We start from the raw sequence: 55,476 nt of genomic DNA on the forward strand, positions 1-55,476 counted from the left end.
TGGAACCGTCCCAGGTCATCCTCTCCGGCTCGTTCACCCGCCCCATCCATGCCGAGGACGGCGACGTCTTCCTCGCCGACTACGGGCCACTGGGCACCGTCGGCGTGCGCTTCGAGGCGGCGCCATGAGCTGGGGTGAACGTCTTCGCGGCGGTGAGCCGCTGTTCGGCATGTGGGTGGTCTCCGGCAGCGCGTACAACGCCGAGATCTGCGCGGGCGGCGGGCTGGACTGCCTGGTGTTCGACGGCGAGCACGCCCCGAACGACGTGCCTTCGCTGGTGCCGCAGCTGCAGGCCGTCGCGCCTTACCCGGTCGAGGTGCTGGTGCGCCCGCCGGTCGGCGATGCCGTGCTCGTCAAGCAGCTGCTCGACATCGGCGTGCGCAACCTGCTGGTGCCCATGGTGGAAACCGCGGAGCAGGCCCGCGGGCTCGTCTCGGCCATGCGTTATCCGCCCGACGGCATCCGCGGCGTCGGCGGCGCCTTCGCCCGCGCCTCCGGGTGGGGGCGCGTGCCGGGCTACCTCGCGCACGCGGCCGAAGACCTCACGCTCACCGTGCAGGTGGAGTCGCGGCGCGGGCTGGAAGAGGTGAAGGCGATCGCGGCCGTGGACGGGGTCGATGCCGTGTTCCTCGGCCCCGCCGACCTCGCCGCGTCGCTGGGCCACCTCGGCGAACCCGAGCACCCCGAGGTGCTGGCCGCGGTGGAGGAGGCGATCGGAACCGTTGCCGCGTCGGGAAAGGCGGCGTGTGTCAACGCTTTCGCCGAACCGACCGCGCGGCGCTACCTGGCGGCCGGGGCCCGGTTCGTGGTGGTCGGCGCCGATGTCACATTGCTCGCCCGCGGCAGCGAAGCGCTCGCGTCGCGCTACCGGGCGAAGTAGGAGAGGAAGCCGGAGTGGATCTCGACTTCACGGCCGAACAAACGCAGTTCCGCGACGAGGTGCGGACCTGGCTCGCCGAGCACGCGCCCGGCGAGCCCCGGCCGCACCAGGACGCCCGGGCCATGCGGGAGTACGACCTGAGCTGGCAGCGGACGCAGTGGGACGGCGGCTGGGCCGGTATCGCGTGGCCGCGCGAGTACGGCGGCCGCGGGCTGAGCCCGGTGCAGCAGCTGATCTGGTACGAGGAGTACGCGCGCGCCGGCCTGCCGAGCGTCGACGCCTGTTTCGTGGGCCTCAACCACGCCGGCCCCACGCTCGTCACCACCGCCACCGAGGAGCAGAAGTCCTTCCACCTGCCCCGGATCCTGCGCGGCGAGGACGTCTGGTGCCAGGGGTTCTCCGAGCCCGGCGCGGGTTCGGACCTCGCGTCCCTGGGCACCCGCGCGGAGCTGGACGGGGACGAGTTCGTGGTCACCGGGCAGAAGATCTGGACGAGCTTCGCGGTGATCGCCGACTACCAGGAGCTGCTCGTGCGCACCACGCGCGGCGGCTCGAAGCACCAGGGGATCACCTGGCTGATCTGCGACATGCGTTCGCCCGGTATCGAGGTCCGCCCGATCGAGACGATCGAGGGCGGCGCCGAGTTCTGCGAGGTCTTCTACGACGAGGTCCGCATTCCGGTGTCCAATGTGGTCGGCGCGGTCGACGACGGCTGGCGGGTGGCCATGTCCACCCTGTCCTTCGAGCGGGGCACCGCCTACACCGCGAGCCAGGTGCGGCTCTCGGCGCTGGTCGAAAAGCTGGTCGAGCTGGCCCGCGAGCGCACCGGCCCGGACGGGCGGCGCCCGGCCGTCGCCGACGAGGAGCTGGCGCGCCGGCTCGCCACCGCCAGGGCGGAGGTCGCCGCGCTGCGCGCGATGACCTACGCCGGCATCTGCCGCAACCTGCGCTCGGACGTGCCGGGCCCGGAGGGCTCCGTGCTCAAGCTGTACTACGCCGAGATCACCAAGCGGGTCGCCCGCCTGGCGATGGACATCCTGGGCGCCGACGGGCTGCGGGGCAGCTCCCGCTGGGACCGGCCGTTCGGCTGGTCCGGCAACTACCTGTACTCCTTCTCGGCCTCCATCGGCGGAGGCACGTCGGAGATCCAGCGCAACATCATCGGCGACCGCGTGCTCGGTCTGCCGCGATAACTGGAGGCACCGTGGATCTTCTCCCGTCTTCCGACCAGCTCGAGCTGGTCACCGCCGCGTCGGAGTTCTTCACCGAACAGCTGCCCGTCAGCGCCATCCGCGACCGGCGCGACGAGCCGAGCGCGATCGCCCGCAAGCTCTGGTCCGCCGCCGCCGAGCTCGGCCTGCTCGGGGTGAGCGCGGGCGAGGACGTCGGCGGCCTCGGGCTCGGCTTCGACGACGAAGTGCTGCTGTTCCGGGAGCTGGGCAGGCACCTGGTGCCCGGACCGTTCGCGGCGTCGGTGCTGGGCGCGCGCCTGGCCGCGCTCACCGGGCACGCTGAGCTGGCCCGCTCGATCGTCGCCGGGGAGGTCCAGGTGGCGCTCGCGCAGCGCAGGGACGGACCGCCGGGCGAGGGCTACTGCGGGACCGGCCGGTTCGATCTGTTCGATGCCACCGATGCCGAGTACGTTCTCGTGGTCGAACCCGGCGGAGCCGGGCTGCTCCCGAAGGACTCGCTGGCCGACGTGCGGCCGGTCGAGTGCATCGACCCCGGCACGCGGCTGGCGGCCGCCACCGCCGCGGAGGCTCCCTTCCTGTGCTGGTTGTCCACTGTGGACGAGGACACCGGGCTGCGAGCGCTGGTGCTCGCCTCGGCGATCCAGGTCGGGCTCGCGGAGGGCGCGCGTGACCTGGCCGTCGAGCACGCGAAGAACCGGGTCCAGTTCGGCAGGCCCATCGGGGTGAACCAGGCGGTCAAGCACGCGTGCGTGGACATGGCGGTGGCCGCGGAAGCCGCGTGGCAGCAGACCCTGTTCGCCGCGATCAGCCTGCGCTCGGCGCGGCCGGACGCCAGGTTCCAGGTGCTGGCGGCGAAAGCCGTGGCGGGGCGGGCGGCGATCGACAGCGCCGAAGCCGCCATCCAGGTGCACGGCGGGATGGGCTACACCTACGAGCACGACGTGCACCTCTACCTCAAGCGCGCGCACGTGTTCGACCAGTGCTTCGGATCTCCCCGCGACCATCTCGGGGACCTGCTCGCCCAGGAGGCCGCGCAATGAGCCGCCGGACAGTGATCGCCGGAGTCGCCCTCGCCGACACCGGCAAGGTCGCCACCAACCCCTACGGCCTGATCGCCCAGGCCGCCAAGCGCGCGCTGGCCGAAGCGGGCCTGACCCCCGACCAGGTGGACGGGCTCGGGTCCACCGGGCAGGGCACGCTACCGCCCATCGAGGTGGCCGAGTACCTGGGCCTGCGGCCGCGCTGGATCGACTCGACGTCGGTCGGCGGCGCGTCCTGGGAGGTGATGGTCGCCCACGCGGCGGACGCCATCGCCGCCGGGCACGCCGACGTCGTGCTGCTGACCTACGGTTCGACGTCGCGTTCGGACCTGCGCAGCGGCCTGCGGACGGCGAACCTCAACTGGGGCTCGCGCGGTCCCCTGCAGTGGGAGGCGCCCTACGGGCACACGCTGATCGCGAAGTACGCGATGGCCGCGCGGCGGCACATGCACGAGTACGGCACGACGATCGAGCAGCTGGCCGAGGTCGCCGTGTCGGCGCGCGCCAACGCGAAGGACAACCCCGAGGCCGCCTACCGCGACCCGATCACGGTCGACGAGGTGCTCTCGGGCCGGATGATCGCCGACCCGTTCACGAAGCTGCACTGCTGCATCCGCTCCGACGGCGCGGCCGCCGCGGTGCTCGTCGCCGAGGACCGAGTCGCCGACCTGCCCGGAAAACCCGTGTGGGTGCTGGGTTCCGGGGAGGCGGTCTCGCACGTCTCGACGAGCCAGTGGGACGACATGACCACGGGCCCGGCGGCGGTGTCGGGCCCGCTCGCGTTCGAGCGGGCCGGGGTGACGCCGGAGGACGTCGACGTCTGCGAGATCTACGACGCGTTCACCTACATGCTGCTGATGTCCCTGGAGGATCTCGGTTTCTGCAAGAAGGGTGAGGGCGGCCCGTTCGTCGCCGACGGCAGGCTGCGCCTCGGCGGCGCGCTGCCCACCAACACCGACGGCGGCGGGCTCTCGGCGTGCCATCCCGGTCAGCGCGGGCTTTTCCTGGTGGTCGAGGCGGTCCGGCAGCTGCGCGGCGAGGCCGGCCCTCGCCAGGTGCCGGACGCGAAGCTGGCCTGCGTCAGCGGAACCGGCGGGTGGTTCTGCTCCAGCGGCACCCTGATCCTCGGCGCGGAGTCGTCGTGACGGCGTTGCGGGGCGAGTTCCGCACCCTCGGCGAGGTGCTGGACGCGGCGGCGGAGCAGCACGGCGACCACGAGGCCTACGTGGAACCGGGCCGGGCGCGGATCACCTTCGCCGAGTTCGCCCGCGCGTCCGACGGCCTGGCCGGGGCGCTGGCCGCGCGCGGGATCGGGCACGGCGACGTCGTCGCCCTGATGCTGCCGTCCTCGATCGACTTCGCGGTCTGCTACGCGGCCGCGGCGCGGCTCGGGGCGGTCACCACCGGGCTGAACACCCGGCTGGGGCCGCGGGAGGTGGCGGCCGTGCTCGAGCGGGCTCGGCCCGCGCTCGTGATCCGCGATGCCGGCGCCGGGTTGCCCGAGCCTCCGGCCGGGATTCCGGTGCTGGCACGGACGGATCTCGCGGCGACGTACGACGGGCCCGGGCTCGCGGCTCCCGTCGGCGTGGCACCCACCGACCCGGTGGTGATCATCTGGACCAGCGGCACGACCGGGACGCCCAAGGGCGCCTGGTTCGACTCGCGCAACCTCGCCGCCGCCGCGACCGCCGCCGGCGTGATGAGCGCGCCCTACGACCGGCGGCTCGTGGCGACGCCGTTCGCCCACGCGGGCTACCTGGCGAAGCTGTGGGACCAGCTGGCATGGGGGATCACCATGGTGATCTCCCCGGTGCCGTGGTCGGCGCCGGAGATGGCGCGCATCCTGCGGGAGGAGCGGATCACCGTCGCGGGCGGCGTCCCGACGCAGTGGGCGAAACTGCTCGAGGAACCGGAGACCGGGCCGCTGCCGCACCTGCGGGTCGGTATCGCGGCCACCGCCCCGGCGCCGCCGGAGCTGGTGGAGAAGACCGCGGCGCGGCTCGGCGTCCCGCTGGTGGTGCGGTACGCGATGACGGAGTCGCCGACGATCTGCGGCACCGAGCCGGACGACCCACCGGAGATCCAGTTCCGCACGGTCGGCCGGCCCCAGGAGGGCACCGAGCTCCTGCTCACCGACGACGCGGGACGCCCTGTCCCAGCGGGGGAGGTCGGCCGGGTCCGGGTGCGCGGTGGCTGCGTGATGCGCGGGTACTGGAACCAACCGGAGCTGACCGCGGAGGTGCTCACCCCCGACGGCTGGCTGATCTCCGGCGACTTCGGGTCGTTCGACGCCACGGGCAACCTCGTGCTCTCCGGCCGCGCTTCGGACGTCTACATCCGTGGCGGCTACAACGTCTACCCGCTCGAGGTCGAGAACGTCCTTTCCCAGCACCCCGGGGTCGCCAAGGTCGCCGTGGTCGGTGCCCCGGCCCCCGTGATCGGCGAGATCGGCGTCGCGTTCGTGGTCCCCGCGAACCCGGCCAGCCCGCCCACGCGCGACGTCCTGCGCGGGTGGACCCGCGAGCGGCTGGCCGACTACAAGGCGCCGGACCGGGTCGAGATCGTGCCCGAGCTGCCGCTGACCGCGATGCTGAAGGTGGACCGGCACGCGCTGCGCGCCCGCTGCTGACCCGTCAGAGGAACTCGATCTTGATCGGGTCGGTGCCCGTGGGGTCGGGAAGCGCCTGGCAGGTGAGGATGTAGCCCTCCGCGACGTCGTCCTCGCCGAGGACCTCGTTGCGGATCATGGTCACCTTGCCCTTGAGCAGCGTGGCCTGGCAGGAGCCGCACTCGCCGTCGCGGCAGGAGTACGGCGCGTCGATGCCCTTGGCGAGCAGGACGTCGACCAGGGGAGTGCCGGCAGGCCAGTCGACCGCGTAGGTCTGCCCGGCGAGCTCCACCTCGGCCGGTACCGTGCTCTTCGCGGTCGCGGTGTCCTGCGCCACCGCCGGCACTTCCGCGAACGGGTCGCCGGACAGCGAGGTGAAGACCTCGACGTGCACGCGGGACTTCGGCATCCCCGCGCTGGACAGGGCGTCGGTCACCGCGTCCATGAACGGAGCGGGCCCGCACACGAAGGCCTCGTAGCCGGTGAACGGCGTGGCGAGCGCCTGCAGCTGGCCGCGGCTGGGCAGGCCCTGCACGGACTCCAGCCAGTGGATCACCGTCAGCCGGCGCGGATACCGGGCCGAGAGCGCCGCGAGCCGGTCGGCGAAGATGACCGAGGACTCGTCGCGGTTGGCGTAGACGAGCACGATCTTGCCGCTGCCCTGGGCGAGTGCGGACTTCACGATGGAGAACACCGGGGTGATCCCGCTGCCCCCGGCGAACAGCAGCAGGTCGGCGCCGAGGTCCTTCGGGGTGAACACCCCGCCCGGTGGCAGGACCTCGAGCTCCATGCCCTCGACCGCGTTGGCGCACAACCAGTTCGAGCCGTACCCGTCGGCGGTGCGCTTGACGGTCACGGTCAGCTGCTCGGCTTCGTGCGGTGAGCTGGCCAGCGAGTAGCAGCGCGCCACGGACCCGGTGCGGTCACTGGGGATGCGCAGCGTCAGGAACTGCCCGGGCCGGTAGGAGAAGCGGTCGCGGTCGGCCTCCGGCACCTCGAAGACCAGCGACCGGGCGTCGCGGGTCTCTTCGGCCACGCGAACGATCCGGAGCATGCGGGAGCGGCCTCGGGCCGCGGTTTCGGTCATCGTCGACGTCCTCACTTACGGGCAGCGTCGGCACGGGTCTGTGTACCATTCGTCAGAACGGGGTGACGTGCCACCTCGGATAGGTTCGAAAAAGTACGTACGAACGTGGACGTACCCGAGTTCGCGATCTGGCGATTTAGGTTACATAGTGTCAGAAACTACGGGGCTGCGGCAACATGTCGCAGGCCACATCGCCGAGTGAGCGAGGCGTCGCTGGTGACGACGTCCGCACTGAACTGTTGTGCCTGCGGGGCGCGGACGCGCTCACCGACGACGAGGAGGGCTACTCAGGTCGGCGTCGGCGGTGCCGGCGAGGTGTCAGCCGAACAGCTCAGGCGGTTTCGGGGCCGGTGTTGAACAGGGATCGCTCCATCACCGCCGCGATCAGCTCCACGACCGCCTCCGGCGTCCGCGCCGCGTCCTGCTGCAACGCCGCCTCGGGCACCCGTTCGAGCAGCGCGCCCTGCAGCACCGCGGCCAGGTCGGCGTCGAGCGGATGCGGCCGGTCCACCTTGGCGAGCACCTTCAGCGCCGCCAGGTGCATGTCACGGGTCGACCGGGCGACCACGCCGAGCAGCCGCGGGTCCTGCAGCGAGCCCTCCAGCCAGGCCCGCATCACCCCGAGGTAACGGGTGTGGAAGGGGATGTACCCGGTCAGCCATTCGCGCAGCAGCCGCGGGCCGTCGGGAGCGGCGGGATCGATGCGGGCGAACCGGGCGACCGACTCCTGCATGTCGATCGCGCACTCGCGGGTCAGCTGCAGCAGCAGGTCGAGCTTCTCGTCGAAGTACTTGTAGAACGTGCCCCGGGCGAAGCCCGCCTCGGCGACCACGTCGTCCACGCCGGTGCCGTGGTATCCGCGGTCGGCGAACAGCCTGGCGCCCGCGTCGATGAGCTGGCGGACGGTCGCCGCCGCGCGGGGCCGCAGCCCGGCCACCCGGTCCGGGATCTCCTCGCCGGGCTTGCCCGCCGCGCGCACGGCACGGGCCTTGCTCCGCGGCGGCCGCTCGATGGAGTCGAACACCTCCAGCGGCGTGTCGGGGAACAGCATGAGCTGGACGAACACGGCGAGGCCGTCGAGCAGCTGCTCGGAGCTGAGCCGGTGCGGGGTCAGGCCCATGTGCCGGAAGTAGTTGAACCGGTGCACGACACTGGTCATCGCGAGCGCCGCGTCCAGCGGGTCTAGCCCGGCGATCTCCGAGGATTCCAGCCGGCGCGCGATGCGCTCGTCGTAGGACCGGACGAATCCGGTGACCAGGGGCTGCACGCTCGTGCCGGGGGTGTCCACACTGGCCCATTGCACGAACATCGTCGCGTACTTGTCGTAGACGTAGGCCCACTCGCCGAGCCACCAGTGCAGGTTGTCGAAGCCGAGCCGGGTGGGCCCGAGCGGGCCGATCCGGCGGACGACCCGCATCAGGGCGGACCCGCATTCCTCGAGCAGCTCGACGAAGATCTGCTCCTTGCTCTCGAAGTACTGGTAGAGCGTGGAGCGCGAGGTGCCGGCGGCCTTGGCGATGCTGTCCACCGAGGTCGCGTGGAACCCCTGCGACTCGAACAGCCGGAGCGTCTCCTCGACGATCTTCTGACGGGTGCGCGCGCCGCGCTGACCCACTACCAGACTGGTGGGGCCATAGCCCTCGCGCCGGAGGGTCTCGTTTTCTGACTGGGCTGCCATCGGCTTAAGGGTACGGCTAACCGGGCAGCAGGAAGTCCGCGGACGCGCCGATGGCGACGCCCCCGGTCTGCCGCGTCGCGGTCAGCTCGACCGTCACCAGCAGGCCGTCGCCGCGCCGCTCGGCCGCGGTGACCTCACCCGTGCAGGTCAGCACGTCACCGGGCCACACCTGCTCGCGGAAGCGCACCCGGAAGCGGCGCACGGTGTCCGCGCCGAGCCAGTCGACGGCGAACGAGGCGAGCAGCGCCGCGGAGTGCATGCCCTGCGAGAACACCGACGGGTACCCGGCCGCGCGGGCCAGCGTGTCGTCGTAGTGCATGGGGTTGAAGTCGCCGGAGGCGCCCGCGTAACGGGCGAACATGCGGGTGGTCAGCGGGCCGAACTCGGCCGGCTCCGCCTTCGTGCCCACCGTCACCGCCGTGGTTCCCGCCGCGCTCACGCCGCGCCGCCCTTGGGCGCGGTCTCGATCAGCGTCGAGCGGCCTTCCGCGACGAGTGTCCCGTCCTCGGTGCGGTATTCGGTGACGACCACCGCGAAGCGCATCTGCCCGCCCCGTTTGCCCGGCTTCTCGTAGCGGTCTTCGATCCGGTCGACCACTTTCAGCACCTGGCCGGCTCGCGGCGGGGGCCCGTGGAAGACGTACTCCTGCTCGCCGTGCAGCAGGCGCTTGCGGTCGAATCCCACGTCCACCCGCGCGCCTTCCGGCGCCCAGAGGGCGCTGCTGGTCAGGAAGGTGGGCGGCACCACGGCGTCCGGTCCCTCGTAGGCCTCGTGCCGGCTCTGCATCGCCGTGGCGAACTCGCGGATCTTGCCGCGTTCCACGACCATCTCGTATTCGGTGCCGCGGCTGCCCATCGGCGCGTCCATCGCTTCTCCTCACCGGAACGTGACGTCAGAACACCGAATCCGAGTTCGGCTGCTGTGTTCAGCATAAGCTAGCGGACAAGACGTTTAACTGCTAGTTGGTTGGTTGCAAGTTTGTGACACTACTGTCAGAATGGCGTTAGCGCACGAGGTGAAGGAGCCCCGCTTGCCCAGTCATGACCACGTCTTCGTCGGCGGCCGCCTGCGGTCACCGGCGGGCGGCCGCGTGATCGAGGTCCGCTCGCCGGCGACCGAGCAGGTGATCGGCCGGGTGCCGCACGCGGAGCCGGCCGACGTCGACGCCGCCGTCGGCGCCGCGCGCGAGGCCTTCGACTTCGGCCCCTGGCCCCGGCTGAGCCCTGCGGAGCGGGCCGGTTTCGTCGGACGGCTGGGCAAGGCGCTCAAGGTGCGTTCGGCCGAGCTGACGGCGCTGATCTCCGACGAGGTCGGCTCGCCGCGCACCTGGGCCGGCACCGGGCAGGTCGCGACCGCGCTCGGCGTGCTGCGGACGGCACAGGCGCTCGCCGGGGACTACCCGTGGACCGAGACCAGGCGGGGCGTCTTCGGCAACGACGTCCGGGTCCGCAAGCTCCCGGTCGGCGTCGTCGGCGCCATCGTGCCGTGGAACGCGCCGCTGTTCATCGCCGCGCTCAAGCTCGCCCCGGCCATGGTCGCGGGCTGCACCGTCGTGCTCAAGCCCGCCCCGGAAGCTCCGCTGTCGGCCTTCGTGCTGGCGGAGGCGGCGACCGAGATCGGCCTGCCGGAAGGCGTGCTCAACGTCGTGCCCGGCGATGCCGGGACGGGGGAGTACCTGGTCCGCCACCCCGGCGTGGACAAGATCAGCTTCACCGGGTCCACCGCCGTCGGCAGGCGCATCGGCGCACTGTGCGGCAACGACGTGCGCCGCTGCACGCTCGAGCTGGGCGGCAAGTCCGCGGCCGTGCTGCTCGACGACGTCCGGCTCGACGAGGCCACTGTGGACCAGCTGGTGGCCGGGGCGATGGACAACAGCGGGCAGGTCTGCATGGCACTGAGCAGGATCCTGGCCCCGCGCTCGCGCTACCCGGAGGTTGTCGACGCGCTGGGTGCCGCCGTGGCGGCGCTGCGGCTCGGTGACCCGGCCGACCCGCGGACCCAGCTCGGCCCGGTGATCTCCGAACGCTCCCGGGACCGCATCGAGGCCCACCTGCGCCGTGCCGTCGCCGACGGGGCCCGTCTCGTCACCGGCGGCGGCAGGCCCGCGACGCCGGGGTGGTACCTCGAGCCGACGCTGCTGTCCGATGTGGACAACGACATGCCCATCGCCCGCGAGGAGATCTTCGGCCCGGTCGCCACCGTCATCCCCTACGGCTCCGACGACGAGGCGGTGGCCCTCGCCAACGACTCCGACTACGGGCTCGCGGGTGCGGTCTGGACCACCGACGTGGCGCGCGGGGAGGCCCTCGCCGCCCGGTTGCGCACCGGCTCGGTCGCGGTGAACTCGTCGGCGCCGATGGATCTCGGCAGCCCGTTCGGCGGGATGCGGCGGTCCGGGATCGGCCGCGAAGGCGGGCCCGAGGGCATCAGCGCCTACGTCGAACCCCAGTCCATCGTCCTGCCCGCCCGCTGACCTTTCGAAGGGGAGACCAAGTGGAGACTCTCGCCGCGGTGCTCTGGGAGCGCCGAGCGCAGTGGTCCATCGAACCGGTGGAGCTCGATCCGCCGGGTCCCGAGGAGGTGCTGGTCGAGCTGCACGCCTCGGGCATGTGCCATTCCGACGAGCACATCGTCACCGGGGACATGCCGTTCCGGCTGCCGTGCATCGGCGGCCACGAGGGTGCGGGCGTGGTCATGGAAGTCGGCTCCCGGGTGACCTCGGTGGCTCCCGGCGACCACGTGGTGTTCGGGTTCATGCCCTCGTGCGGGCGCTGCCCGTCCTGCTCCACCGGGCACCAGAGCCTCTGCGACCTCGGCGCGCGGCTGTACTCCGGCCGGCAGATCGCGGACGGCACCGCCCGCCACCACGCCCGTGGCGAGGACCTCTCGACCGCCTGCCTGGTCGGCTCGTTCGCGCACCACACCGTCGCGCACGAGGCGAGCTGCATCAAGATCGACCCCTCCGTCCCGCTCGAGCGCGCCTGCCTGCTGGGCTGTGGTTTCATCACCGGCTGGGGCTCGGCCGTGTACGCGGCCGGTGTCCGGCCGGGCGACACCGTCGCGATCGCCGGGATCGGCGGCATCGGGGCAGCCGCCATCCAGGGCGCGAAGCTCGCCGGGGCACGGGTCATCGTGGCCATCGACCCGGCCGTCGAGAAGAAGGAGCACGCACTCGCCATGGGCGCCACGCACGTGGCGTCTTCGTGGGAGGAGGCGCCTTCGGTCATCTCGGACGCCACCTGGAACCGCGGCGTGGACCGGTTCGTGTGCACGATGGGCGTCGGCGACGGGGCGCTCGTCGCGAAGGCGCTGGCGATGACCGCCAAGCGCGGCAGGCTCGTCGTCACGAACATCCACCCGATGGCGGAGAACTCGGTCAGCCTCAACCTGATGGACCTGACGCTCACCGAGAAGCAGATCGTCGGCACCCTGTACGGGTCGGCGAACCCGCGTGCCGACATCCCGAAGCTGCTCGAGCTCTGGAGCTCCGGCCAGGTCGACCTCGACGGGGTCGTGTCCCGGACGTACCCGCTCGAAGGCATCAACGACGGCTACGCCGACATGCGTACCGGCCGGTTCCTGCGCGGGGTGCTGCGCTACCCGGCCGCGGGCTGAGCCGACCACGACGAGGAGATCCGCGAAATGACGACAATCGAGAGTGCCGGCGCCGACGTCCTGGACGACCTGAACTGGTGGACGCGGCCGGTCGCCGAGCGCGACGCGCTGTTCGCGCGGCTGCGTGCGGAGAACCCCCGGCCCTTCGTGCCGGAGCTCGACCTCAACGGCACACCGCGCGGCGGCGGGTTCTGGGCGCTCACCCGGCTCGACGACATCAAAGAGGTCAGCAAACGGCCCGACGACTTCCGCTCGGGCGCGGGCATCAACATCTTCGACCAGCCGCCCCGGCTCAAGGAGTACCGCGGGTCCATCATCGACATGGACAACCCCGAGCACGCCCGGCAGCGCCGGATCGTCTCGCGGGGTTTCACCGCCAAGACGCTGGAAGCGCTGCGCGAGGACGTGCTGCACACCTCGCGCGACATCATCGGTGCCGTGGCGGGCAGGGGCGAGTGCGACTTCGTCACCGAGGTCGCCGCGCTCATCCCGCTGCGCATCGTGAACAACATGATGGGCATCCCGCGCAGCCAGGAACGCTTCATCTTCGACCAGACCAACATCATCATGGCGGCGAGCGACCCCGAGTACGTCGCCGACCAGACCCCGCGCGGCGTGGCGGGCGCGGTGATGGCCGCGGGCGAGCGGCTGGCCGGGCTGCTGCAGGAGCTGGCCGAGGACCGGATCAAGGCGCCCAAGGACGACCTGATCACGGCACTGGTCGCGGCCCGCACCGAGGAGAACCTGACCCCGCAGGAGCTCGCGTCGTTCTTCATCCTGCTGGTGGGTGCGGGCAACGAGACCACCCGCAACGCGATCGCGCACGGCCTGCTGGCGCTGACCCGCTTCCCGGAGCAGAACCGGTTGTGGCAGAGCGATCTCGAAACCCACACCGCGCGCGCGGTGGAGGAGCTGGTGCGCTGGTCCTCGCCGGTGCTGCACATGCGGCGCACCGTGACCCGCGACGGCGTGCGCCTGGGGGAGCAGGAGTTCTCGGCCGGCGACAAGGTCGTCCTGTGGTACCGCTCGGCCAACCAGGACGAGCAGTACTTCGCCGACCCGACCGCGTTCGACATCACGCGCGAGCCGAACCCGCACGTCACGTTCGGCTCGCCCGGCCCCCATCACTGCCTGGGCGCGAACCTGGCCCGGCTCGAGCTGTCGGTGGCGTTCCGGACCCTGTTCGAGCTGCTGCCCGACATCCGGGCGGTGGGGGAGCCGGACCCGCTGCGCTCGAACTTCCTGCACGGCATCAAGCACCTGCGCGCCGAGTTCACCCCGGTGGCGAAATGAGCGTCGAGAACGCCGTCGAGGCGGCCGTCCTGCACAGCGACGCGGACGGCATCCGGCGGATCACGCTGAACCGGCCGGAATCGGCGAACGCGTTGCGCCCGCAGGACCGCGACCGCGTCATCGAACTGCTCGCCGAGGCGGACGCCGAGTTCGGCATCCGCGTGGTGGTGATCGACGCGCGCGGCAGGCACTTCTGCTCGGGCGCGGACATCGGCGGCATCGCGAAGTCCAAGGAGGGCAAGCGGGTCACCGACGGCATGCGCCGCATCATGACGGGCGCGCAGCGTCTGATCTCCGCGGTGCTCGACTGCGGCAAGCCGGTGATCGCGGTCGTGCAGGGCGCGGCGGCGGGGATCGGCGCGCATCTCGCGCTCGCCTCGGACCTGGTGGTGGCGGCCGAGGAAGCCACCTTCGTGGAATCCTTCGTGCGCCGCGGTCTCGTCGTCGACGGCGGCGGTGCGTATCTCCTGCCGCGCCGGGTCGGCATGCAGAAGGCGAAGGAGCTGGCCTTCTTCGGCGACAAGCTGCCCGCGGCCGAGGCGTTCGCGCTCGGGCTGGTGAACCGGGTGGTGCCTGCCGCGGAGCTCGCCTCGGCGGCCGACGAGTTCGCCCGCCGGCTCGCGGTCTCGCCCACCAGCTCGATCTCGCTGACCAAGCGCCTGCTCAACTCCTCCCCGGACGTGGACCGCTCGGCGGCCTTCCTCGCCGAGGGGATGGCGCAGGAGATCCAGTCCTACGCCGAGGACTCCGGCGAGGGTGTCCGCTCGTTCGTCGAACGCAGGCCGCCCGAATTCCGCGGCTGGTGAGAGGAGCAAGGAGAACCATGGCCACGAGCACGAGCAGAGCCGATCTGCCCACAGTGGACGATGACAGCCGGGTGTACTGGGACGCCTACGCCGAAGGCAGGTTCCTGATCGCCCGGTGCGGATCGTGCGACCGGGTGCACCACTACCCGCGGCCCTACTGCCCGTTCTGCTGGAGCGACGACGTTTCACCCTGGCAGGCGTCGGGGAGGGGCACGCTTTACACGTATTCGACGGTGTACGTCAACGACCTGGCGCCGTTCCGGGAACGGCTGCCGTACGTCGCGGCCATGGTGGAGCTGGCGGAGGGGCCGCGGGTGATGTCCACGGTCACCGGCTGCGACCCGGCCGACCTGCGGGTCGGCATGGCGCTGGTCGTGGACTTCCAGCCGCTGACCGAGGAGCTGTCGGCCCCGGTCTTCCGTCCCGCCCCCTGACCGAACCGAAGGAAAGAAGACGCATGAGTTCCCTGCTGGAAGGCAAAGTCGCCCTCGTCACCGGCGCGGGCCACGGGATCGGCCGTGCCCACGCGCTCGAACTGGCGAGCCACGGTGCCACCGTGGTGGTCAACGACCTCGGCTCGTCGGTGTCGGGCGAGGGCAGTGGCCGCGACGCTGACGAGGTCGTCGGCATCATCGCCGCCCGGGGCGGCAAGGCCATCGCCGACTACGGCGACGTCGGCGACGAGGAGCAGGTCGAGGCCATGGTGGCCAAGGCGTTCGACCAGTTCGGGCACCTCGACGTCGTCGTGAACAACGCCGGCATCGTGCGCGACCGTGCCGTGTGGAACATGAGCGTGCAGGACTTCGACCTCGTCATGCGGGTCCACGTACGCGGCACCTGGCTGGCCAGCCGCGCCGCGGCCAAGCGGTGGCGGGCGATCGCCAAGAGCGACGGCGGTTCGGTGTACGGCCGCATCATCAACACGACCTCCGGCGCCGGGCTGCTCGGCCACTTCGGACAGTCGAACTACGGCGCCGCGAAGGCCGCGATCGTGGGGCTGACCCAGACGCTGAGCCTGGAGCTGGCGAGCATCGGCGTGACGGTCAACGCGATCAGCCCCGGCGGGATCACCCGGCTCTCCGGCACGATCTCCGGCGCCGAGCAGGTACCGGAGGCCGACGAGCGCCCCGAGGGCGAGTTCGACCCGAAGGACCCGTCACTGGCGTCGCCGGTCGTGGCGTGGCTCGCGAGCCACGAAGCCGCCCACGTCAGCGGCCAGGTGATCCGGGCGATGGGCGAGGAGCTCTCGCTCATGCAGGGCTGGACCAAGCGGGTCACCACGACCAGCGGCGGGAAGCGCTGGGACGCCACGAAACTGGGTGCCGTGATGGCGACCGACATCTTCCAGACCCGTGCGCCCGGCCTCCGGCTGGGCAGCTGAACCGGAGCCTGCCATGCGGATCATCGTGGACCGGGACCGCTGTACCGGCCAGGCGATGTGCGAGTCCATCGCCGCCGACCTGTTCGAGGTGAACGACGACGGCGAGCTCGAGCTGAAAGCGAGCACCGTGCCTGACGGCCGGCTCGGCGACGTGCAGGAGGCGGTCGCGTGCTGTCCCAACGAAGCGCTGCGGCTGGTTCCGTGAGGACGGTCGAACGGCTGGTCGTGGTCGGTGCCTCCCTCGCCGGCCTCCGCGCCGTCGAGGCTGCGCGGCAGGCGGGCTTTCCGGGGCACATCACGCTGATCGGGGCGGAACCACACCTGCCCTACGACCGGCCGCCGCTGTCCAAGGCCTTCCTGGAGAACCCCGCCGAACCGGCGCCGTCCTTCCGTGACGAGCGGGAGCTGCGCGACGAGCTGGGCGTCGAGCTGCTGCTCGGCGCACCGGCGAGCGGGCTCGACACCGCCGGGCGCGCGGTGCTCGTCGGCGAGCGGGCCGTGCCCTACGACGCGGCGGTGCTCGCCACCGGCTCGATCGCGCGGAGGCCGGCCCTGGCCGAAGGGCTCACCGGTGTGCACACCCTGCGCACCGTGGACGACGCCCTCGCGATCCGTGCGGCTCTCGATGCCGGCGCCCGCACGGTGGTGATCGGTGCGGGGTTCATCGGTTCCGAAGTGGCGTCGAGTGCGCGTGCCCGCGGCCGCGACGTCGTGCTCGTGGAAGCGCTTCCCACGCCATTGGTGCGCGCGGTCGGCGAACAGCTGGGCGCGGTACTCGCGACCCTGCATCATCGCCACGGCACCGACCTGCGCTGCGGCGTGGCCGTCGCCGCGGTCGAAGGCGAGGGGCGCGTGGAGCGGGTCCTGCTGTCGGACGGTTCGGTGCTGCCCGCCGATCTGGTCGTGGCGGGCGTCGGGGCCCGGCCCGCCGTGGACTGGCTGACGGGTTCCGGCTTGACGCTCGACGGCGGCGTGGTGTGCGACGAGCACCTGTGGACCGGCGCCGACGGGGTGTACGCGGCCGGTGACCTCGTGCGCTGGCACAACCCCGCGTTCGGCGTCTCGATGCGTCTCGAGCACTGGACCAGTGCGGCCGAGCAGGCCCGCATCGCCGCGCGCAACGCCATCGGGCCCGGAGAGCCCGCGGCCTGCTCGACCGTGCCCTACTTCTGGTCCGACTGGTACGGCAGCCGGATCCAGCTGGCCGGGATCCCCGCCGCCGACGAGGTCCGCGTCGTCGACGGCGACCTCGACCGGGACGGGCGGCTCGTGGCGCTGTACCGGCGCGGCGACCGGCTGGCCGGTGCGCTGACCGTCAACGGGAAGGCGCAGGTCATGAAGTACCGAGGCTTGATCCAGCGCGAGGCGTCCTGGGAGGACGGGCTCGCTTTCGCCGCGGACCGCCGCCGTGCGGCCGCGAACCTTGTCACCGCCGACAGAACAGGAGTGTGAGCATGGAGCTCAAACCGGGAACACGGCTGCGCAGCCAGGTGGACGCCACGGAGATCATCGTGGTGCGACCGCCCACCGCCGAGGTGGAGCTCTCCTGCGGCGGGCACCCGATGATCGACGCCAAGGCCGAGGCGGCACCGGGCCTGACCGCCGACCCCGCCGCGACCGGCGGCACCGAGCTGGGCAAGCGCTACACCGACGGCGAGGCGGCGCTGGAGGTGCTGGTCACCAAGCCCGGCACGAGCAGCCTGGCCGCGGCGGGCAGCCCGCTCGTGCTCAAGGAAGCCAAGCCGCTGCCGGCGAGCGACTGACCCGGCCGGACGCGGCTGCCGCGCTCGCGAGCTGCTGGACGACGGTGGCGTATCTGGAACTGCCCGTCTTCGCGTGGCGGTGACTCAGTCGTACATCAGCCCGCCGTCGACCAGCAGCTCCACGCCGGTCAGGAACGAGGACTCCGCCGAGAGAAGGAAGGCGACCGAGCGGGCGACCTCCTCGGGGGTGCCGAGGCGCCCCATCGGGATGATGTCGCCCCACTCCCGCTGCATCTCCGCCGGGTACGACGCGATACCCGGGGTGGCGATCGTGCCGGGGCAGACCGCGTTGACCCGGATGCCGCGGCGCGCGTACTGCAGGGCCGCGTTCTTCGTCAGCCCGACGATGCCGTGCTTCGCCGCGGTGTAGGCGGCCATCCCGGGTGCGTTCTTCACGCCCGCGTTCGACGCCATGTTCACGATGCTGCCGTGCCCGGCGGCCTGCATGACCCCGAGCTCCGCGCGCAGGCACAGGAAGGTGCCGCGCAGGTCGACGGCCATCACCCCGTCCCAGGTCTGCACCGCCAGCTCGTGCAGATCGCAGGGGGCGTGCGCGATCCCGGCGTTGTTCACGGCCAGGTCGAGCCCGCCGAGGAACGCGACCGACCGCTCGATGAGCTCGTCCACACCGGCCTCGTCGGAGACGTCGCAGGCGACGAACTCGGCAGTGCCACCGGCGGCGCGGATGTCCTCGACCGTGGCCTTGCCGCCGTCCTCGGCGACGTCGGACACGACCACCCGCGCCCCCGCCGCGGCCAGGTGCAGCGCGGTCGCCCGGCCGATCCCGGCCCCGGCTCCTGTGATGACGACACCCTTGCCGGCCAACGTCATCTTCGTTCTCCTTCGCTCGCCCGGATGAAGTCCTCGCCGTAGTGGCCGATCGCGTCCAGCGCGCTGTCCACGCCGTCGGCCGGCAGGCGCACCAGTGCCCAGGTCACCCCGGCCGAGGCCAGCTTCGCGAGCTCGTCCAGATGTGCGGCGGCCTCCGGGTCGCCGCCCGCGACGGCCGGGACCGGCGCCTCCGTCTGCACGTCCACACTGTCCGGGCTCCGGCCCGCCTCGTGCAGTTCGCCGCGCAGCTCGTCGATCGCGGAGGCCAGCTGCTCGACAGTCTCGATCGGGGACGTGCGCACCGTCTTCGCGTCGACGCCCTGGGCGAACAACGGCGACCAGCCCTGGCCGTGGGCCACGACCCGCCGCCGCGCCGCCTTGCTGTTGCCGCCGATCCACAGTGGCAACCCGGCCTGGACCGGCGGCGGTCGCAGCTGCTGGTCGAGCGCCCGGAAGTGCCTGCCTTCGAAGCGCACCGGCTCTCCCGTCCACGCCTTGGCGAGCACCTCGACGGCCTCGTCGAACAGCTCGTTCCGTTCGGCGAAGTCCACGCCGAGGGCGGCGAACTCCGAGCGCAGGTAGCCGCTGCCGGCCACGACCGTGAGCCGCCCGCCGGAGAGGACGTCCACAGTGGACAGCGTCTTGGCGGTGAGCAGCGGGTTGCGGTAGGGGAGCACGAGCAGGTTGGTCATCAGCCGGATCCGCGAGGTGACCCCCGCGCAGAACGACAGCGCGGCCAGTGGGTCGAACGTGTGGTGACCGCCCGCGGCCAGCCACTTCGTCGAGGGGGCCGGATGCTCGCTGAAACAGATCGCGCCGAACCCGGCCTCCTCGGCCGCACGTACCACGCGGGCGAGGTTCTCCGGCAGGCGGAACTCGGGTGCGTAGCCGGTGCGCTCGATCGGGTACTCGAGGGTGAACCTCACGGCCGGAACGCCTCGACGACGAGCGCCGAGCCCATGCCGCCGCCCGCGCACAGGGACGCGACGCCGATGCCGCCCCCACGGCGGCGCAGGTCGCCGAGCAGTGTGGTGACCATCCGCGCGCCGGTGGCGGCGATGGGGTGCCCGAGGCTGCAGCCGCTGCCGCTGATGTTGACCAGCTCCGGGTCGATGCCGAGGATCCTCGTGCTCGCCACGCACATCGACGCGAAGGCCTCGTTGATCTCGAACAGCGTGACGTCGGAGAGCTTCAGGCCCGCGCGCTCGAGCGCCTTGGGGATCGCCTCGGTGGGCGCGAGGCCCGTGCGGACCGGGTCCACGCCGACCGAGGCCCATGAACGCACGACGCCGAGTGGGCGCAGCCCTTGCTGCGCCGCCAGTTCGGCGGAGGTGAGCAGCACGGCCGCCGCGGCGTCGTTGACGCCTGAGGAGTTGCCCGCGGTGATGCTGAAGCCCTCGATCTCCGGATGCAGCGGCTTGAGCCGCCCGAGACGTTCCATGGAGGTGTCGCGGCGCGGGTGCTCGTCGGTGTCGAAGAGGATCTCGGCGCCTTCGGCGTTGCGCACCTTGATCGGCACGATCTCCTCGGCGAAGCGGCCCCCGTCGATCGCGGCGACCGCGCGCTGGTGCGAACGCAAGGCCCAGGCGTCCATCTCCTCGCGGGAGACGCCGGCGAGCTTGGCGGTGTTCCAGCCGACGGTGATGGACATGTCGTCGCTGGGGGCCTCTGCCGTCGCAGGGTGCGAGGGCGACATCCACCGGTCCTGCCAGTCCTGCGTGCCGGGGATCCGGCGCCGCAGCACGGGTGCGGTGGACGGGGACTCGGCGCCGCCCGCGAGCACGGCGCGGTCCATGCCGGCCCGGATCCCGGCTGCCGCGGTCTGGATCGCGGACAGGCTCGAAGCACACTGGCGGTTCAGCGCGAGCCCGGGCACCGAGGTGAGGCCCGCGCGCACGGCCACGTGCCGGGCGATGTCGCCGCCGCCCTGCATGACCTCGCCGAAGACGATGTCGTCGAGCAGGGCCGGGTCGAGTGTCGAGCGGTGCAGCACCTCGGTGATCACCGGCTCGGCCAGGTCGAAGGCGCTGGTCTCGGTGAGGCTGCCCTTGAACGAGGTGCCGATGGCGGTGCGGCAGGCGGCGACGATGACGGCGTCAGGCACGTTCGACTCCAGGGGATCGGGGGTGGCTCCTGCCGTTCACTGTACTGACGACAGCTACAGATATCGAGCAATGAACTTAACAGGTCAACTGTATCGGCGCTGGCACTCGCGAGCGTTCGCGGTGGCCGATCGGCTCCCTCGGCTGAGGCGGGGTTTCTTTCAGGAACCGGTTCGAAGACAGGGAGACGTCCTTTCCGTTGCACTGGAAGGTGGAGCCACCGTCGCCGTGGGAGCTTCGCTCCGGATCGTGCTCCTGCTCGAGAACGTCGTGGTGGAGGTCGCGGATTCGAGGCGCCGCTCCCCGTCCGCCACCTGCCCCGGTACGCGCTCGGTCGCCGATGCCGGTTGTCGCGCGCACAATGGGATCCCGGCAGCGGCTTGGAGGTGTGATGCGAGACGACCCGACCGACGAGCACGGACGCTTGCCTCTGCGGTCTCCGGCCGGGAGCCGGGACGAGCCGGAGCTCGAGGAAGCGTTCGACCGGATCGTCGCCGAAGGTCGCGACCGGCTTGGACGTCCGTTGCTGCCGCTGGTGGCCACCGGCCTGCTCGGCGGCGTCGACGTCGCAATGGGAGTGCTGGCCTACCTGGTCGTCGAGCACGAGACCGGGCAGCCGCTGCTGGCCTCCGCCGCGTTCACGATCGGGTTCATCGCGCTGCTGCTCGCGCGCAGCGAGTTGTTCACCGAGAACTTCCTCGTCCCGATCACCGCGCTGGCGTCCGGCAGTGGTTCCTGGCCACGGTTGCTCCGGCTGTGGCTGGTCACTCTCGCCGCGAACCTGGCCGGGGGTTTCGTGATGGCCGGGATGATCGTCGTGGCGCTGCCCGACCTTCGTGGCACCGCGGCGACGGCCGGTGTCCATTACGCCACGCTGGGCACGTCCTGGCGCTCGTTGCTGCTGGCCGTGCTGGCCGGTGCGGTGATCACGCTGATGACCCGGATGCAGCACTCGACCAGCGACATGGGAGTCAAGCTCGTGGCCGCGGTCGCCATGCCGTTCCTTCTGGTCGGGGCACAGTTGTTCCACTCGGTACTCGACTCGATCGTCATGTTCGCCGGCCTGCTCGGTGGCTTGGCGCACTACTCGTGGGCCAACTGGGCACTCGCGCTGGCCTGGTCGTCGCTGGGCAACGTCCTCGGCGGCATCGGCCTGGTCACCTCGATCCGGCTGCTCCGGGTGTCACACCGCGTCGAAGAGGCGCAGCACGACGCCCGCGAAGAATCCGGTGACCGGAGCACCTGACGGCGGGAACCATCGGGACGGTTATGCGGCCGTGTGACGGGTAGCCCCGCCCGATCCGACGCCGTCGGGGCCGCCTGCTCTTCACCTGCGAGCACCGGTGAACCACTGATTGGAGGAGACGCTGTGCGTGCGATGGTCTATCGCGGGCCGTACAAGGTCCGGGCCGAGGAGAAGGACATCCCGGCCATCGAGCACCCGAACGACGCGATCGTCCGCGTCGCACTGGCTGCGATCTGCGGCTCGGACCTTCACCTGTACCACGGGATGATGCCGGACACGCGGGTCGGCATGACCTTCGGGCACGAGTTCGTCGGCGTGGTCGAGGACGTAGGCCCTGACGTGCGGAACCTCGAACGAGGGGATCGCGTCATGGTGCCGTTCAACATTTTCTGCGGGACGTGCTGGTACTGCGCGCGCGGCCTGTACTCCAACTGCCACAACGTCAACCCCAACGCCACGGCCGTCGGCGGCATCTACGGCTACTCAAACACTACCGGCGGGTACGACGGAGGCCAGGCCGAGTACGTCCGGGTGCCGTTCGCCGACGTGGGCCCGAGCGTCATCCCCGACTGGATGGACGACGAGGACGCGGTCCTGCTCACCGACGCGCTCGCCACGGGCTACTTCGGCGCGCAGCTGGGCGACATCGTCGAGGGCGACGTGGTGGTGGTCTTCGGTGCCGGGCCGGTCGGCCTGTACGCCGCGAAGTCGGCCTGGCTGATGGGTGCCGGCCGGGTCATCGTCATTGACCACCTGGAGTACCGCCTGGCGAAGGCCCGCACCTTCGCCCACGCCGAGACCTACAACTTCACCGAGTACGACGACATCGTCGTACACCTGAAGAAGATCACCGACCACCTCGGCGCCGATGTCGCGATCGACGCCGTCGGCGCCGAAGCCGACGGCAACCTGATCCAGCACGTCACGTCGGCCAAGTTGAAGCTGCAGGGCGGCTCACCGGTGGCCCTCAACTGGGCGATCGACTCGGTGCGCAAGGGCGCCACCATCTCGGTGATGGGCGCGTACGGGCCGATTTTCAGCGCCGTCAAGTTCGGCGACGCGTTCAACAAGGGCCTCACGCTGCGGATGAACCAGTGCCCCGTCAAGCGGCAGTGGCCGCGGTTGTTCGAGCACGTCCGCAACGGCTACCTGAAACCGAGCGACATCGTCACCCACCGGATCCCGCTCGAGCACATCGCCGAGGGCTATCACATCTTCTCCGCGAAGCTGGACGGCTGCATCAAGCCGCTCATCGTGGCGAGCAGCAGCTGAGGGAAGGAACTGGAGCCATGACCTACACATCGAAGCGACCGCCGCTCACCGAGTCGAGCGACCAGCTGCGCGCCCGGATCCCGGGCTGGGGTGCGGACCTCGACCCCAAGGACCGGCCGTCGGTGCCGAAGCTGCGGTGGCAGGAGGACCGGACCGGCGCCCACTGGGAGTTCCCCGAGCGGCAACCGGAGAGAGGGCGTCGCGAGCGATCGATCGAGCACAAGTTCCTGACACCGGTCTTCGGCACCTCGTGCCCGCCCAGGGGCCTCTCCGGCGTGCTGCGCAGGCTCTCCTACCGCAAGTACAGCGAGGGGCGCGCCGCGCACTGGCTGCTCCTGCTGGCCGCCGACCGGGTGGACGCGTGGGAGCACCATGCTCGCTCGTTCCTGACCCTGCGTCCCGACAACCCGATCACGGAGACAGGGGTGCTCAGCGAGTTCTCCCGGCACGGCGTCTCCTCCCGGCTCGGGAAGAAGCGTGCGGACGTCAAGCACCAGATGCTGGACCCGGTCATCGTCGCCGGCCCGTGGGTGGCGGTGGGCGGGCTCGTCTTCGGGACTGTCAGGAAGGTGCTGCGGCGCAGCGACGCGCCGGGACCCCGGGGGGCGCGTCGCCGACGCAGCTCCTAGCAGCCACCCGTGGATTCACCTGGCGCGGTCCCGCAACCGCCTCAGCACGCCGGCTGTCGCCGCTGCCCGATTCGCGGTAGCGTGCCCGTCACGGCGGAGACGGCGGCGGTCTCGGCGAGTGACAGGCTGATCCCGCCGAAGGCACCGGTCTTGGCGGCGCGGGCCAGTGCGGGCCCGTCGGTGAGCTGCGCCCCCGCGCCGAGGAGGGACGAGGCGCCGGCGAGGCCGCCGGGCGCGTCGTGCTGGGGCAGCTCCTGCCCGGGGCAAAACTGCGGGTCGACCAGCTGGCGAACGACCTCGGCGTCAGCCGGGTGCCGGTCCGGGAGGCGCTCCGGGAGCTGCTGGCCGAAGGACTGGTCGAGATCTACCCGCGCCGGGACGCGATCGCCGCCGTCGCCCTCACCCGGATGCACGTGGCGCACGGGCGGGAGGCGGCGCTGCGGGGACTCGGCCTGGTGGACCAGACATCGCCCCGGACGTTCACCGTCCGGTCATACCGCCCGCCGCACCGCGGCGGTCGCGGCCTGGCGTTCGCCGGTCCAGCGGAGCGTTTCCGGTGGGGCGAGGTCGAACAGGTCGAGTGCCCGGTGGACGGTGTGCTCGACCACGTCGTGGACCGTCTCGGGCAAGGTGTAGAACGCGGGTACCGGTGGCATCAGGATCGCGCCGGCGTCGGCGCAGTGGGACATCAGCCGGACGTGCCCGGCGTGCAGCGGTGTCTCCCGCAGGAGGAGCACCACCGGGCGCCGTTCCTTCAGGCACACGTCCGCCGCGCGGGCCAGCAGGGTGTCGTCGTAGCAGTTGGCCACCGCGGACAACGTCTTCACGCTGCACGGGGCGACCAGCATTCCGGCGGTCCGGAAACTCCCGGACGAGATCGGCGAGCCGAGGTCGTGGTCGCTGTGCACGACATCGGCGAGGTTTTTCACCTGCTGAACCGAATATCCGGTTTCGTATTCGATGGTCGCGCGCCCGGACCTGCTGATCACGAGGTGCGTCTCGACATCGGCACGAGCACGGAGCACCTCGAGCGTCCTGATTCCGTAGATCGCGCCGGACGCGCCGGGGATTCCGACGATCAACCGCTTCGGCAGCCCCATCCGTGCTCCTCGCGTCGAGCTCCGCTTCGGACGCAGACTAGCCCACCCACACGCCGGCGGGCGGTCCGCGCGCATACCGTTCGCTAATGCCGCCATAAGGATCTCGATATTGCCTTTCCCGAAACCGGTGCCCGCATAATGGCTCAATCCCCGAGGCCGCCACGTCCGGCGCTGGGAACCAGAAGAGAGAGAGCATCGCAATGGTCTCCTCGCCCGATCACCACCCCGACTTTTCGACAGCGCAACGGTGGATCGTTCTGCTGTCCGCCGTGCTGGGCTACGTGACCGACGGGTACAACCTGCTGATCATCACCTTCGTCCTGCCCTCGATCACCAAGGACCTCGGGATCTCCACCACCCAGGCGGGGTTCATCGTCACCGCGCAGCTGCTCGCGTCGATCGTCGGCGGGGCGTTGTTCGGCAGGCTCGCCGACGTCCGTGGCCGCAAGAGCGCGCTCACCTGGAGCATTGCCGTGTTTTCGCTCGGCGCCCTGCTTTCGGCCTTCTCGTGGGGGTACAGCTCGCTGCTGATCACGCGCGTCATCGCGGGCATCGGGCTCGGCGGTGAATGGGGCGTCGGCATGGCGTTGTTCAACGAGGCCTGGACGAAACACCGCGGCCTCGGCGCGTCGGTGATCCAGAGCTCCCTGCCGGTGGGCAGCGTGCTGGCGGGCCTTGTTTCGGCGCAGATCATCGCCGTCCAGGGTGCGGGCGGCTGGCGGCTGGCACTCGCGACCGGCTGCGCGCCGATCCTGCTGTGCGTCGTCACCCGGTTCTGGATGCCGGAATCGCGGGTCTGGTTGCGGAGCAGGCGCGAGCACACCGGTGGGAACCCGGCCGGCGGCGTTTTCCGTGAACTCGCCATGGCGGGCAACAGGAAACGATGGCTGCTCGGTTTCGGTCTGGTGCTCGGCTACATGATCTCCTACTACGGGGTGACTTCCTGGATGCCGACGTTCATCGTCGACACGTACCACCAGGGTCCGGCCGTGTGGAAGCAGGTCAACACGTTCGCCGTGTGGGTGGTCGTGCCGTTGAAGATCGCCTTCGGCCTGTGGGGCGACCGGATCGGCCGCAAGGCGGCGACGCTGGTGCCGGCGGTGTTCACGCTGGCGGGCTCGATCGGCCTGCTCGTGGCCGGGCTGGCGGCCGGGCACAGGTACCCGGGCAGCGTCTGGTCGTGGTCGTTGTTCTGGTTCTTCTTCGTGTGGAGCATGGGAAACGCGGAATCCTCACTGATGGGAGCCTGGCTTCCGGAGAGCTTCGCCACCAGGATCCGCGCCACCGCGACTTCGACGACCTACATGTTCGGGCGCGGCCTGTCGGCGCTGGCGCCGAGCCTGGTCGTCCTGCTCGGCTTCGCCAACCTGGGGATCGGGATGGGGATCGTGAGCATCATCGGGGTGGTCCTGTTCGTCCTCTGCGCACTCCTGCTGCCGGAAACCCGGCCCCGACGAAGGTCCACACAGGACAGCGGCACCGGACGAGCCGTGATCACCACCGAAAGGAGCGGACAATGACGAGAACGGTCCCGGAAGCTGTCGGAAACGCCGGCGACGGCGTGCACCCGACGCGAGCGGACCTGCGGTCCGCGCTCGCGGATCTGCGGGCGCACGGGGAGATCTCGACGATTTCTCGTGAAGTGCACTGGAACCGGGAGCTCGGCACGGTGAGCCGGGTCGCGCTCCAGCACAATGCGGGCGGGCTGGTCTTCGAGAACATCACCGGCTATCCCCGCCCGGAGGCCCGCTGCGGCAGGGTCGCCACCAACCTGCTGGCGAGCCACCGCCGGATGGCGATACTGCTCGGGCTCGATCCGGACACCCCCTACCCGCAGCTGGTCCAGCACGTGCTCGAGTTCAACGGGAAGCGGCTCAGTCCCGTGGTCGTCGGCACCGGACCCGTCAAGGACCACGTCGTCACGGGCCGGGACGTCGATCTCACCGAGCTCCCGGTACCGCACTGGCACCACCTCGACGGCGGGCGCTACATCAACACCTTCGGCGCGGTCGTGACCCGTGACCCCGACGACGGGGTCATGAACGTCGGTGTCTACCGGGGCATGATCGTGGGGCGCGACAAGATCGCGATGCTGATGGTGCCGAGCCAGCACTGGGGACGCCACTGGGCGAAATGGACCGAACGCGGCGAGCCGATGCCGATCGCGTGCGTCTACGGCTGGCATCCGATCATGGACATCCTGGCCGGCAGCCCGATCCCGCCGGGCGTGTGCGAATACGACGTGATGGGCGCGTATCTGGGCGCCCCGGTCCCGCTGGTGCGCTGCGAGACGGTCGATCTCGAGGTCCCCGCGTCGGCCGAGATCGTCGTCGAGGGCCACATCTCGCCCGATCCGGAGACCTACGAATGGGAGGGCCCGTTCGGCGAGTTCACCGGGTACGTCAGCGACGTGCCCAAGAAACGCCCCGCGATGGCGGTCTCCTGCCTGACCTACCGGGACGATCCGATCTTCCGAGGCACGCTCGAAGGGTCCCTACCCGGTTCCTCCGGCGAGAACTGCTACCTCTCGTCCGTGCAGCGAGCCGGGATCGCCTGGGAGACACTCGAACGCGCCGGAGTACCCGGGATCAAGCAGGTCTACGTGCACCCGGTCACCAACGGCACGACGATCGTGGTGCAGATCCGCAAGGTCCACGAAGGACACGCGAAGATGGTCGCCGCGGCCCTGTGGAGCAGCAATGCCGCGCTCTACCGGTACAAGTACGTCATCGTCGTGGACGAGGACGTGGACCCCGGCGACTACTCGGCGATCGACTGGGCGATCGCGTACCGGGTCCAGCCGGGAAGCGACGACATCGTCATGTTCCCGGGCAGCTTCGGCTCGCCGCTCGACCCCAGCACCCCGCTGGCGGACCGCGAGGTGAGCCGCCTCGGCTCGGGGCTGTGGAACCGCACGCTGATCGACGCCACCCGCACCTTCCGCTACGAGCCGCAGGAGGCCTGGGGCGGCAAGAACTTCCCGCCCACCGTGGTGCCGGCCGAGGAGGATCTCGACCTGGTACTGGGGCGCTGGGACGAGTACGGGATCGACTGACGGGCCCTCACCCCGCCATCAGCTCCACCTCTTCCGGGCCGGCCTCGCAGCTGGCGAGGCACCTCGCCAGCTGCGGGTGCCGGTGGAAGACGTCCGCCTGCCGCCGCCAGGCCAGTGAAATCGTCCTGGCGGCAGGCCGGTGGTCCAGCGGCACCGCCGCTGTCCCGGCCTTCATGTCCAGGCACAGCCGCGGCAGCACCGAAACCCCGACCCCGCACGCCACCGCGCCCAGCAGCAGGTCCAGGCTCTGTGCCTCCAGCACGACGTGGGGATCGAAGCCGATGGACCGGCAGATGTCCAGGATCTGCGTGCGCAGCCCGATCCCCTCGCTCGGGATCACGAACGGGGTCAGGGCGAACGCGCGCGCGTCGCCGAAGTTCCGTTTCCGCAGCGGGCCACGCGCCGGGCAGGCGACGACGAAGTCCTCGCTGAACAGCACCCGTGCACGCGCTCCGGGCAGCCGGCCCACACCCACGTCCAGCCTCCCGTCCGCCAGCATCTCCTGGATCAGCGTGCTGTCCGCGATCTCCTCGAAGGCCAGTGGTATCTCCGGCGCGGCCTTCCTGATGTGCACGACGATGGCCGGGACGACAGTGCTGCCCAGGCTGGGCACGTACCCGATCCGCAACGGCGGTGCCGGTTCCCGCTCGAGCGTCCGGATGCGCGCGGTCGTGTCCTCCAGCGCCGAGAGGACCGACTGCGCGCAGTCGTCGAGCAGCTCTCCCGCCGGCGACAGCGTGACGGCGCCGTGGGCCCGGTTGAACAGCTGGGTGCCCAGCTCCTGCTCGAGCTTGCGGATCTGGATCGAAACGTTGGGCTGCGTGACGAACAGCCGTTTCGCCGCCCGGGTGAAGCTCTGTTCCTCGGCGACCGCGCGAAAGTACTTCAGCTGCTGGAGTTCCAACTGCCCATCCCTTCCTCCGGTACGTCTGCTGTCCGCACGACGAGAGCGATCCGGGGCGGCTTCGGCCCGAGGTCCTGCTGTCAGAAGAACCAGTGCGTGGGTTCGTTCCCGCGTACGGCGACGTCGCTGAATCTTCCACCGAGGAAGCCGAGCGGCTCACCGTCGCGTTCGCACACCCTGATGACGCGCCCGATGACCACGAGGTGGTCACCGGCCACGAGCTCCCGTTCCACCAGGCATTCCAGGTGTGCGAAGGCGTCCGGGATGATCGGGACGCCGTGCTGCCCGTAGGTCACCTCGAGGTTGGCGAAATGGTCCTCGCCACGCTTCGCGAAGCGCAGGGCGAGGTGTTCCTGCCGCGCGGACAGGATGTTCACGGCGAACCGGCCCGCTTCGCTGACCGCACCGGTGCTGCGGGCGCCGATGGTGAGGCAGACCAGCAGCAGCGGCGGTTCGAGCGAAACGGACGTCAGCGAGTTGACCGTCATGCCGTGCGGCGTGCCTTCGGTGCACGTCGTCACCACGGCGACCCCGGTGGCGAAGTGGCCGATCGTGCGCCGCATCGCTGGTGCGTCGACATAGAACGTGGCGGGTGCTGGGTTCTGGACCATTGCGGGCTCCACGGGTGGCGGGGTCAGGCGCGGTACCGGACCTCGAAGGTGAGGACACCCTCGTCGGTGCGCCAGGGGCCGTGCGGCATACCCGGCGGGCGGCAGGCGTACATGCCGGCCGTGAAGGTCTGGCCGAGGGTGAGGTCGGTGAACGAGCCGTCGATGATGTAGACCTCCTCCCAGAAGTCGTGCCGCTGCACGCCCATCGGCGTGGAATCGGCTCCCGGCTCGTACCGCAGGATCCGGGTGGCCACCCCGGCTTCGGGGTCCTTGGCGAGGACGCGCTCGGTGATCTTCGGATCGTCGCCGGGGCACACGGTGAAGCCGACCTCGTCGACGGGGAAGAACTCGTACTCGGGCTTGCTCATCAGTCGACCAACTCCAGTTGTTTCCGTGTTCAGGCGGCACCGTAGCTCGCGAGGAACTGCTCGACCTCGCCGACCGGACCGTCGAAGCCGTAGTTGCGGAAGGCATAGCCCTTCACCACGAAGGGCGCGCCCGCGTAGAACATCTCGTACTGGTGATGCCTGCCGCCGAACTCGCTGCCCACCGCGTCCCAGGCGAGTTTGAACAGTTTCACCCGTTCCTCGGCGGGCGCGCCCGGGCTCTGCACGTAGCGGTCGATGTCCGGCCGGGTCTCCGGGCTCGTCAGGTCGGCGACGCTCGAGGGCACCTGGAGCACACCGCCGCCGACCAGGTCCCGCAGGATCGCCAGCACCCTCGGGTACAGCTCGGCCTGCATGCCCATCGCCCCGTACACCGCCCGCGCGCCGGGGCGCCACATGCCCTGCTCATCGGGAGCGGCCGTGTACTCCGCGGCCAGCACCGCAGACTCCACGATGGACGCCAGGCTGGCCAGCTCGCCGAGTTTCTCGACAACGCCCGGAATCCTGTCGACGCCGTTCACCGCGGCGACCTTGCGCGCCAGCCCGGCCAGGAACTGCAGCTTCACCATGAAGCGGATCTGCGCCTGCCAGTTGCCGAGCACGTGGGCACCGGTGTCGAAGAACTGGCGGCGCAGGCCCGCGACATCGCGGTAGACCAGCACGCGGTCCCACGGGACGAAGACGTCGTCGAAGACCAGCAGCGCGTCGGTCTCGTCGTACCGGCTGGTCAAGGGGTAGTCGTAGCTGCTGGTCGCGGCGGGTGCGTACGGCCTGCGGCAGTACAGTTTCAGGCCATCCGCGGCGACGGGAACCACGAACCCGATCGCGAAGTCTCTGTCCTCCGGGCCGAGCGGTTTGATGCAGGACACGAAGATCTCGTCGGCCACCGCGCCTCCGGTGGCCAGCATCTGGGCGCCGCGGATGACGATGCCGTCCGGGCGTTCCTCCGCGACGCCCGCCTGGATCAGCTCGCCCTCCCAGGCGTGCGCCGTCGTGGCCCGGGAGACCTGTGGCGGGATGATCGCGTAGGAGACGTAGCTGTTCTCGGCGAGCACGCGCTCCTGGAAGGCGCGGGCGTTCGCCGCGAAATCGTGCTCTTCCCGCGCGAAGGCTTCGGGGTGGGACCCGAACGCGGCGACGAAGGCACCCACGTGATCGGGGCTGCGGCCGACCCAGCCGTGGGTGTGCCGTGCCCAGGTCGTCGCGGCCTCGCGGTAGCCGACCAGGTCTTCGCGGCTGGTGGGCGTGGCGAACAGCCGGTTCACCGTGGTGCCGCTCGCCGGGTCGGTGACGGCCATCGCCGAGGCCGGGTCGGCGGCGAGGTCGAACAGCTCCGCGATCGTCCGGGCGATCGGGGCGAACGCCGGGTGGTGCGCGACGTCGGTCACCGCGTGCCCGTCGAGATACACCCGGCGCGAGTCGTCCAATGCCGCCAGGTAGTCCTTACCGGTGCGCATCACAGCCTCCTCGTCCTGGTCTCGTAAGCGTGGGCCAGGGTGTGTCCGCCGGGCAGTTCCAGCTGGACCCGCCATGCACTGCCGTAGACGAACTCCCCGCCGGGCAAAGGCAGAGTGCCGCAGTACAGCACCAGGTCGACCGTGCAGGGGACGTCGAGCACCGCGTTCATGCGCTCGACCAGCTCGGCGGGATGGCGCAGGGTGGACACGCTTCCCTCCTGGTAAGGTCGGCCGTCCACAGTGGAACCGGCGAGCAGCCGGTCCCAGTCCACCTCGGAGAGATCGGTTCCGGCGTCCGCCACGACGCTGCCGAGCGGTTTCGGGCACGCGGCCTTCGAACCGGCGACGTCTTCGCGTTCCAGCTCGCGGTCGGTGTGGTCGGAGCCGACGCCGAGGAAGTACCGGCCGCCGTGGCGGATCACCACCGGCTCGACCTCTCCCGAGGTCTTGCGGCCACCGACCTCGACCACCGCGTCGGCGGTGAGCAGGGCGGGGTCCAGGTCGTAGAACGCGGGGACGCTCGACGGCGGCGGCACCCCGATGTCGGCCAGCTCGGCGATGTGGGCTCGCACGGCCGCCTCGTCCTTGGCGGTGTACCCGGCCACGACCAGCCGCTCCGGCTCGATGGTCAGGCGTTCACCGGTACCGGCGACGTGGACCGGCAGTGCTCTGTTCGCGGGCATGTCACTTCCTCTGTGCTACGGGTCCGGTGTGGACGGTGCCGGACGAGCGCGATCCTCACGACAGCCCCGCGATCGACCGGAGGTCCGGAAGATTCGTGGGACCGGGCAGGTGCAGGGCGACCATCGTGCTGGACAGATGGGTGGCCAGCGCGTCGTAGGCCTGCTGCGGGTCCCCGGAGCCCAGCGCGGTCACGATGGCGGAGTGTTCGGCCAGCACGGTGCGGGCCCGGTTGCCGTCGCTCGCCACGGCCCGCAGGCCCATCCGGACCTGCCGCTCCCGCAATGACTCGTAGAACTCCGCGAGCACCGGGTTCTCCGCCCGCTGCACGATGGCCCGGTGGAAGGCGCGATCGCGCTCGATGAAGCCGACCGGGTCGTCGATGAGCTGCTCCTGCTCGGCGACCAGCTCGCGCAGCGTCACGAGCAGCTGCTCGGAGGCGGGCACGACCCTGCTCACGCACCAGTGCTCGACCAGTTCGCGCGCCTGCATGACCGCCCGGACCTCGGCGTCCGAAATCGGCGGGACGAATGCCCCCTTCTTGGGCACGATCCGCAGGAAACCCTCGGCTTCCAGCCGCAACAACGCCTCGCGCACCGGGGTTCTCGAGGTCCCGGCGGCCTCGGCGACCTCCGACTCGGTCAGGAAGGTACCGCCGTCACGGGGGAGCTCCGCGATGTGCTGTTTGAGCCAGCGGTAGGTCAGCTCCTTGGCCGAACCGCTCCACGTTTTTTCTCGTAGACCGCTCATGAACATCATGTATACAGTCGGCATATGACCGTCACAAGGGCGTCGGCCATTACTCCTGTTTATAGTTCGGGAGCCGGGTCCGAGGCGTTCACCAGCGGAAACACCGGAGCGTGACGGTCGCGCAGCGACCACCCCGCCGGCGAGACCGAAGCGAGGTCGTGCGCGGGCGGGCGTGAAGCCGCGTAGCAGGCCGAAATGTGGTCCGGGCGACATCACGCACGCCACCGGACGGGCTTCAGGTACAGTGATCACGCGGTCCGCCCAGTTCTGCCTCGGGCCGCGTTCTGTTGTCGACTACCACGCGCCGCGGCCGACCAGGTCCGCGCCGGGCAGGACAACCCCTCTACTTACGGAGATTCAGGGCGCCCCGCGTCCACAACTGCTTATGAGCACACCTACTTTCACCGAACTCGGTCTGCCCAAGACACTTGCCGACGCGCTGGCCGGGCAGGGCGTCACCAGCCCGTTCCCCATCCAGGCCGCCACGCTGCCGCATTCGCTCGCGGGCCGGGACGTCCTCGGCCGCGGCCGCACCGGCTCCGGCAAGACCTACGGTTTCGTGCTGCCCGTGCTGGCCCGGCTCGCGGCCGCCCCGGTGCGGCGCCGTTCCGGCCGCCCGCGTGCGCTGATCCTCGCGCCGACCCGCGAGCTGGCCACCCAGATCGAGAGCTCGATCCTGCCGCTGGCCAAGCCGCTCGGCCTCGAGGTCACCACGATCTTCGGCGGGGTCAGCGCCAACCCCCAGATCTCCCGGCTGCGTGGCGGCGTCGACATCGTCGTCGCCTGCCCGGGGCGGCTGGCCGACCACATGCGTTCGGGTGCGGTGGGGCTCGACGCCGTCGAGATCACCGTGCTCGACGAGGCCGACCACATGGCCGACCTCGGCTTCCTGCCCGAAGTCCGGCGCATCATGGCGGCCACTCCCGCGGGCGGCCAGCGGCTGCTGTTCTCCGCCACCCTCGACGCGGGGGTCGATGTGCTGGTCAAGCGCTTCATGAACGACCCGGTCACGCACAGCGTGGACCCGGCGCGGTCGCCGGTGTCGACCATGACGCACCACGTGCTGCACCTGGAGGAGACCCACCGGCTGCCGGTGCTGGTCGATCTCACCGCGGCGCCCGGCCGCACGCTCGTGTTCACCCGGACGAAGCACCGCGCGAAGCAGTTGACGCGCAAGCTCCTCGCCTCCGGCGTCCCGGCCGTCGAACTGCACGGCAACCTCGGGCAGACGGCGCGGACGCGCAACCTGGAGGCGTTCTCGTCCGGAGCGGTGGAGACGCTGGTGGCGACCGACATCGCGGCCCGCGGCATCCACGTCGACGACGTCACGCTCGTCATCCACGCGGACCCGCCGGTCGAGCACAAGGCGTACCTGCACCGGTCCGGGCGCACGGCGCGAGCCGGGGCGTCGGGCACCGTGGTCACCCTGATGACCGACGAGCAGGTCGCCGACGTCCGCGACCTGACCCGCAAGGCGGGAATCAAGCCGACCACGACGCAGCTCGGCCCCGGCCACCCGCTGCTGTCCGAGCTGGCGCCGGGGGAGCGGGCGTTCACCGCGCCGCCGCGGCGGCCGACCGTGGAGACGCGGTCGAAGAAGCCCACCGCGAAGGGCGCGGCGCCGTCGCGTGACGAGGACCGCACGACCGGCCGGGGCCGCGGTGGCCGCGGCCGGGGCGCGCCCGGTGGTGCCCGTGACGCCCGGCGTGGTGCCGCGGAAGGCCGGTCCCGTCAGTCCCGGACCGACGAGAACCGTGGCGCGTCCGCCGGTCAGGGCCGCCGCTCGGCCGACGGCGCCGGACGTCGCGAGGGTGGTGCCGGGAAGTCCGGCACGTCTCGGAATGGCCAGGCCCGTGGCGGTGCCGGCGAGTCCGAGCCGCGCCGCTCCGGTGCCGCGAAGTCCCAGTCGGGCCAGAAATCCGCCGGTGGTGCTCCCGCCCGCCGCGGCGGTGTCGCCGCTTTCTCGGCCGGCGCCCGCGCCGGTTCCCGCCGCTCCCGCTGACCGCCCCCAGACTGCTCGTGCCGGGGACCGGCTCCTCCTACCGCTGATCAGCACCGGTGGGGAGGGTGAGGCGCAGGACGGCGCCACCGGTCGGTGCGTTCTGCGCGGAGACCGTCCCGCCGTGGCGGGCGGTGATTTCGCTGACCAGGGCGAGCCCGAGTCCGTAGCGGCGCCGGCCGGTCACTTCGGCTGGACCGGAGGCGAAGCGGGCGAACAGGGTCGGCATGATCGCGGGGTCGATGCCGGGGCCGTCGTCGGTGACCGTGAGCGTGACGTGTTTGGCGGACGGGTGCACGGCGATGGTCACGCTGCTGCGGGCGTGGCGTAGTGCGTTGTCGAGCAACGCGGTCACGGCGCGCCGCAGGGCTACCGCCGCGCCGGCGACGGGGGCAGGTGCGCTGTCGGCAAGATCGAGGTCGACGCCTTGTTCTGTGGCGGCGGGGCGCGCGGCGGACACGGCGTCCCGGACGACGCTGGTGAGGTCGACTCGCTCGTGCGGGTGGTCCTGGCGAGGGTCGGCGGCAAGCAGGAGGTCCTCGAGGATATCGGTGAGCTGGCGGGTGTCGCTGACGAGTTCGTCCACTTCGGACTTGAGCGGGGTGTTCGCGGCGTGGCGTTGCAGGAGCTGGGCCCGGGTGCTGAGGAGGGTGAGCGGGGTGCGCAGCTCGTGCCCGGCGTCGGCGACGAACCGGCGCTGCAGGGACAGTGCGGTTGCCAGGGGCACGAGCGCGCGCCGGCCGGACCACACGCCTGCGGCGGCGGCGAGTACCAGGCCCACCGTACCGGTCACCAGCAGGGCCTTGAGCAGGCGTCCACGCTCGACGTGTGCCGGGCGCAGGTCGAGCACGGCCTGCACGACTTCGTCGCCGCGCCGTTGGGTCAGCGTCCGGTATTCGCCGTGCTGCACCGAAATATCGGACGTACGCGATGCACCGTCGGCCTCGGTCGCGGCGATCGCCCCGCGATCCAGGGCTCCGGGCGGCAACCCGGGCCCGATGTCGAGACGCCCGCCGCGTTCGATGGCCAGCCACACGCCCGCCGGTGGGTCGGTGACGTCATCGGTCCGCTCCACGGTGGTGGTGAGCATGGTGCTCTGCTCGGCTTCCTGACTGCGCAGCACCATGAGCACCGAGACACCGCACAGCACGCCGACGGTGATCGCCACCGCCAGCGCCGACTGCAGACCGGCGGCCAGCGCGGTGCGGCGGAGCAGCCTGGCTTCGGGGACGGACGTGCCGTGGCTCACGCGGCCCGGCCGAGCTGGTATCCGCGTCCGCGCACGGTGTCGATGATCTTGCGGCCGAGCTTGCGCCGGAGGTAGTGGACGTAGGTGTCGACCACGGCCTCGTGCTCGGCGTCGTCGAACACCAGCGACAGCAGACGGTCTCGGGAGAACACGTGCCGGGGACGGGTCGCGAGCAGCGCGAGCAGGGCGGACTCCCGTTCGGACAGCCGGACCGGTTCGGCACCGTCCCGGCTGACCAGGCGCGTGTCGAGATCGAGCCGGCCGCCGGGCAGCGGCAGGGCGCGCGCGGTGTCCAGGTGCCGACGGCGCAGGGCACGCAGCCGCGCGAGCAACTCGTCGATGTCGAACGGTTTCGCGAGGTAGTCCTCGGCGCCGGCGTCGAGCCCGACCACGCGGTCGGCGGGGTTGCCGAGTGCGGAGAGGATCAGCGTGGGTGTCACCACCCCGCGGCCGCGCAGCCGCGCGAGCAGGTCCAGCCCGTCGACGGCGGGCAGCCCGCGGTCGAGCAGCAGCACGTCGTAGCCGCGGGTGAGTCCCAGGTGGAGGCCGCGCTGGCCGTCGGCGGCCTCGTCGACCTCGTAGCCCTCCTCGGCCAGCAGCCGGGTGAGCATGGCCAGCAGCTGCGGGTCGTCCTCGACCACCAGTACCCGTGGGGCCGTCTCCGGGCCGTTCATGACGCCATTGTGCCTGGTGGGACCAGCAGGTCGGCCAGCGCGGGCGAGCGGTGCACCCGGCGTCCGGCGTCGATGGCGTGCACCAGGCAGCCAGGCTGGGCCGCCGCCCAGGCGATCCCGTCGCGACCGAGGGCGAAGGCGGCTGTGGAGACGGCGTCGGCGGTGGTGAGGTCTGCGGTGACGACGGTGAGGCTGACCAGCTCGCGCGCGGGAAGTCCGGTGCGGCCGTCGATGATGTGCTCGCCGCGTTCGTAGCTGCCGGAGGTCGCGACGGCGAGGTCCCGGACCGCGAGCACGGCGCACACCGCCATCGGCTGGTCGGGGTGGCGGATGCCGACCGACCAGGTGCGGCCCGTCGCGATCACGTCACCACCGGCGTTGAGGCAGAACTCGGCCACCCCGGCGGCACGCAGGAGGTCGGCCGCGCGCTGCGCCGCCCAGCCTTTGACGACGCCGGAAGGATCGAAACCGCGCCCGGGCAAGCGGGCGCGGAAGGCTCCGCCGGTCAGCCGTTCGTAGGTCCGGCACAACTCCAGGATCTCTCCCATCTCGGCGCTGTGCGGCCCGGCGGGATCGAACCGGGCGACCTCGCTGTGGTCGCGGAACGGGCTGAACCGCCGGTCCACCTCGTGCAGCCAGGCGAACGCCTGCTCGGCGGCGTCCACCTCGCCACGCGGAAGGTCGAGTGAGATGGGCAGGCCCATGATCTGGCGCACCAGACGCATCAATGCCCCTTCGCGTCCAAGGCGCCCTGCAGGGACTGGGCGTAGGCGTCGCTGGTCGCGGTGGCGCCGGAGACGGTGTCGATGTGCGCGCTCTGCGCCTGCAGGACTTCCTCGCGCAGCGTCGGCGCGGCGGCGTTTGCGATGCGCTGGCTGTGCCGGTCGCCGGGTTCGTCGATCAGGGCGACATCGGCGATCCGGGTACCGGTGAAGGTCACGCGGACCTGGTAGGGGCCGTAGTCGCTGTCGACCACCGGACCGTCCACAACCGGCTGTCCACCGGGGACCGGTGGGGCGGAGGAGGTGGACGGGGCGGCAGGAGGCGCCGGGGACGCGAGGGGTTGCACGAGGGCGTGCGTCGATTGGTAACGCAGCAACGGCAGGGCGGCTGCGATGCCCAGCAGCGCCACGACGAGGGTTCTGCGCATCAGGGCTCCATTCACGCGGCGAAGGCGAAGCGTTCGGTGTGGCACTGCTCCGCGGGCACGGCCAGTTCGGTGAGCGTGCGCCGGACCGCGTCCGTCATCCCGGGCGGCCCGCACAGGTAGACGTCGCGGCGGCGGACGTCGGGCACCATCGCGTGGAGGTGCCGGGGGCCCAGCACCGGGCCGAAGCGGCCGACCCCGGTGGACGGCCCGAGGACGAGGAACATGCGGGCGCTGCACCGGGAGGCCAGCCGCCGCAGCTCGTCGGCGAGCACGGCGCTGTCGGCGGTACTCGCCCGGTAGATCAGGGCGATGTCGTCGCGTTGGCGGGCGAACTCCTCCAGCAGCGCCCGCACCGGTGTCACCCCGACGCCGCCGGCGATCAGCAGCACCCGGCGCCGCGTGCGGCGTTGCGCGGTGAACGCGCCATACGGACCCTCGGCGAACACCCGGGTGCCTGGCCGGACGTGCTGCAGCCACCCGCTGCCGTCACCGAGCGCCTTGACCGTGATCCGCAGGCGGCGCCCGTCGGGCATCGCGGACAGCGAGTAGGGATGCGCCTCCCACCAGTGGGCGGGGGTGAGGAAACGCCACAGGAAGAACTGCCCGGCCCGCGCCGGCAGGGCGTCGAGTGCGTGGCCGGTGATCACCAGCGACACGACATCGTCGGCTTCTCGTACCACCGACTCCACGCGCAGCCGGTGCCGCAGGTTCCGCGCGAGCGGCAGCCCGATCCGGGACACCGCGACGAGGCCGAGCGCCGCGCCGTAGAGCGTCCACCAGTACAGGCGGCCGAGGGGCGCGCCGGTGAAGTCCTGGCCGACGGTGACCTGGTGCAGGAACCCGAGCACCACCGCGAGGTAGGCGAGCAGGTGGACGAGGTGCCATGACTCGTAGCGCAACCGCCTTCGCGCCGCGCGCGCCGAGGTCACACCGACCGCGACGAGCAGGACGAACGCGATCGTCGCCAGTAGCACGTCCTGGGTGTGGAACACGAGCGTGCCCATCTCGGCGAGCACCGGTGAGCCGTCTTGTCCCGCGTAACCGAGAACGATGAACACGACGTGCGCGACGAGCAGCCACAGCACCCAGAAGCCCGTCCACCGGTGCCACAACGTCAGCCGGTCGAGCCCCAGGCGGCTCTCCAGCCAGGGCAGCCGTGAGATCAGCACCAGCTGGAGGACCAGCGCGAGCGCGCCGTAGAGACCGGTGAGGCGGCCCAGCGCGGTCAGCATCCCGCCGGGCGCGCTGAGCTCGTGGCCCAGGACGAACAGGTCGGTGACCCACGCCGCGTTGAGCCCCAGCAGCGCGAACAACCACCATCTCGCGTTCACGAAGCCCAGTCTCGGCGCCGTTTCTGGGTGAAATTTTGGAGAGCCCCGCTCCAAGAAAGCTCCCAGGAACTCCCGGCAGGCTCTGCCGTGTCCATCGCACGAACGGGAGCTCGATGCCTGTCTTCATCTCCGGCCTGCCGCTGCACGTACTGGTCGTGCACGCTGTGGTCGTGTTGGTGCCGCTGTCCGTGCTGGCCGCCCTCACTGTCACGGTGTGGCCGGCCGCGCGCCGCCGCTACGGCTGGGTCGCCGTCGGCGTCACCGCTGCCGCGACCGCGTGCATCCCCATCGCGACCAGCAGCGGCGAGGACCTGCGGGACCGCCTGGTCCCCACCGCGCTGATCCGCCAGCACGCGCACCTCGGCGATCAGCTGCTGATCTTCGTCGCCGCGTTGCTGGTGGTGCTCACGGCCCTGGTGTGGTTCGCCCGGCGCCCGCCGCGGGAGGCGCCCGGCGCGGCTCGGCGTCCGATGCGCGCGCTGGTGCCGGTGCTCATGGTCCTCACCATCGGACTCGCCGCGGTGTCCGTGGTGCAGGTCGTGCGGATCGGTGACTCCGGAGCCCGCGCCGCCTGGAGCGGCGTGCAGTACACCGCTCCACAGCACCAGGGCGGTGCGGGCTGAGGCGATGGCGAGCGGCCGGTGCTACTTCGTGGTCTTGCCGAGGGCGCCGCCGACGTAGAGCATGTCGCCCATGCGCATGTAGTCGTCTTCGAGGGGCGGAAGGTCGTTGGCGGCGAGCAGGTCCCGGATGGTGATTCCCTCCAGCGCCCAGCCGCGGTCCGCCAGGTAGGGAGCCGCCTCGTTGCGCGCACCGAAATAGCGCAGCCTCGTCATGTCGGGAGCGAAACTGTGCGCACGCCAGCGTTCGGAGATGCGGTGCAGGCTTTCCTTCGTCTTGTCCTCCTCGCCCGGTTGCGGGTTGGGCCTGCTTTCGGTGGCCACCCGGCTTCCCGGCGCGCTGAGTTCGGTGATGGTGTCCAGCAGGCGGTCCTGCGCCTCGGGCGGCAGATAGCCCAGCAGGCCTTCGGCGCTCCACGCGGTCGGCCGGGCCGGCTCGAATCCGGCGGTGCGCAGGGCGGTGGGCCAATCGTCGCGCAGATCGGCCGCGGCCACTCTCCGGTCGGCGGTGGGCGCCGCGCCCAGCTCCGCCAGTGTGCGGGTCTTGAACTCGATGACCTGCGGCTGGTCGAGCTCGTACACCACGGTCCCGGTCGGCCAGGGCAGCCGGTACGCGCGGGAACCCAGCCCCGAGGCCAGGATCACGACCTGCGCGACGCCCGCGTTCGTCGCATCGAGGAAGAACTCGTCGTAGAACTTGGCACGTACCTTGGCCACGTCGATGAATACCTGCTCGACCAAGCCGTCGGGGGGCACTTCGCCCGTCGCCAGCCGGGTGAGGAGGTCCACGCCGACCGCCCGGACGAGCGGTTCGGCGAACGGGTCGTCGATGAGCGAACGATCCGCGCGGGTCGCTATCGCCCGGGCGGCCGCGGCCATGGTGGCGGTCGCGCCGACGCTGGACGCCAGGTCCCAGGTGTCCCCGTCGTGTCTGGAGGAACTCATCTTCTGCCCTGACTTTCCTGCATCCGTCGCACCTTCGGTTTTCCGTCGTCTTGCCAGTCGCGTCAGTTCCACCTTCGAGGTGCGCACGCCGCCCAGGATGCGGTGCCGAGGTGTCCCAGGCCGCAGCACGACGTCCCCGGTGGATCGAACGAGCCCGTCTCATCGCCGGGGCGGAGCGGGCGCGAGCGGGCGAAGCAGGGCCGCCGGCAGCGGCAGGCAGCTCGGCCCGCCATCCGCCGGGAAGCGCAGCCCGATCTGCTCCCGGGCGGCCGGGTCCGCGGTGGCATCGGCGGGGCCGAGAGGCAGGTCGTGCTTCTCGGCGAGGGCGACCACTTCGGCCACGGTCAGCCGTGCCACGTCCCGTTCGAGTCTGTCCCGGATCTCCGCCCCCCGGCGCCTGCGGTCGCCGTAGGCCGCCAGCCCGGGCTCGGTGGCCCAGTCGGTCCAGCCGAGCGCCACGCAGAGACGCGCCCACATCGCGTCCTCGAGCAGGGCGATCACCACGCGGCCGCCGTCGGCGGTGCGGAGGGTGCCGTAGGTGGGTTCCGGGCCCGGTTCCAGTGCCGAGGGTTTGACCCTGGCCCAGGCCACCGCGGCGTCGAGCATGCTCAGGTCGAGGTGGCAGCCCTCCCCGGCGTGCCAGGCCGCGGTGATCGCGAGCGCCGCGGAGCTCCCGGTGGCCAGGTCGACCCAGGGCACCCCGATGCGGGTCACGTCGCCGCCGTCGGTGAGGACCCCTGCCATCGCCTGCAGGGAGATGTCGTGGGTGGGGTGGCGGGCGAGCGGGCCGGTCTGCCCGGCACCGCTGATCGAGCAGTAGACCAGCCGTGGCCGGATCGCGTGCAGCGTTTCGGCGTCGCAGCCGAGCCGGGCGGCTACCCCGGGCCGGAAGCCCTCGACGAACACGTCGTGTCCGCGGACCAGCTCGTGCAGGCGCCGGCGGTCCTCGTCCGTCTTCAGGTCCAGCACCACGCTGGTCTTGCCCGCGTTGGCGTTCTCGAACATCTCGGGATCGAGGTGGCGGGCGGCGTCCCCGGCCGGTGGTTCGATCTTGGTGACTTCGGCGCCGAGCGCGGCGAGAAGCAAGGTGGCGTAGGGGCCGGGCAGCTGCTGGCTAAGGTCGAGCACCCGCATGCCGTGCAGTGGGGCGCTCACGGGACCAGCACCGCCCGCCCGGTCACCTTGCGGCGTTCGACGGCCTCGTGGGCTCGGGCCGCCTCATCGAGCGGCCAGGTCTGGGCCGCGACGGGCGTCACGGCGCCCGAGGCGACGAGTTCGACGGCGGCGGCGAGGTCGGTCGTGTCGGCGTGGGCGGATCCGTGGATGGTGAGCTCCTTGAGGATCGACAGGCCTGGTTCCAGCGGCAGCGTGGCCGGCTCGGTGTTGCCGACCAGGACCAGCTGCCCCCTGGGGCCGAGCGCGCGCAGGGCGAGGGGGAAGGTCGGGCCGCCGGTCAGCTCGATCGCCACGTCCGCACCGCGCCGGCCGCCCAGGTCACGGACACAGTCCCGGACAGCACGGACGTCCGGGGAGACGAGCACGGCGTCGGCGCCCAGGTCGAGCAGCGCCTTCTCCTTCGCGGGCGACCCGGTCAGCGCGACGACCGTGGCCCCGAAATGGTGGGCGAGCTGCACGGCGTGGACGCCGACCCCGCCGCCGGCCCCGGTCACGACCACGAGGTCTCCCGCCCGGGTGCCGGCGCGTCGCAGGGCGCGCAGCCCGGTGCCCACCGCGCAGGACAGGATCGCGGCGGCGACGTCCGGGACGGAGTCGGGGACCGGCACCACGTTGGCCGGCGTGGCGAGGACGTACTCGGAGTACCCCCCGGGGATGTCGTCACCGTAGAAGCCCGGGCCTTCCCGGCACAGCGTGGTGAGCCCGGCCGCGCACTCCGGGCAGTGCCCGCAGGGGATGCGCTGGACGAGCGCGACCCTGCGGTGCAGCAGATCGTCCGTCACCTCCACGCCGACACCGACGACCTCGCCCGCGATCTCGTGCCCGAGCACGGTGCCCCGGCCCGCCGAGAGCCGGCCACGGCGGGCGAGCAGGTCGTGCCCGCACACTCCGCACGCCCGGACCCGGATCAGCAGGTCGCCGGGCCCCGGCTGCGGGACCGGGCGGACGCCCGGGACGAGGACGTCGGGCGCCCCCGTCCCGTCGAGCGCGATGCAGCGCATCCGGTCGGGCGGGCTGGGCGTGGTCATGGTCTGTCTCCAGTCGTGAGGACGGCTGCCACCGACGGCGGTGTCAGCGCGCCACATCGTGTTGTCCGCGGCGGGATTCCTGCCCGGCGTTCAGCACGGCCAGCCGGCGGTCCTGGACGGCATCGTGCTCGAGCAGGAGATTGCGGCCCGCTGTCTCGGGCATCATGAGGAACAGGACGATCAGGCTGAACAGGGACACCCCGGCGAGGAAGAATCCCGGCGAGAAGTCCAACCCGGTACCCGCGACCAGCGCCGCGGCGACGAGGGGGCCGAAACCGGAGGGCGGGCCGACGCCGAGGTTGAAGCCCAGCGAACCGCTCGTCAGCCGGGTCGACGCCGGGAACAGCTCGATCATCACGAGCGACGTGTTGGCGTTGATCGGCGCCTGGATGATCGCGTAGATCACGAACGCCAGCAGGATCAGGGCGACGTTGCCGGTCGACAACAGCATGAACATCGGCACGGCGAGCACCACGTGGCCCACGCAGCCCAACAGGATGGTACGACGGCGTCCGAAGCGGTCCGAGAGCCGTCCGGCGATCGGGCACAGCACGGCGTAGACCGCCAGGCCGATGGCGGTGAGCAGGGCGGCCTCGACCTTGGGGAGCTTCACCGTGGTGGAGAGGAAGGTGACCAGGTAGGAGGTCAGGTAGTACAGCCCCACGCCGCAGATCAGCGAGAACGCGAAGGTGATCAGCAGCGGCCGCCACTGCCGGAGGTCGAAGGAGTCCCGCAGCCGGGCACGCGGGCGCTCGGCGTCCTGCTCGATCTGCCGGAAGACCGGGGTGTCCTCGAGCCGGCGGCGGATGTAGAGCCCGAGGGCGGCAAGCGGGGCGGCGACCAGGAACGGGATCCGCCACCCCCAGCTCCCGAGCTGGCCTGCGGTCAGCAGCGCGGCCAGGACCAGCGCGAACAGCGACCCCGCGATGAACCCCAGTGCGGCGGCCATCGACGGGTAGCTGCCACGCTGGCCGCGCAGACCCGGACCGGCCGTCTCGATGAGGAACGCTGAGCTCGCGCCCCACTCGCCGCCGACCGACAGCCCCTGCACACAGCGCAGCAGCACCAGCAGCACCGGGGCGGCGACCCCGAGGACGTCGTAGCCGGGCAGCAATCCGATGAGGGCGGTCGCGATCCCCATCACCGTGATGCTGATCGAGAGCGCCGTCCGCCGGCCGAGCCGGTCACCGATCCAGCCGAGCAGCACACCGCCGACGGGGCGCAGCAGGAACGCCACCCCGAACACCGCGAGGGACTGCAGCAGCTCGGAGGTGGCGTTCCCGGAGGGGAAGAACTTCGCCCCGATCGACGCGGCGAAGAAGCCGTAGACGGCGAAGTCGAAGTACTCCATGAAGTTGCCGATGACGCAGGCGAACGCGATCCGCCGTTGGTCGGCGGATGTGGGAACCGGGGTGGACATCGTTGTCTCCTCACCTGATGACCGAGTGCTGAAGGAAGTCCCAGCCGCGCCGTCGGGACACGCAGGCCTCGTAGGCCACCGGGTCGATGGTCTGGTAGATCCCCAGGACGCTGGTGCCGTCGTCTCGGGTGACCCGGCAGAGGTGTTCGTCGAGCCCGCGGACGCCGATGCGGGTTTCGGGGCGGGTGAGGTCGAGCGTCTCGCCCTCGGTCATGTCCGGGCCGTCGTAGCCGCCCTGGTGGATGTCGCCGCCGGGGGTCCCGCCGTACATGCCGCACCGCAGGTAGGCGGTCTGCTGGCCGATCTTCTCGTAGTGCAGCTGGGCCTTCTCGCCCGTGTCGAAGCGGTAGTCCACGACGCCCTCGGCGAACACCTGGGTGTCGGGCTCGAACCGCAGGCGCCGGGTGGGCTTGAGGACCTTCGCGCAGCCCTTGCGTTCGTCGCCGAAGGGGTAGTAGAGGCGGTCGCCCCAGATCGTCCAGTCGTCGAAGGCGACGAAGGCGTTGCCGTTGGTGCCCACGTGCAGCCGCCCGCCCAGCGACATCGCGGGGCCGCCGACGCCGCGCCCGGTTCCCCAGTGGCGGTCCCGCGTGCCGGCGGAACCGGGGGAGAGGGTGATCCGTTCGCCGTCGACCTCGACCCAGCCGGTGACCTCGCCGAAGCACTCGAATCCGCTGGTGACGTCGTTGCGGCGGCCCGGCGGGGTGCCCGCGGCCGAGTTCGAGAGCGGCTCGCGGAAGACCTGACGGGTGGTGTCGGTGAAGGTGAGGTCGTACGCGATGCCCCATTCGTTGGGTTCGAGCACATAGCGCCACTCGCGCAGGCCGCGCACGATGACCGGGGCGATCGGACCGATCTTCAGGTCGGCGCGGTCCGCGCCGATCCGGCGGAAGCTGCGCACGGCGGTGTGCCGCCCGCGCACGTTGACGATCGCGTAGGCCTCGGCGCGGTCGAGGTTCGGGTAGAAACTGCCGCCGGTGGCTACCACGACGTCGCTGCTGGCGTCGTGGGAGACCATCCAGTAGCGCTCGTAGGCCCGCGGGTCACCGGTCCACATGACCCGGACCGGGTCCGGGGTCTGGTGGACCAGGAAGTCGTCGAGCGGGGACAGCGGGAACTGCTCGGCGAAGTGCTCGTCGTCCGCGCTGAGGCCGGGGTGGCCGCTCATGTGCTCGCCTTTCTGCACGTCAGGTGGGGTCGGCATCGACTCGGGAGCGCAGGTAGGAGCCGATTGCGGCCCGCTCGGGCCCGGGCGGCAGCGCCCGGATCCGGCGGGACAGCTCTTCGCGCAGCTCCTCGTTGCGCCGGGCCGTCTCAGCCAGGCCGGTGGTTCCCGGCTCGTCGACGCCGAGCAGCGCGGCGACGCGGGCGTTGTCCTTCCGCAGGAAGGGCAGGGCGGCCGACCAGGCCGTGCCCGCCTGCTCCACGAGCCGGCGCGCGTTGCGGACCAGCCCTGCCACCCCCGGGGCGATCTCCGGATCGGCTTCGGCGAGACGGAGCAGGCGGCTCGCGCCGGTCAGCTGCTCGTCGATCGTCGGTCTCACGCGACTCCCTCCAGGACGGCGTCGAGCATCGTGGCCAGGACACGGCGGGTGGGCCGGTAGGGCTCGTCGGCGCGCTCTTCCAGGAACGCGCGGAGACCGCTGACCTGCATCACCGCGGTCTTGAAGGTGGAGAAGGCGACCCACCAGGCCAACGCGGTGGGGTCCACCGCGTTCCCGCTCGTGCGCTCGTAGTGCGCGACCAGGTCCGCGGCCGCCCAGGCGCCGTCGATGGTGTGCTCGCCCGCGCGCAGCGGCTGGGTGACCCAGCCGAGATCCTCGAGGGGGTCGCCGAGATGGGCGAGCTCCCAGTCGAGCAGGGCGCTGACCTGGTCACCGAGGAGCAGGATGTTGCCGGGCTTGAAGTCGGCGTGCACCAGCACGGTGCCGGCGGACCGCGGGGCGCGCTCGCCGAGCACGGCGATCGCGTACTCGATCTCGGGCCACGGTTCGAGCTGGTCCGCGCGCAGCACCCCCGCCCAGCGCTCGAGCTCGGCTCGGGCGGCTTTCGGGCCCGGATCGGGCAGTGTCGCGCCCAGTCCGAGTGCCGGCCAGTCCACGGCGTGCACCGCGGCAAGCAGCTCGCAGAAGGTGCGGGCGAGTGCGACGCGCTCCTCGAGCGGACGTGCGGGGTCGCGCAGCACGCGGTAGTCGCAGCTGCCCGGCAGCCGTCGCATGATGAGCGAGGGGCGGCCCAGGGCACTGCCGTCCGCGTCGAGCCAGCGCGCGATCGGGGTGGGCAGCCCGCTCTTCTCCAGCCCCCGCAGCACCCCGAACTCCACGGCCCGGTCGGTGTCGATCAGCCCGCCCTCGGGGTCGGTGCGCAGGATCAGCGGCTCCACGGCGCCGTCCACGGTCAGGTCGAACAGCCAGTTGTCCCGGGAGCGCCCGCTGCCCGCCCTGGTCAGCCCGGTGATCTCGCCGTCGCGGGCGTCCGGCTGGTCGGCCAGGAACCGGCGCAACCGATCGCCGACCTCGTCGGCCCCGGTCAGGTCTCCGCTCGTTGTCACTGCCCCTCCCGGAGAGCGGCCCGATGTTGCGGTGCCGCGACGGAGATCAAGGACTCGGTGCGTTCGCGCAGGCTCCGCCCGCGCAGATCGGCGAGGCCGTACTCGGTGACCACGAGATCGACGTGCGACCGCGCGGTGGTCACCGTCGGTGGGTCGAGCCGCCGGACGATCCGGGAGTGCTGCCCCGCGGCCGCCGGCAGCGCGACGATCGCCAGGCCTCCCGCCGAACGTTGCGCCGCGCGCAGGTACTCGGCCTGGCCACCGATGGCGCCGACGAACCCGGCGCGGATCTCCTCGGCGTTGACCTGGCCGGTGAGATCGACCTGCAGCGCCGAGTTCACCGCCACCAAGTTCTCGACGGCACCGGCGGCCGCGGGGCCGGTCACCTCGCGGACCGGGCGCACCTGCACGGCCGACTCGGCCACGTACTTGTAGAGCTCCGGCGAGCCGGCCGCCTCGCTGATCACGACGGCGGCCGGGCCCGGTCGCAGCGCACCCGCCGAGGCCAGGTCCAGCAGCCAGTCGCCGACCAGCGTGGACCGTACCGCGAGATTGCGCCGGTCCACGAGGCACCGGCCGATCGCTGTCGGCACGGCGCCGATGCCCAGCTGCAGTGTCGCGCCGTCGGGGACCAGTTCCGCGACGTACTCGGCGATGCGTCGCTGCGGCTCGCCGATCGCCGGTGCCGGGACCACCGGCAGGGCGCGCGAACCGGGCACCAGGGCGTCGAACGTCGAGGGGGCCAGCCGGGGCGCCGAGGTGTCCGGCAGCTGGGAGTTGACCTCGGCCACGACGCACCGGGACTGCCCGATCAGCGCGTAGGTGTGATCGACCGCCATGCCGAGCCCGTGCTTGCCGTCCGGGCCCGCCGCGGTCACCTGCATCAGCAGCACCAGGTCCCGGCCTCGATGCGGCAGCACCCGTGGCAGGTCGTCGAAGTGGGCGGGCACGACTTCGACCGATCCGCGGTGCGGCGGCTTGCCGAGCGGGCCCATCGCGCCGAACGAGAGCAACGGCACCCGTACCGGTGCTGCCAGCGCGTCGCTGTGCGAGAACCCGACGAAGACCTCGATCCCCGGGGGCGCGGCGGCGAGCAGCTCCTCCAGCAGGGGGGTCGGCTCGCCGACTCCTTGTGCCACCACCACGAGATCACCGGACCGGATCAGCGACAGCCACTCGCTCACAGGACGGCCACCGGGGTCACCGGGCTGGCCGTCGAACCCACGAGCGGCAACGGGGCGAACAGCAGCAGGAAGGTGGACCGGCCGGCGCCGGCGAGCTCCGCGGCGAGCCCGGCGAGGTCCAGGTTCTCGATCAGCGGCACGCCGTGCTGGTGCAGCAGGACCAGGTGTGCCGGGAAACCGGGTGCCGCGGTCTGCCGTTCGACGGCGTAGTTGTCCGCCCCGACGAGCGCCACGTCGTGGGCGGCGAGCCAGGCCGCGGCATCGCCGGTGATGCCGGGCTCGTCGGCGAAGTAGTCGTCCACGGACCCGTGCGACTCCCACCAGCCCGTCCTGATGAGGATCGCGTCGCCCGGTTCCGGCGTCACGCCGGCCTCGGCGATCCCGCGTTCGAGGTCCTCGACCTCCACCGGCGCCGAGGGCGGCAGCGGTGCACCGGCCGCGGCGACCAGGTCGACCAGCACGCCGCGGGTCACGACCGGAGCCAGGTGCTCGGCACCGCAGCGCTGGGCGCCCCGGGTGGTGCGGGTCGAGGCCTCGGGATGGCCGTTGTAGAGGTGCTCGCCGGACCAGGCGTGGGCCAGCGCGTCGACGTGCGTGCCGCTGTGCGTGGGGAACTGTACGGTGTCCTCGGCGAACTTGAATCCGCCGGGGGTTCGCGCGCCGAGGGCGTAGTCGCCCGCGTCCCGGTTCATGAAGCGAGCCGGGCGCGGCCGGTGTCCGGGGGAGGGGCTCGCCGGACCGAGCGGCTGGGCGAGCGAGACCGTGCGGCCCTCGCGCACCAGCCCGGCGGCCCGGCGGGTGACCTCGGGAGTGACCAGGTTGAGGGCGCCGAGCTGGTCCTCGGCGCCCCAGCGGCCCCAGTTGCCGGTCATGATCCCACCGCCAGCCGGGCGTCGACCAGCTCCTGGGCGCGGGCACGCAGGCCGCGCCGCACGAGCTTGCCGGTCCCGGTCCGGGGCAGCTCGCCGACCAGCGAGACCAGCCACGGCACCTTGTACCCGGCGATGTTCTTCTTGCAGTAGCGGATCAGGTCCTCCTCGGTCACTCCGTCGTCTGCGGGCACCACGAAGGCCACCACCACCTCGTCCTTCGTCGGGTGCGGCGCGCCCACGACGAGAATCCCGGCGACCCCGGGATGGTCGGTCAGGAAGCTTTCCACCTCGGCGGGGGAGACGTTGATGCCCGAGGTCTTGATCATGTCCGTCGACCGGTCGACGAACGCGACGGCGCCGTCGGCGTGGACCACGAGGCGGTCTCCGGTACGGAACCAGCCGTCGGCCGTGAACGCGGCGGCGGTGGCGGCGTCGTCGCCGAGATAGCCGGGGGTCAGCCGGCCGCGTACCTGCGCCTCACCGGGCTCCCCGGCAGGCAGGACCGTGCCGGTCTCCTCGTCCACGATCCGGATCTCGACACCCGGTAGCGGTCTGCCCTGGGTGATCCGCCTGCGCTCGAGCGGCATCCGATGGTCGGTGACGCAGCAGTTGCCGTAGGTCTCGGTGGATCCGTAGACGTTGCAGATCCCCTCGATCCCCAACGGGCCCGCGGCCTTGTCGACCGCGTCGGGGCGCCCGATCGTCAGTCCGGTCCGCAGCGAGGTCACCGCGCGGATCTCCTGGGCGGCCTCCGCAACGAGCGCGTCGATCATCGTCGGGAGCAGGTAGGCGGCCGTGACCCGCTCGCGGGCCATCAGTTCGGCGGTGGCGGCGGCGGTGAACTGCTCCTGGAGGACGAAGCAGGCGCCGTGGGTGAACGTCGCCATCAACGCGTTGGCACAGCCATAGCTCCAGAACAGCGGTGAGCCGAACCAGACCCGGTCGGTCTCGCGGAGCCCCATCCGCTCGCCGATGTGGAAGCCGTTCACCACGAGATCGCGGTGGCACAGCGGCACGGCCTTGGGCTTGCTCGTGGAGCCGGAGGTGTAGAGGACGTAGGCGGGAGCGTCGCCCCGGCCCGGGGGCGCGACGGCCGGTGCTCTCCCGGTGTGCTCGGCGACGAGCCGCTGCCAGGAGTGGGCCCCCGCCGGGACGTCCTCGCCGAGCACCACGACGTGTCGCAACGCCGGGAAGCGGCTGCTGCGCAGCGGACCGGGACGATCGATCTCGGGAACCAGGGAACGCAGCTCCGCGATCAGGTCGGCGCCGCGGACCCGGTCCGCGAGGACGAGCACCGAGGCGGCCGAGGAGCCCAGGAGGAAGTCGAGGTCGTAGGCCTTCGCCCAGGTGTTGAAGGCGTCCACCCGGGCACCGAGCCGCATCGCGCCCACGGCCGCGGGGACCCACTCCGGGACGTTGGGGGCCATCAGGCCCACGACGGCACTCTCGGTCACCCCGAGTTCGGCGAGCACGCCGGCGGCGACGTGGCTGTCGGCGGCGAGTTCCGCGTAGGTCGACCGGGTCCCGCCCGCGACCAGCGCCTCGGCGTCCGGGGTGCCGGCCGCTCGGGCGTCGATGAGTTCGGGGATCGTCCGCACCTGCGGGGGAAGGGATGCGACCTCGAGGGAGGAGTCCTGAGCGGCGGCGCGGACCTTGGGCACGGCGATGGGCCTCCTCGTGCTGTGACGGTTGTCTGCGGTGGTGGCTCGCCCCGTGATCGGCGACCCCGCCAGGCGGGCCTCGAAAATTCGAAGCAGCTTTCGTAGTTCTGAATCTAGTGACGGTGCCTCGCCCTCGTCAAGGCGACCTCACTCAGGAGGGAAGGTGCTCAATACTTGAAACGTGCTTCGGCTATCGGAAGCCCGGCCGCTATCATCAGAGTGATCGGACGGACACAGAGGCGGTGGAATGACCAGCAACGACCGGTACTCGCGGACCTTCGACGTGCTGGAGCTGCTGGTCGGCCGCCCGGACGGGATGACCGTCACCGAGATCTGCAAGCGGCTCGGCCTGCCCATCAGCAGCAGCCACAACCTGCTGCAGCGGATGGTCACCGCCGAGGTCGCCACCGTCACCGAGGACCTGCGGTACTCGGTCGGTCCGCGCGCGGTACGGCTGGGCATCCGGATCGTCGACGGCCTCGAGGTGCGGGCACTGAGCCGGCGGCATCTCCAGGAGCTGGCCCGGGAGACCGGGGACGACATCTACCTGGCCGTGCCCTTCGGCCGCCGGGTCGCCTACGTAGACCGCTTCCCCGGCTCACGCCCGGTCACCGTGGACATCCGGCTCGGCCAGTCGCTGTTCCTGCACGCCACCTCGGTCGGGAAGTTGTTCGCCGCCCACGACCGCCAGCTGCGGCGCAAGCTGTTCGCCGGCGAGCGGCCGCGGCTCACCCCGCACACCCTGACCGAGCCCGAGGAGGTCGAGCGCGAGCTCGACAAGATCGTGGCGGAGGACTATGCGGTCAGCAACGAGGAGGCGATCGTCGGGGTCGTCGGCTTGGCCGTGCCGATCCGCGCCGACCACGACGCCGTGGTGGCCGCCATCCACGTCTCGGCGCTGAGCAACACGATCACGCCCGAGGAGCAGCAAAACCTGCTCCGCGCCGCGCGAACCACGGCCAGGGCGATCGAGCGCGACCTCGGCCGCGTCCACTCCGAGGGCGGGACCCGGCCGGGCGTGGCCACCAAGCAGTGATCGGGCACGCCCCGGCGGCGGGTCCGGCTCGACCGACTCCGCTACACAGGCGGGTGGGTTTCCGCTGGGAGCGGAACCGCTGCCGCTGGACGCCGGACCGGTGTCAGGATGCCGGTATGGCGGACGTTCTCCCCTTTCACCAGAACCGTGGCCCCGCGCCGGATCGCGAGCCGGAGCCGCTGTGGCGTGAGGTGCTCGGCCGGAGCCTGCGCGCGATCAGGCAGGAGCAGGGTGGCCGCCTCGTCGACATCGCGGAGCGGGCCGGCATCTCGCCGCAGTACCTGTCGGAGATCGAACGCGGTCGCAAGGAACCCTCGAGCGAGATGATCGCCGCGGTCGCCGGTGCGCTCGGCGTCGACCTGGCCGGCCTGCTCGCCGACATCGCGGGCGCCGTCCGGCAGCGGCGCGGGCCGCGTCTCGAGGTCGGGCGCCGGCCTGCGGGACCGGTGCTCATGGCCGCCTGAGTCCGCGGTTTCAGGTTCGGCGTTCAAGGATCTGGTCCGCGAGGCCATAGCCGACGGCACCCGCCGCGTCGAACACGCGGTCCCGGTCGGTGTCGTGCCGCAGGGCCGCGACGTCGTGACCGGTGTGCGCGGAGAGGATCTCCTCCAGCTGGGTGCGCACCCGCACCACCTCGTCGGCCTGCAGGATGAGGTCCGGGATGGTGCCTCGGCCCTGCGCCGCAGGCTGGTGCAGGACCACCCGGGTGTGGGGCAACACGGCACGGTGCCCGGCCTCGCCCGCGGCCAGCAGCACCGCGCCGGCCGCGACCGCCTGACCCACGCACGTCGTCGCCACCGGCGCCTTGATGAAGCGCATGGTGTCGTAGAGCGCGAGCATCGCGGCCGGGTCCCCTCCCTCGGAGTTGATGTACAGGTTGATCTCCTGTTCCGGGTTGTCCGCCTCCAGGTGCAGCAACTGGGCGATCAACGCGTTCGCCACCCCGGAGTCGATCGCGGTGCCGAGGTAGACGATCCGCTCCGACAACAGGTGTGAGTAGACGTCCATGATCCGCTCGCCACCCGCACTGCGCGTGATGACGTTGGGGATGGTGTAGGTGCTCATGCGCGGGCTCCCGTCGATGAGCCGAGCCCCAGGGCGTGGGTGCGCACGGGCACGACCTGCTCGAGACTGTCGACGACGTGGTCGAGGAAGCCGTACTCGCGTGCTTGCCCGGTGGTGAACCAGCGGTCGTGCAGCGAGTCGGCGAAGATCCGGTCGATCGGCTGGCCGGTGTCCTCGGCGATGATCCCGAGCACCGTGTCCCGGGTGTGCCGCAGGTCGTCGGCCTGCACCTCCACCTCGACCGCCGATCCGCTGATCCCCGCCGAGCCCTGGTGCATGAGGATTCGGGCGTGGGGAAGGGCGAAGCGTTTTCCCGGTGTGCCCGCGGACAGCAGGAACTGTCCCGCGCTGCACGCCAGCCCCAGCGCGAGCGTGGCCACGTCGCACGGCACGAGCCGCATCACGTCGCGAATTGCCAGCATCGCGGGCACCGAGCCACCCGGCGAGTGGATCCACAACGCGATGTCCTTCCGGGGATCCTCACTCGCGAGGGACAGCAGCTGGGTGGCGAGCACCGTCCCGTTGTCGTCGTCGAGCACGCCGTCGAGGACCAGTACCCGCCGGCTGAAGAACCGGTCCCGCAGCCGGTGGTCGAACAGCGGCTGCTTCTCGTCGTTGGTCATGCCCCGACAATGCCGCCGCCCCCGTGCGGTGCGCCGGTATCTCTGCTGTCAGCAGATCAGCCCTCAGCAGGCCGGGACCTATCTATCGCGGGCGAAGGACCGGCCGTCGCCACTGTCCGGAGGTGGTGGGAGTACGCCCCGCAGCCGAACCCCGGCGCTTCCGGCTGCTCAGTCGTTAACAAACGGAGGTTCCCGTAACAGGCGGTTGTTCCGGATGAAACTGATCGGAAATAGCTCCTGGCTGTACTTGTCCTCATCAGCGACAGTACCCGCGAGGAGGGCGTTCGGTGTCTCATCCACTCGATGGCCGGCATCACTCCGTACTTGTGATCGGCGGCGGGCAGGCCGGGCTTTCGATGAGCTACTGCCTGCGCGCCCGGGGGATCGACCACCTGGTGCTCGAGCGCGACGAGGTCGGCCACGAGTGGCGTGACCGGCGCTGGGACATGTTCTGTCTGGTCACGCCGAACTGGCAGTGCCAGTTGCCGGGATTTCCCTACCGCGGCGGCGATCCCGAAGGGTTCATGGGGCGCGCGGAGATCGTCTCCTACGTCCAGGAGTACGCGCGGACGTTCGGCCTGCCGGTCGTCGAGGGCGTCGGGGCGACCAGGTTGCGCGTCACCCCGCACGGGTTCCTCGTGCGCACCTCACAGGGCGACCTGACCGCCGACCAGGTGGTCGTCGCGACCGGGCCGTACCAGGTGCCGCTGATCCCGCGGATGACCGAGCGGCTGCCGGAATCGCTGGTGCAGCTGCATTCCTCGCAGTACCGAAACCCCGGGCAGCTGCCCGCGGGTGAGGTGCTGGTGGTCGGCACAGGGCAGTCCGGCTGCCAGATCGCGGAGGACCTGCACCTCGCGGGCCGGCGCGTTCACCTGTCCGTCGGCAGCGCGCCGCGGGTCGCCCGGCGGTACCGGGGCCGTGATGTCGTGGCGTGGCTCGACGAAATGGGCTACTACCGCAGGGGGATCGACGAGTTCGCCGACGCCGACGCAGTCCGGTTCCGTGCCAACCATTACGTGACCGGCCGTGACGGCGGGCACGACATCGACCTGCGCGCGTTCGCACTCGAGGGCATGCGGTTGTACGGCCGGCTGTCCGGTATTGACAGTGGGTTTCTCCGGTTCCGGCCGGACCTGCGCAAGAACCTCGACGCCGCCGATGCCGTGTCAGAGGGCATCAAGAGTTCCATCGACGCATACATCGCCGAACAGCGGATCGGCGCCCCGGCCGAGGAGCGGTACACGCCGGTCTGGGAACCAGACGCGGATCCGGCTGAACTGTCGCTTTCGGACAGTGGGATCACGTCGGTGGTGTGGAGCACCGGCTTCGGTCGCGACCACCGGTGGATCGACGTCCCGATCTTCGACGGCCGTGGCTACCCGACCCACGACAGAGGCGTGACCAGCTGCGAAGGGCTGTATTTCCTCGGGTTGCCCTGGCAGTACACCTGGGGTTCGGGCCGGTTCTGCGGGGTGGCGGCCGACGCCGAGTTCCTCGCCAGCAGGATCGAGCTGTTGTACCGGGGCGGCAAGAGCCACGAGGTCCGCTGGCTCGCCGGCGTCCCCCGCGGCAGCTACGAAAACGACGACTGGGTCGCGCCGCGCACGGTCGCCTGACCTTCTCCGAAACCCGAGGACATTCCATGGTATTCGACGCCCATCGTCATCTCGGCGTGCTGCCGGCGTACCCGTTCTACGGTGGCCCGCCCGTGCACCCGGACAGCAGGGCCCGCGCCACCATCGCGGAGCTGATCGCCGACCTCGATGCGGAAGGCACGGAGCGGGCGCTGGTCATCCCCAACTACGGCGTGCCGGGCACGGACGTTTCCTTCGCCTTCAACGAACTCTGCGTCGAAGCCGCGCAGACCGACGACCGGATCCGTGCCGGGCTGTGGGTGTCTCCGCTCCCGGGCGACCGTGACCGCACCGAGAGAGCGCTTGCGCTGTCTTCGGAGGCGGGCGTGAGGGCGTTGAAACTGAGCTTTCTCCTCGGCGGGCGCGCGAGCGACCCCGCCTGCCGCCCGGCGCTGGACCGCATCTTCGAGGTGGCGCGCGAGCGCGATCTCGTCGTGCACGTGCACACCTCGCCCGGCGCGGCCTCGGACATCGACGAGGTCGGCAATCTCGTCGAGTGGTACGGCGATTCCGTCGCCGTGCACCTGGTGCACTTCGGTGGCGGCATGAGCGGTCACATCAAGCTCGCAGGTTCCCGGTTCTTCGACTGGATCGAAGCGGGGAAGCGGGTTTACACAGACTTGTCGTGGGCCATCGGGTTCGCCCCCCGATGGCTGGCGGAGGAGATCTCCTGGCGGGGCATCGGCCACGACCGGATCCTGTTCGCCAGCGACGAGCCCTGGGGCGACCGGGAAGGGGAGTACGCCCGGATGCGGGCGGCCACCGCCGGCGGTGAGCTCTCCGAACTGGTGTTCCGGGAGAACTTCGAAAAACTCTACGGCTGAACAACAGAAATCGAAGGAGCTGGCATGCCCGAGTTGACCGACCTGGAGCAGAAGAGTCTCGAC

Annotated in this window: 58 protein-coding genes and 1 pseudogene (2 of these 59 running past the window's edge); 28 read left to right on the forward strand and 31 right to left on the reverse strand. The window is 71.3% G+C overall.

Translation table 11 applies throughout. From position 1 onward, the window contains the following. The 6 genes in view from hpaH to LWP59_RS17305 are tightly spaced (at most 14 nt apart) and all read left to right on the forward strand, a layout consistent with a single transcriptional unit that may run on beyond the window. On the forward strand, positions 1–128 hold the end of the coding sequence (gene hpaH, locus LWP59_RS17280; RefSeq protein WP_186382988.1) for a 2-oxo-hept-4-ene-1,7-dioate hydratase. It extends 694 nt beyond the left edge of the window; the window shows 128 of its 822 coding nt (coding positions 695–822); the start codon falls outside the window, past its left edge; it ends in the stop codon at positions 126–128. Beyond that, positions 125–880, forward strand: coding sequence for an aldolase/citrate lyase family protein (locus tag LWP59_RS17285; RefSeq protein ID WP_144632087.1), 756 nt, complete (start codon positions 125–127; stop codon positions 878–880). The genes hpaH and LWP59_RS17285 overlap by 4 nt, the downstream gene beginning before the upstream one ends. 14 nt (positions 881–894) lie before the next feature. Further along, the gene (locus LWP59_RS17290; protein WP_144632084.1) at positions 895–2,073 is read left to right on the forward strand and encodes an acyl-CoA dehydrogenase family protein; all 1,179 of its coding nucleotides are present in this window, start codon (positions 895–897) and stop codon (positions 2,071–2,073) included. Between the two features lie 11 nt (positions 2,074–2,084). Further along, complete coding sequence (locus LWP59_RS17295) at positions 2,085–3,113, forward strand: acyl-CoA dehydrogenase family protein (RefSeq protein WP_144632081.1); 1,029 nt, start codon at positions 2,085–2,087, stop codon at positions 3,111–3,113. After that, complete coding sequence (locus tag LWP59_RS17300) at positions 3,110–4,258, forward strand: acetyl-CoA acetyltransferase (protein WP_144632078.1); 1,149 nt, start codon at positions 3,110–3,112, stop codon at positions 4,256–4,258. Before LWP59_RS17295 ends, LWP59_RS17300 begins: the two co-directional genes overlap by 4 nt. Continuing rightward, positions 4,255–5,742, forward strand: a complete 1,488-nt coding sequence (locus LWP59_RS17305; RefSeq protein WP_186382987.1) for a class I adenylate-forming enzyme family protein — start codon at positions 4,255–4,257, stop codon at positions 5,740–5,742. The genes LWP59_RS17300 and LWP59_RS17305 overlap by 4 nt, the downstream gene beginning before the upstream one ends. A gap of 4 nt (positions 5,743–5,746) precedes the next feature. On the opposite strand, the gene LWP59_RS17310 is transcribed toward LWP59_RS17305, so the two are convergent. The 4 genes from LWP59_RS17310 to LWP59_RS17325 form a co-directional block, all read right to left on the reverse strand. Further along, positions 5,747–6,808, reverse strand: a complete 1,062-nt coding sequence (locus tag LWP59_RS17310; protein ID WP_144632076.1) for a ferredoxin--NADP reductase — start codon at positions 6,806–6,808, stop codon at positions 5,747–5,749. Positions 6,809–7,139: 331 nt separating this feature from the next. After that, positions 7,140–8,486 (reverse strand): TetR/AcrR family transcriptional regulator, encoded by a 1,347-nt coding sequence (locus LWP59_RS17315; protein WP_144632073.1) that lies wholly within the window; start codon positions 8,484–8,486, stop codon positions 7,140–7,142. Positions 8,487–8,502: 16 nt separating this feature from the next. After that, a complete protein-coding gene (locus tag LWP59_RS17320) occupies positions 8,503–8,925 on the reverse strand; it encodes a MaoC/PaaZ C-terminal domain-containing protein (RefSeq protein ID WP_144632070.1) in 423 nt (140 codons plus the stop codon). Further along, positions 8,922–9,353, reverse strand: coding sequence for an FAS1-like dehydratase domain-containing protein (locus tag LWP59_RS17325; RefSeq protein ID WP_144632067.1), 432 nt, complete (start codon positions 9,351–9,353; stop codon positions 8,922–8,924). Before LWP59_RS17325 ends, LWP59_RS17320 begins: the two co-directional genes overlap by 4 nt. A 163-nt stretch (positions 9,354–9,516) precedes the next feature. Here LWP59_RS17325 and LWP59_RS17330 point away from each other — a divergent pair, with 163 nt between their 5' ends. The 9 genes from LWP59_RS17330 to LWP59_RS17370 are packed head-to-tail and all read left to right on the forward strand — an operon-like array spanning position 9,517 to position 17,344. Further along, the gene (locus tag LWP59_RS17330; RefSeq protein WP_144632064.1) at positions 9,517–10,959 is read left to right on the forward strand and encodes an aldehyde dehydrogenase; all 1,443 of its coding nucleotides are present in this window, start codon (positions 9,517–9,519) and stop codon (positions 10,957–10,959) included. A gap of 20 nt (positions 10,960–10,979) precedes the next feature. Then, the gene (locus tag LWP59_RS17335) at positions 10,980–12,101 is read left to right on the forward strand and encodes an NDMA-dependent alcohol dehydrogenase (RefSeq protein WP_144632061.1); all 1,122 of its coding nucleotides are present in this window, start codon (positions 10,980–10,982) and stop codon (positions 12,099–12,101) included. 27 nt (positions 12,102–12,128) lie between these two features. Then, positions 12,129–13,394: a cytochrome P450 gene (locus LWP59_RS17340; RefSeq protein ID WP_144632058.1), complete on the forward strand. Its 1,266-nt coding sequence runs from the start codon at positions 12,129–12,131 to the stop codon at positions 13,392–13,394. Beyond that, a complete protein-coding gene (locus LWP59_RS17345; protein ID WP_144632055.1) occupies positions 13,391–14,200 on the forward strand; it encodes an enoyl-CoA hydratase/isomerase family protein in 810 nt (269 codons plus the stop codon). Before LWP59_RS17340 ends, LWP59_RS17345 begins: the two co-directional genes overlap by 4 nt. 17 nt (positions 14,201–14,217) lie before the next feature. Beyond that, positions 14,218–14,634 (forward strand): Zn-ribbon domain-containing OB-fold protein, encoded by a 417-nt coding sequence (locus LWP59_RS17350; protein ID WP_144632052.1) that lies wholly within the window; start codon positions 14,218–14,220, stop codon positions 14,632–14,634. A gap of 23 nt (positions 14,635–14,657) precedes the next feature. Next, positions 14,658–15,581, forward strand: a complete 924-nt coding sequence (locus LWP59_RS17355) for an SDR family NAD(P)-dependent oxidoreductase (RefSeq protein ID WP_144632049.1) — start codon at positions 14,658–14,660, stop codon at positions 15,579–15,581. Between the two features lie 13 nt (positions 15,582–15,594). Continuing rightward, positions 15,595–15,786: a ferredoxin gene (locus tag LWP59_RS17360; protein ID WP_144632046.1), complete on the forward strand. Its 192-nt coding sequence runs from the start codon at positions 15,595–15,597 to the stop codon at positions 15,784–15,786. Continuing rightward, the gene (locus tag LWP59_RS17365) at positions 15,783–17,033 is read left to right on the forward strand and encodes an NAD(P)/FAD-dependent oxidoreductase (protein ID WP_144632043.1); all 1,251 of its coding nucleotides are present in this window, start codon (positions 15,783–15,785) and stop codon (positions 17,031–17,033) included. The genes LWP59_RS17360 and LWP59_RS17365 overlap by 4 nt, the downstream gene beginning before the upstream one ends. A gap of 2 nt (positions 17,034–17,035) precedes the next feature. Continuing rightward, a complete protein-coding gene (locus tag LWP59_RS17370) occupies positions 17,036–17,344 on the forward strand; it encodes a hypothetical protein (protein WP_144632040.1) in 309 nt (102 codons plus the stop codon). 84 nt (positions 17,345–17,428) lie between these two features. Here the strand turns inward: LWP59_RS17370 and LWP59_RS17375 are convergent, their stop codons facing one another. The 3 genes from LWP59_RS17375 to LWP59_RS17385 are packed head-to-tail and all read right to left on the reverse strand — an operon-like array spanning position 17,429 to position 20,279. After that, a complete protein-coding gene (locus LWP59_RS17375; protein ID WP_144632037.1) occupies positions 17,429–18,175 on the reverse strand; it encodes an SDR family NAD(P)-dependent oxidoreductase in 747 nt (248 codons plus the stop codon). Further along, a complete protein-coding gene (locus LWP59_RS17380; protein ID WP_144632034.1) occupies positions 18,172–19,101 on the reverse strand; it encodes an LLM class F420-dependent oxidoreductase in 930 nt (309 codons plus the stop codon). Before LWP59_RS17380 ends, LWP59_RS17375 begins: the two co-directional genes overlap by 4 nt. Further along, on the reverse strand, positions 19,098–20,279 hold the full coding sequence (locus tag LWP59_RS17385) for a thiolase family protein (RefSeq protein ID WP_144632031.1): 1,182 nt from the start codon (positions 20,277–20,279) through the stop codon (positions 19,098–19,100). Before LWP59_RS17385 ends, LWP59_RS17380 begins: the two co-directional genes overlap by 4 nt. 389 nt (positions 20,280–20,668) lie before the next feature. Between LWP59_RS17385 and LWP59_RS17390 the strand changes: the two genes are divergently transcribed. From LWP59_RS17390 to LWP59_RS17405, 4 genes and pseudogenes are all read left to right on the forward strand, one after another. Beyond that, positions 20,669–21,523: a formate/nitrite transporter family protein gene (locus tag LWP59_RS17390; protein ID WP_144632027.1), complete on the forward strand. Its 855-nt coding sequence runs from the start codon at positions 20,669–20,671 to the stop codon at positions 21,521–21,523. Between the two features lie 132 nt (positions 21,524–21,655). Next, entirely contained in the window at positions 21,656–22,795 is a 1,140-nt protein-coding gene (locus LWP59_RS17395) for a zinc-dependent alcohol dehydrogenase (protein WP_229857765.1), read from the forward strand. A gap of 17 nt (positions 22,796–22,812) precedes the next feature. After that, positions 22,813–23,424, forward strand: coding sequence for a hypothetical protein (locus LWP59_RS17400; protein ID WP_144632020.1), 612 nt, complete (start codon positions 22,813–22,815; stop codon positions 23,422–23,424). A 239-nt stretch (positions 23,425–23,663) separates the two neighbouring features. After that, positions 23,664–23,741, forward strand: a pseudogene (locus tag LWP59_RS17405) (hypothetical protein); the annotation flags it as partial. Between the two features lie 174 nt (positions 23,742–23,915). Here the strand turns inward: LWP59_RS17405 and LWP59_RS17410 are convergent. Then, a complete protein-coding gene (locus tag LWP59_RS17410; protein ID WP_144632017.1) occupies positions 23,916–24,524 on the reverse strand; it encodes a UbiX family flavin prenyltransferase in 609 nt (202 codons plus the stop codon). Positions 24,525–24,793: 269 nt separating this feature from the next. Here LWP59_RS17410 and LWP59_RS17415 point away from each other — a divergent pair, with 269 nt between their 5' ends. Together LWP59_RS17415 and LWP59_RS17420 are read left to right on the forward strand one after the other, a co-directional pair. Next, positions 24,794–26,044, forward strand: coding sequence for an MFS transporter (locus LWP59_RS17415; RefSeq protein WP_186382986.1), 1,251 nt, complete (start codon positions 24,794–24,796; stop codon positions 26,042–26,044). Next, positions 26,041–27,579: a UbiD family decarboxylase gene (locus tag LWP59_RS17420; protein ID WP_144632011.1), complete on the forward strand. Its 1,539-nt coding sequence runs from the start codon at positions 26,041–26,043 to the stop codon at positions 27,577–27,579. Before LWP59_RS17415 ends, LWP59_RS17420 begins: the two co-directional genes overlap by 4 nt. A gap of 7 nt (positions 27,580–27,586) precedes the next feature. Here LWP59_RS17420 and LWP59_RS17425 read toward each other — a convergent pair whose 3' ends face one another. The 6 genes from LWP59_RS17425 to LWP59_RS17450 all read right to left on the reverse strand — a co-directional run bounded on the left by LWP59_RS17425 (position 27,587) and on the right by LWP59_RS17450 (position 32,368). Beyond that, the gene (locus LWP59_RS17425) at positions 27,587–28,483 is read right to left on the reverse strand and encodes a LysR family transcriptional regulator (protein WP_144632009.1); all 897 of its coding nucleotides are present in this window, start codon (positions 28,481–28,483) and stop codon (positions 27,587–27,589) included. 80 nt (positions 28,484–28,563) lie between these two features. Beyond that, complete coding sequence (locus LWP59_RS17430; protein ID WP_144632006.1) at positions 28,564–29,094, reverse strand: flavin reductase family protein; 531 nt, start codon at positions 29,092–29,094, stop codon at positions 28,564–28,566. 23 nt (positions 29,095–29,117) lie between these two features. After that, positions 29,118–29,462, reverse strand: a complete 345-nt coding sequence (locus LWP59_RS17435; protein ID WP_144632004.1) for a cupin domain-containing protein — start codon at positions 29,460–29,462, stop codon at positions 29,118–29,120. A gap of 29 nt (positions 29,463–29,491) precedes the next feature. Further along, positions 29,492–30,937: a 4-hydroxyphenylacetate 3-hydroxylase family protein gene (locus LWP59_RS17440; protein ID WP_144632001.1), complete on the reverse strand. Its 1,446-nt coding sequence runs from the start codon at positions 30,935–30,937 to the stop codon at positions 29,492–29,494. Continuing rightward, positions 30,937–31,620, reverse strand: coding sequence for a DUF2848 family protein (locus LWP59_RS17445; RefSeq protein ID WP_144631998.1), 684 nt, complete (start codon positions 31,618–31,620; stop codon positions 30,937–30,939). The genes LWP59_RS17440 and LWP59_RS17445 overlap by 1 nt, the downstream gene beginning before the upstream one ends. Positions 31,621–31,675: 55 nt before the next feature. Then, positions 31,676–32,368, reverse strand: a complete 693-nt coding sequence (locus tag LWP59_RS17450; RefSeq protein ID WP_144631995.1) for a GntR family transcriptional regulator — start codon at positions 32,366–32,368, stop codon at positions 31,676–31,678. 385 nt (positions 32,369–32,753) lie between these two features. Between LWP59_RS17450 and LWP59_RS17455 the strand changes: the two genes are divergently transcribed. Then, positions 32,754–34,370, forward strand: coding sequence for a DEAD/DEAH box helicase (locus LWP59_RS17455; RefSeq protein ID WP_144631992.1), 1,617 nt, complete (start codon positions 32,754–32,756; stop codon positions 34,368–34,370). Between the two features lie 37 nt (positions 34,371–34,407). On the opposite strand, the gene LWP59_RS17460 is transcribed toward LWP59_RS17455, so the two are convergent. From LWP59_RS17460 to LWP59_RS17480, 5 genes are read right to left on the reverse strand one after another with little or no spacing between them, the layout of a single operon-like run. After that, positions 34,408–35,616: a sensor histidine kinase gene (locus LWP59_RS17460; protein ID WP_144631989.1), complete on the reverse strand. Its 1,209-nt coding sequence runs from the start codon at positions 35,614–35,616 to the stop codon at positions 34,408–34,410. After that, complete coding sequence (locus LWP59_RS17465; RefSeq protein ID WP_144631986.1) at positions 35,613–36,290, reverse strand: response regulator transcription factor; 678 nt, start codon at positions 36,288–36,290, stop codon at positions 35,613–35,615. The genes LWP59_RS17460 and LWP59_RS17465 overlap by 4 nt, the downstream gene beginning before the upstream one ends. Continuing rightward, a complete protein-coding gene (locus tag LWP59_RS17470) occupies positions 36,287–37,015 on the reverse strand; it encodes an FAD:protein FMN transferase (RefSeq protein ID WP_144631983.1) in 729 nt (242 codons plus the stop codon). Before LWP59_RS17470 ends, LWP59_RS17465 begins: the two co-directional genes overlap by 4 nt. After that, entirely contained in the window at positions 37,015–37,440 is a 426-nt protein-coding gene (locus tag LWP59_RS17475) for an FMN-binding protein (protein WP_144631980.1), read from the reverse strand. Before LWP59_RS17475 ends, LWP59_RS17470 begins: the two co-directional genes overlap by 1 nt. Positions 37,441–37,451: 11 nt before the next feature. Next, positions 37,452–38,771: a ferredoxin reductase family protein gene (locus LWP59_RS17480; RefSeq protein WP_229857726.1), complete on the reverse strand. Its 1,320-nt coding sequence runs from the start codon at positions 38,769–38,771 to the stop codon at positions 37,452–37,454. 113 nt (positions 38,772–38,884) lie between these two features. Between LWP59_RS17480 and LWP59_RS17485 the strand changes: the two genes are divergently transcribed. After that, positions 38,885–39,394, forward strand: coding sequence for a DUF2231 domain-containing protein (locus LWP59_RS17485; RefSeq protein WP_144631974.1), 510 nt, complete (start codon positions 38,885–38,887; stop codon positions 39,392–39,394). 21 nt (positions 39,395–39,415) lie between these two features. Here LWP59_RS17485 and LWP59_RS17490 read toward each other — a convergent pair whose 3' ends face one another. The 10 genes from LWP59_RS17490 to LWP59_RS17535 form a co-directional block, all read right to left on the reverse strand. Beyond that, positions 39,416–40,336 (reverse strand): SAM-dependent methyltransferase, encoded by a 921-nt coding sequence (locus LWP59_RS17490; protein ID WP_144631973.1) that lies wholly within the window; start codon positions 40,334–40,336, stop codon positions 39,416–39,418. Between the two features lie 159 nt (positions 40,337–40,495). Beyond that, a complete protein-coding gene (locus LWP59_RS17495) occupies positions 40,496–41,491 on the reverse strand; it encodes a CaiB/BaiF CoA transferase family protein (RefSeq protein WP_144631970.1) in 996 nt (331 codons plus the stop codon). Continuing rightward, a complete protein-coding gene (locus LWP59_RS17500; protein WP_229857730.1) occupies positions 41,488–42,540 on the reverse strand; it encodes an alcohol dehydrogenase catalytic domain-containing protein in 1,053 nt (350 codons plus the stop codon). Before LWP59_RS17500 ends, LWP59_RS17495 begins: the two co-directional genes overlap by 4 nt. A 43-nt stretch (positions 42,541–42,583) precedes the next feature. Further along, the gene (locus LWP59_RS17505; protein WP_144631967.1) at positions 42,584–43,960 is read right to left on the reverse strand and encodes an MFS transporter; all 1,377 of its coding nucleotides are present in this window, start codon (positions 43,958–43,960) and stop codon (positions 42,584–42,586) included. 10 nt (positions 43,961–43,970) lie between these two features. After that, positions 43,971–45,128, reverse strand: coding sequence for a hypothetical protein (locus LWP59_RS17510; RefSeq protein WP_144631964.1), 1,158 nt, complete (start codon positions 45,126–45,128; stop codon positions 43,971–43,973). A gap of 19 nt (positions 45,129–45,147) precedes the next feature. Next, positions 45,148–45,504, reverse strand: coding sequence for a hypothetical protein (locus LWP59_RS17515; RefSeq protein WP_144631961.1), 357 nt, complete (start codon positions 45,502–45,504; stop codon positions 45,148–45,150). Then, positions 45,501–46,511, reverse strand: coding sequence for a phosphotransferase family protein (locus LWP59_RS17520; protein WP_144631958.1), 1,011 nt, complete (start codon positions 46,509–46,511; stop codon positions 45,501–45,503). Before LWP59_RS17520 ends, LWP59_RS17515 begins: the two co-directional genes overlap by 4 nt. Beyond that, positions 46,508–47,695, reverse strand: coding sequence for an acetyl-CoA hydrolase/transferase family protein (locus LWP59_RS17525; RefSeq protein WP_222425381.1), 1,188 nt, complete (start codon positions 47,693–47,695; stop codon positions 46,508–46,510). Before LWP59_RS17525 ends, LWP59_RS17520 begins: the two co-directional genes overlap by 4 nt. Beyond that, positions 47,692–48,567 (reverse strand): cyclase family protein, encoded by an 876-nt coding sequence (locus LWP59_RS17530; RefSeq protein ID WP_144631955.1) that lies wholly within the window; start codon positions 48,565–48,567, stop codon positions 47,692–47,694. Before LWP59_RS17530 ends, LWP59_RS17525 begins: the two co-directional genes overlap by 4 nt. Beyond that, positions 48,564–50,228 carry a class I adenylate-forming enzyme family protein gene (locus tag LWP59_RS17535; protein ID WP_229857732.1) on the reverse strand — a complete coding sequence of 555 codons (1,665 nt, stop codon included), beginning with the start codon at positions 50,226–50,228 and terminating at the stop codon, positions 48,564–48,566. The genes LWP59_RS17530 and LWP59_RS17535 overlap by 4 nt, the downstream gene beginning before the upstream one ends. A gap of 247 nt (positions 50,229–50,475) precedes the next feature. Here LWP59_RS17535 and LWP59_RS17540 point away from each other — a divergent pair, with 247 nt between their 5' ends. Beyond that, entirely contained in the window at positions 50,476–51,264 is a 789-nt protein-coding gene (locus tag LWP59_RS17540; RefSeq protein WP_144631952.1) for an IclR family transcriptional regulator, read from the forward strand. Between the two features lie 116 nt (positions 51,265–51,380). Further along, on the forward strand, positions 51,381–51,728 hold the full coding sequence (locus LWP59_RS17545; protein WP_144631949.1) for a helix-turn-helix domain-containing protein: 348 nt from the start codon (positions 51,381–51,383) through the stop codon (positions 51,726–51,728). 10 nt (positions 51,729–51,738) lie between these two features. Here the strand turns inward: LWP59_RS17545 and LWP59_RS17550 are convergent, their stop codons facing one another. Both LWP59_RS17550 and LWP59_RS17555 read right to left on the reverse strand, forming a co-directional pair. Then, the gene (locus LWP59_RS17550; RefSeq protein WP_144631946.1) at positions 51,739–52,329 is read right to left on the reverse strand and encodes a ClpP family protease; all 591 of its coding nucleotides are present in this window, start codon (positions 52,327–52,329) and stop codon (positions 51,739–51,741) included. Beyond that, positions 52,326–52,952 (reverse strand): ClpP family protease, encoded by a 627-nt coding sequence (locus LWP59_RS17555; RefSeq protein WP_144631943.1) that lies wholly within the window; start codon positions 52,950–52,952, stop codon positions 52,326–52,328. Before LWP59_RS17555 ends, LWP59_RS17550 begins: the two co-directional genes overlap by 4 nt. Before the next feature lie 287 nt (positions 52,953–53,239). On the opposite strand from LWP59_RS17555, the gene LWP59_RS17560 reads away from it, so the two are divergent. The 3 genes in view from LWP59_RS17560 to LWP59_RS17570 are tightly spaced (at most 26 nt apart) and all read left to right on the forward strand, a layout consistent with a single transcriptional unit that may run on beyond the window. After that, complete coding sequence (locus tag LWP59_RS17560; protein WP_144631940.1) at positions 53,240–54,571, forward strand: MSMEG_0569 family flavin-dependent oxidoreductase; 1,332 nt, start codon at positions 53,240–53,242, stop codon at positions 54,569–54,571. A gap of 26 nt (positions 54,572–54,597) precedes the next feature. Then, positions 54,598–55,413 (forward strand): amidohydrolase family protein, encoded by an 816-nt coding sequence (locus LWP59_RS17565; protein WP_144631937.1) that lies wholly within the window; start codon positions 54,598–54,600, stop codon positions 55,411–55,413. Positions 55,414–55,437: 24 nt separating this feature from the next. After that, positions 55,438–55,476, forward strand: partial view of an MSMEG_0572/Sll0783 family nitrogen starvation response protein gene (locus LWP59_RS17570; protein WP_144631934.1) — the 5' end (the start) only. 474 nt of this gene lie beyond the right edge of the window; 39 of the gene's 513 nt are visible here — the first part of the coding sequence; its start codon is at positions 55,438–55,440; the stop codon falls past the right edge of the window.

Source organism: Amycolatopsis acidiphila, assembly GCF_021391495.1.
Lineage (GTDB): Bacteria > Actinomycetota > Actinomycetes > Mycobacteriales > Pseudonocardiaceae > Amycolatopsis_E > Amycolatopsis_E acidiphila.

Coding starts and splice junctions, on each gene's coding strand:
- LWP59_RS17285 (WP_144632087.1), top strand. CDS start 125: ATGAGCTGGGGTGAACGTCTTCGCGGCGGTGAGCCGCTGTTCGGCATG.
- LWP59_RS17300 (WP_144632078.1), top strand. CDS start 3,110: ATGAGCCGCCGGACAGTGATCGCCGGAGTCGCCCTCGCCGACACCGGC.
- LWP59_RS17310 (WP_144632076.1), bottom strand. CDS start 6,808: ATGACCGAAACCGCGGCCCGAGGCCGCTCCCGCATGCTCCGGATCGTT.
- LWP59_RS17315 (WP_144632073.1), bottom strand. CDS start 8,486: ATGGCAGCCCAGTCAGAAAACGAGACCCTCCGGCGCGAGGGCTATGGC.
- LWP59_RS17325 (WP_144632067.1), bottom strand. CDS start 9,353: ATGGACGCGCCGATGGGCAGCCGCGGCACCGAATACGAGATGGTCGTG.
- LWP59_RS17340 (WP_144632058.1), top strand. CDS start 12,129: ATGACGACAATCGAGAGTGCCGGCGCCGACGTCCTGGACGACCTGAAC.
- LWP59_RS17345 (WP_144632055.1), top strand. CDS start 13,391: ATGAGCGTCGAGAACGCCGTCGAGGCGGCCGTCCTGCACAGCGACGCG.
- LWP59_RS17350 (WP_144632052.1), top strand. CDS start 14,218: ATGGCCACGAGCACGAGCAGAGCCGATCTGCCCACAGTGGACGATGAC.
- LWP59_RS17355 (WP_144632049.1), top strand. CDS start 14,658: ATGAGTTCCCTGCTGGAAGGCAAAGTCGCCCTCGTCACCGGCGCGGGC.
- LWP59_RS17360 (WP_144632046.1), top strand. CDS start 15,595: ATGCGGATCATCGTGGACCGGGACCGCTGTACCGGCCAGGCGATGTGC.
- LWP59_RS17370 (WP_144632040.1), top strand. CDS start 17,036: ATGGAGCTCAAACCGGGAACACGGCTGCGCAGCCAGGTGGACGCCACG.
- LWP59_RS17375 (WP_144632037.1), bottom strand. CDS start 18,175: ATGACGTTGGCCGGCAAGGGTGTCGTCATCACAGGAGCCGGGGCCGGG.
- LWP59_RS17390 (WP_144632027.1), top strand. CDS start 20,669: ATGCGAGACGACCCGACCGACGAGCACGGACGCTTGCCTCTGCGGTCT.
- LWP59_RS17395 (WP_229857765.1), top strand. CDS start 21,656: ATGGTCTATCGCGGGCCGTACAAGGTCCGGGCCGAGGAGAAGGACATC.
- LWP59_RS17400 (WP_144632020.1), top strand. CDS start 22,813: ATGACCTACACATCGAAGCGACCGCCGCTCACCGAGTCGAGCGACCAG.
- LWP59_RS17410 (WP_144632017.1), bottom strand. CDS start 24,524: ATGGGGCTGCCGAAGCGGTTGATCGTCGGAATCCCCGGCGCGTCCGGC.
- LWP59_RS17420 (WP_144632011.1), top strand. CDS start 26,041: ATGACGAGAACGGTCCCGGAAGCTGTCGGAAACGCCGGCGACGGCGTG.
- LWP59_RS17430 (WP_144632006.1), bottom strand. CDS start 29,094: ATGGTCCAGAACCCAGCACCCGCCACGTTCTATGTCGACGCACCAGCG.
- LWP59_RS17435 (WP_144632004.1), bottom strand. CDS start 29,462: ATGAGCAAGCCCGAGTACGAGTTCTTCCCCGTCGACGAGGTCGGCTTC.
- LWP59_RS17440 (WP_144632001.1), bottom strand. CDS start 30,937: ATGCGCACCGGTAAGGACTACCTGGCGGCATTGGACGACTCGCGCCGG.
- LWP59_RS17445 (WP_144631998.1), bottom strand. CDS start 31,620: ATGCCCGCGAACAGAGCACTGCCGGTCCACGTCGCCGGTACCGGTGAA.
- LWP59_RS17450 (WP_144631995.1), bottom strand. CDS start 32,368: ATGAGCGGTCTACGAGAAAAAACGTGGAGCGGTTCGGCCAAGGAGCTG.
- LWP59_RS17455 (WP_144631992.1), top strand. CDS start 32,754: ATGAGCACACCTACTTTCACCGAACTCGGTCTGCCCAAGACACTTGCC.
- LWP59_RS17465 (WP_144631986.1), bottom strand. CDS start 36,290: ATGAACGGCCCGGAGACGGCCCCACGGGTACTGGTGGTCGAGGACGAC.
- LWP59_RS17470 (WP_144631983.1), bottom strand. CDS start 37,015: ATGCGTCTGGTGCGCCAGATCATGGGCCTGCCCATCTCACTCGACCTT.
- LWP59_RS17475 (WP_144631980.1), bottom strand. CDS start 37,440: ATGCGCAGAACCCTCGTCGTGGCGCTGCTGGGCATCGCAGCCGCCCTG.
- LWP59_RS17485 (WP_144631974.1), top strand. CDS start 38,885: ATGCCTGTCTTCATCTCCGGCCTGCCGCTGCACGTACTGGTCGTGCAC.
- LWP59_RS17490 (WP_144631973.1), bottom strand. CDS start 40,336: ATGAGTTCCTCCAGACACGACGGGGACACCTGGGACCTGGCGTCCAGC.
- LWP59_RS17500 (WP_229857730.1), bottom strand. CDS start 42,540: ATGACCACGCCCAGCCCGCCCGACCGGATGCGCTGCATCGCGCTCGAC.
- LWP59_RS17505 (WP_144631967.1), bottom strand. CDS start 43,960: ATGTCCACCCCGGTTCCCACATCCGCCGACCAACGGCGGATCGCGTTC.
- LWP59_RS17510 (WP_144631964.1), bottom strand. CDS start 45,128: ATGAGCGGCCACCCCGGCCTCAGCGCGGACGACGAGCACTTCGCCGAG.
- LWP59_RS17530 (WP_144631955.1), bottom strand. CDS start 48,567: ATGACCGGCAACTGGGGCCGCTGGGGCGCCGAGGACCAGCTCGGCGCC.
- LWP59_RS17540 (WP_144631952.1), top strand. CDS start 50,476: ATGACCAGCAACGACCGGTACTCGCGGACCTTCGACGTGCTGGAGCTG.
- LWP59_RS17545 (WP_144631949.1), top strand. CDS start 51,381: ATGGCGGACGTTCTCCCCTTTCACCAGAACCGTGGCCCCGCGCCGGAT.
- LWP59_RS17550 (WP_144631946.1), bottom strand. CDS start 52,329: ATGAGCACCTACACCATCCCCAACGTCATCACGCGCAGTGCGGGTGGC.
- LWP59_RS17555 (WP_144631943.1), bottom strand. CDS start 52,952: ATGACCAACGACGAGAAGCAGCCGCTGTTCGACCACCGGCTGCGGGAC.
- LWP59_RS17565 (WP_144631937.1), top strand. CDS start 54,598: ATGGTATTCGACGCCCATCGTCATCTCGGCGTGCTGCCGGCGTACCCG.